Source organism: Furfurilactobacillus rossiae DSM 15814, assembly GCF_000428925.1.
GTDB lineage: Bacteria > Bacillota > Bacilli > Lactobacillales > Lactobacillaceae > Furfurilactobacillus > Furfurilactobacillus rossiae.
Genome location: NZ_AUAW01000021.1, coordinates 1 through 45,588, shown reverse-complemented (window position 1 = coordinate 45,588; position 45,588 = coordinate 1). Strand labels below are relative to the sequence as shown.

Sequence of the window (45,588 nt, the reverse complement as noted above, 5' to 3'; positions counted from 1 at the left end):
AGACTTTAAATGATACCTTTGGAAAGTTTATGGGGACCTTCGGTTCCCAAGTGAAATCTATAACTGTTGATCATGGTAAGGAGTTTGCCGATTATCGATCCATAGAACAAGACTATCAGATTAAAGTGTATTTTTGTCACCCGTATTCACCATGGGAACGGGGATCTAATGAATATTTCAATCGACGGTTACGTTGGTTTTTCCCGAAAAAGACTAACTTTGACCAGATAACGACTGATGAAATCCTGGCAGCACTTGAGCTTATTAATCAACGACCATTAAAAATCCATCATCAACAGACTGCCATTGAAAGTTTCCGGGCTTGTTCGGATTAAACTTGTAATTTGCCTATGAACGAAAATAATTGGCCGGTATGAATCACCACGATCATTAATTTGACCGCCATCATCAGTTGGATCGATGATCTGCCAATAGAGTTTTAATAACTCCGCATAACTCATCTTGTTTGGATCAAAGACAATCTCAACAGCTTCAACATGGCCCGTCGCTTGGGAAGTTACCTGATCATACGTCGGCGAATCCACACGACCACCGGTATAACCCGATAAGACAGAGATGACGCCGGGACGCAGTGCAAATGGTTCAACCATGCACCAAAAGCAGCCACCCGCGAAGATTGCATGATCATACCGTGAATCCGTCAAAGCCGCCTGATGCCGAGCGTAATCATACTGCTGCGACTGTTCGCCATCTGACATTATGGACTGGTAAAAGTCAGTTACCGCTGGCGTTAAGTTGTTGCGGACAGCCAGTGGCCGCAAACTGTGCTCAAGTTCGGCAAAAACCGTAGTCGATGCTTGACCAGCGGCCAGTTGTTCTTTGGCTTTCAACAATTGTTGCCGTTCCCAATCGCGAGTGCCCGGCTCTAACAACAGGTTATAAAAGGCACTCAAGTCTTGTTCAGTTATGGTCCTCACAATATCATCCCCTTCACGTCACCGAAATATTCTGTCTATTATTATCACCGCATCACGCCGAAATAGCATATCATTTGCTCACGCGACTTATTAACCTCAATCACAAAAAGCGCTAACCGCTCGACTGTATCTTTATACAATCAAATGATTAGCGCTTATTTTGCTATCTTAAATATCGTTATCTTGATTATCATCGGTGTTATGGCGACGTTTGCGCCAGCCAAACAAACCAAACAGCATTGAGAATAGGCCTAGCCCCAAAGCTTGTAACCATGACTGCTGCCCTTCATTTGTGTGAGGCAACAGGTTCTGGTTAGTCGCTGAGTTAGCTGCAGCCCTTGACGTCGTGGCCGTTGCAGCAGTCTGTGTATCGGAACCGGCCACCGTTTGAGCAGTTGACAGTGTTTGATTCTTTTCCAAAGTCGACGCAGATGTTGCCGCAGCCGTTGTATCATCAGAATCCTTTACCAAACGCAACGTTTGCGGTGAGACATCATTCAGTAACAACCAAGCACTTTGACCAGGAGCCAGATGATACCCTGCAGGAATCAAATCACCAATGTACACCCATGTGCCCGTATAGCCACTGACTTCATGAACAGCAATGATATCACCATCAACGTCCATCAGAACTAACCTGATAGGATCCCAACTTGGCTCATCAACAATTGTTCGTGTCGATTGTGAACCGCTTGTGACTGGTACTGCATTTGACTGCAATAGTGTTGGATCACCCATCATTTGCCGGACGATTGGCGTCCCAGCTTCGTTAGCTGGCGTTTCATTAGTAGGCCGATTCCCAGTTGGTGTCACAACCGGAATAACGGGTGAAGCGCTAACCGGATTCACGGGCACCACACGCGGTGGCACTGTTTCGGTACCCTGATTTGGAATCGATGGCATACTCGTTGTCGAGGTTTGCGATGGCGTTACCGACATACCACTTTCGGGTGTTGACGTTTGTGAAGTCGTTTGTGAAGTAACCACCGAAGTCACTGTCGAGGCACCACTTGCCGGCGTCGAGGCCGTCGAAGGTGCTTGGCTTGGTGACATCGATGTCGATGGACCACTTGTTGGCGTTTCACTTGCCGCAACCTTCTGATAAACGTAGATTACATCGACACTGTTGGCCGTATTCGTGCGGTCATACTGACCACTCGCATTGGCAGGTGTTGCCACTAACGTATAACCGCTAACCGTTGCCGGCTGTGTCGTATAAGTACCACCATAAGTTAACGTTTGTGAAACTGGTGTAGCAATAACATTGCCATTATCATCCACATAATGCGTGGTTACCGCTTGTTCCTTGGCATAGGTGAAATGGATATCACTCGGATTAAGGCCCACCGTGCCACTAACCGTTGCATCACTGACAAGTGTATAGCCTACAATCGCTGGTGCCGTGAAGTTATAGCCAACTCCATAGTAAGCATTCACAAGTTGAATAGTGTTAACCGGTGTCTGACTAAACAAATCATTTCCTTGTAAGTCAGTGTAGGTCACTTTGAAAGATTCCGGGTCAGCGTTGTAATAGTAGACTACCTGATTCTTCGCCGCATCCGTTGACAAATCTGACCAGCTTCCGTTCGCAGGACCGGCCACACTCGACGCACTGACGTAATAACCAGTAATATTTACAGGAGCCGTCGTGTACTGACTATCATAATCAACCGTCGTGACTGTCGGTGCGGCCATCGTTAGTAGCTCTTGCTCATCGCCAACGGTAACACGACGCACATATGACACGTTAACATACCGGTCACCAGTGTCATCGTAAAGGAACGTCATCGTCTGCGGACGATCCGTTAGTGTCGTGGTCGTTTGGGCTGGTGTGCCAACCAACGTATAGTTTGAAAAAGTAGCAGTCCGAGCCGTCACGCTGTCACCATAGTGGCCAGTCAGCTGAGTTGTACCTAATACTTTTGTGGTGCCATTAACCACATAATTTACCGTAACGGGTTGACCATCCTCACGGTCATACGTATACGTCACGGTCTGTGGTGTTAAAGAGTACGTGCCTGTAGCATTAGATGGCGTCGTCTGATTCCAAACGTAACCGGTTAACGCGTCTGCTGACGTCGAATAGGCTTGACCATATTTACCAGCAGGCAGTGTTCGCGTAGAAATAACCGTCCCATCAGTTAAAACGTCTCTAACCGTTATGGCCGCCGCATCTTCCGGTTGATAGTAGAAATTAATGGCCGACGTATCATCTGTGAAGTTTACTACTTGGCTGTTTGACAGTGCCGTGTATCCGGCAATTGAAGCAGCGTCCGCAGTTTGGCTTGTGCCATAATCACCTGTTAGCGTGATTGACGGCGCCAGCGCGTTAGCCGTATTAACCAAATAATAGTTAACGATCTTCGTTTCGCTCTTCGGCAGATAGGTAAACGTCACTGTTTGACCAGCATCTGTATAACTACCTGTAGCACTTGATGAACCTTCTAAAGTGTATCCGTCAAACGTTTTGGCAGCAGTCGTATAGGTATCACCGACAGTGCCCGTTAGCGTTTGCGCGCTGGCAAGTTCAGTATTTGTCTTACCATTAACGTAACGGACCACGACACTGCCGCTCTTCGGCACAACTTTGTCATACACAAGGGTGATGGCAGGCGTGCCGTTCGCATCATACGTGCCTGTTAATGAACCAGACGTGACCTTGTCAAACGTATAACCGTCGAGACTAAGAATTTTGTTCTGAGCATCATACGCTGTCCCTGTTGCTCCGGTTAAACTACCGTCGCTAGCCAAAGACTTACCGTTTTCATCAACATAATGAATTGTCACTGATTGTGGATTGGCCGTATACATTAAAGTAACGGCTGGTGTTGTCGCCTTACCTGTAGTATCAACCGTGTACGTTCCCGTCAAAGAACCAGTGGTAACTGCTGAGAATGTGTAACCGGGAATCGTGAGTTGATCATCACTGACGTCGTATGAATCACCAGCGGCACCCGTCACAGTATTGTCTGTGTGAATCGTTTTGCCGTTGTTGTCGACATAATGTACCGCCAATGTTTGGCTGCCACCTTGGTATTGCAGAACAATATCCTTCGCCGTAAACTTACCAGCATTATCAACACTAAATGTGCCTTTAAGGTCACCCTGCTGAACTTTAACAAACGAATAACCAGGAATGCTAATTTCCTTGCTAGAAGCATCATAATTAGTATTGGTCTTGCCAGCCACTGTGTCGTTGGCGTGAATTGGATTACCATTTTGATCAACATAGTTGACCGTTACGCTTTGACTATTGGCCTTATAACGGAGCGTGACGATCTGCCCATCAGAAATCAGTTTGCCTGACAGTAACGATGCGTCATCAGCATCCAGAGTATAACCCGGAATAGCTGGTTCATAATCACTGACATTGTATGTGTCATCTTGTAGACCGGAAAGTGTCTTGCTGTCCGCTAGCGTATTTGAAGAGTCATCTTCGTCTACATAATTCACCGTTAATGATGCCGCAGCTTTCACAGGTGTCGATACTTTTTTGTAGTGGAAGGTTACCGTGTTGGTTGCCCATGAACTTTGATCATAGGTAACGGTCACGGAGCCATCGTTGTTAACAACATCCTGACTACTAATCGAAACCGTCGGCGTCCCTGTCACTTCGTACCCGTCAATCGCTACTGGTGACACTGTTTTGGTACTACCATCGGTCGTGTTATTAACGGCCCACGACATACTCTGATGAATCTGATTCCCATTTTCGTCTACATACTTCGTGGTGAAACTATTTAATGCCGCCTCACCAAACGTTTTTACGGCAATATTGCCAGACGTTGAAATGGAGCCATCTGTATAAAATGTCGCGTTAGGGGCCAAAATATTCCCTGTTAACGCAGCGTTGTGGGTGACCAAACTGACAACGTCGGGCATGTTCCAAGTGACGTTTGCAGCTGTATCAGCATCCGTTTTGCCATTAACTGAGATGGTAGTCCCAGCAATCGCAACAGAATCTCCAACCACGTTAATGATGATTTTAGCTGTTCCCCCGGAACTATTTGTCACATTGGTAATGTTGATCGCACCACTTCCGTAAGTAGTACCAGGAAAGTCTGAACTGTTCAGCACAAACACGTCTTCATCAGCACCATCGACGCCTTGTAACGTCAGATTAGGATTTGAAGAACTTGGTGTAATCACTTTTGCGCCCGCCGTTTGCTGTAAGGCACTCAGTTCATTGGACTCGCTTGCTAAATATGCTTTAGCAGCGGTAAAAAAATCTGTTGTATCAATTTTATAAATTTGATGCGTATTAGACCAATAGTTGCTGTAGACACTTGCATCATTGTTGATATAAATTTTTCCAGTCGGATTAGCATTGTCTAATTCAACCAGATCACCACCAACAATGATTTGCGGATAATCAGTGTACTCTGAAGCACTGCTACCGGATGATCCCGATAAGGTCAAGTTTCCACCTGCAGCAATCCGATAGGTGCTCCCGATGTTTTGCGCTGTTAAACTATCAAACGTAAAAATAGTGAAATGCTTTGTGACACCTAAGACACCATCAGAAGGCGTCGTGCTTTCAGAATAACTACCCGATAAGTAATAAACGGGTGATACATAAGTGTTTGGAATAAGTCCAAATCCGCCAAACGTCGTCCCTTGTTTGTACAAAATTGTCCAACCATTGTACTGAATCGAGTCACCGACACCCTCTTGGTAGCCATTGACGAATCCAGTCGCATCCATCCGAACAATTTCTTGAGGTGTCCCCGTTGCTTGATAAGCGCTGGCTGCTGCCGATTTGGCCGTTGCAACGTCACTGTCAGTGGCAGTGTCCGATATAGACGTCACCGTAACGTTACTATTGGTAGTTGACGATGTGACCTGACTATTGTTGGTTGTTGAAACTGCGTCATGGACACTGGCTACATTACTTGAACTTTCAGTACTAGAGAGACTGCCCGTTGACTGCGCAGTCGATGCACTTGTTGATTCGGTCGTCAGCGCACTGGTCGCTGACTGAGAAGCCATGCTAGAAACACGCTTTTGAGTGATCGAAACTGCACTAGAACCAGTAGACTCGCTATTGTTTTTTGATGCAGCACTGGTCTGAGACTGATCACTATTGTTTGTACTACTTGGACTATCTGTTTGTTGGTCTGATTCACTGGCCGAACTTTCACTGTTTGCCTTATTTGATGTTACCGACGTACTCTCCGATGAAGCCGTCGATTGACTTTGCGTAGTACTCGACGCTGAACTACTAACTGATGAATTTTGATCAGCAGTTGTCGTAGCATCGCTTGTATCGCCGTTTGACGCCTGTGCCGATTTTGATGCCGTCGAAGTAACAGCAGTTGTTTGAAATGTTGATGCCGTATTGTCGCTATCAGCATTAGCGACCGTTGTCAGTGTCATGCCGGTAGCAAACGTAATTACGGCGACTCCAGCAAACACCCAGCGCTTTCCCGCTTTATACATTCGATAATGTAACTTTCGATTTTGATACAATCCAGGCATAACTCTCCTTTTACTTCTCTCACTTAATGCTGATTGATGTTAAAAAACAATTTCGCTCAAAATTAATCCAAATAAATAATTAAGTTGCAAAAAAGTTAAATAACTCTACTCAATTGATTGTTTTAACACCTTTGCTTACAAAATGAAAGTGCTACACTCGCTTCTTTAAATAGTTTGCAAAAGATTTAATTATTGCGCATTTTTGCTACTATGTTAATTTATCGGTCAATTATTTCAGGTTAAAAAATGTTTATATTAAGTTGTATCAGACAGATAATAAGCGAACCTTAAAGCGTCCACGTTTCAATAAATTCAAGTCGTCAGACCGTCATTTAGGATTGTTGTCATTTCAGGGCAAATAAAAAAAGCTTCAATTTTCATTTCGTCACAAATTAAATGTGAGTCACAAAAACTGAAACTTTTTCGTCCATTAAGGCAAACGTTTGTCTTGGGACTTTATGCGAATAAAGGCAAATAGATAATACGTACTTATTCGTCGTCTTAGATGGCGAATACAATTCAGATTCGTGACTTTATTGACTATCAGCAGTTGTTTTATCACATGCAATATAAACGTTCGCTTGGTGGTTACGTCCTTGAAATTACGCAAGACAATGTTTCTAAACAGGCCATTCTACTCATCATTAAAATTCTGCTAGCTAGCCGATCATTAACTAAGCAAGAACTAACCACGACAATTAATGGCTTATTGAATCTGACGACACCCTCGGACCAACAGGAAATTCGCCCCATTATTCGTAATGAACAGTTTTACTATGTCCCAGTTCATCACGGTCAACCATTGCTTCGCACAATCTGGGCATTCAGCCAGTTTATTACGAAGAAACAGGCCGTCGATATAGACTATCAACGTCAGCACGGTGAGTGCAAACATTACACAATTCTGCCCGAAGCCGTGATTTTTTCCGAATACTATTTTTACATCATTTCTTACTCGCCAGAAGGAAATGGTGATCGATTTTTCCGCGCCGACCGTATTCGTAATTTCCATCAAGCACCAGTTAAAATCACGCAAAGTTACGCGGACCGTTTCGAAGATGGTGAACTGCGTCAACACATTCAGTACATGCAACCAGGCAAAAAAATCACTCTGCAGTTTGAGTACTGGGGCATTGTAGAGGCGGCTTTGGACCGTTTTCCCAATGCCATAATAAAAGCACGTTACCCTGAAAAAGATAGCGTGCTGATTGAGGCTGAAGCATATGATGCTGAGGCGAAAATGTGGCTTTTGAGCCAAGGAAACTTGGTGAAGGTCATATCACCGATTTCGTTTAAAAAAATAATTGTAAGAGAAATAAATACAACGCTAATAAAATATAACGCTTCAAACTAGATGTAATCAGAAATTATTTACCCTAGAATCACTCATTTATATCTTGCTAATCACGCATGGAGAAGTAAAAACTGATAGTGACTAATTATTAGATCCAACCTTTTGGTTCAACAACTTGGTAGCTGACAGAACGTTATTGACAAATGCGCCTAACTGTTTCTTCGATTTTTCGTCTAACTTTTCAAAATCACTATCCATCAATTGAATCTCTTTAAATTCACTTTGTAGCAATATGTCCTGTCGCTGAGTTAAACGACTAATTTTGTTGATTTCAATTTTAGTACCATCCAGAGCTTTCAAACCCGATTGAAGCTCCAAGGATTGTTGGTCATCGGCTTGCATTGCCTTTTTGTTATGAGAATTATACAAAACACCACCGGCTGTTAAACCAACCCCAGCAATCGCCCAGCCAACTGGCCCGGCTAAGGCTAAGAATGCCGTTCCACCTTCAATTCCTGTTCCTCCGGCAGCTAAGGCTCCGCCTCCTAACCATGCCAAAGCAGCATTCGTTGCAGCAGCACCACCTAACGCAGAAATTGCAGTTCCCGTTGAAGCAGTTCCAAACGTAGTTGCAATGGCCATTGCCGCGCTTGGACCTAATGCGGCCACACCGACTCCCGCAGCAATTCCTGTAGCCGCAGCGGATCCAGCCTTTTTATCAATTTGATTAGACTGTTATTGCGCATAATCAATAATATCTTGATATCTGTCCATCTCAATTTTGATTTGTTCTATTTTTGTATCTAATTCTGTTGGTTTATTTCTCAAAGTGTTTAAGAAATCCCAAGAACTATCTATGTCCTCTTTAAGTTCTGTTCTATCTTGATACAAAACTTCGGCTAACTGTGTAACCATTTTTTGATCTTCACCAAACTGGATACTAAGTGTTTTTAAATGCTCTTCGGCATTCCTTTTCCCTTTTCTGTTAAACATTTTCACTTCTCCTGACATATTAATTAATTTTTAAAGAATCTTGTAATATCATTCTGTGTTTCTAATATGCTCCCTTTATCAACGTTTAATACTCGTGCATACTTTCCACTATTTTCAAATTGAAAATCGTCCCTTTTGTCAAATGATGACTTCTGCAAATCCTCTAAACTCTCATATTCTTCCTGCATCGCAAGAATAATATCACGGTACTTCTCGTCAATAGTCTGAGTATCGAAAGTGAATTTTTGAGAAATTCTAGAACCTGAAACAGTAAAGTTAAATTGAATGTCGTCCCAAACATTCGCAATATTAGCAATATCTTCTTTAACTAACTTTGATTGTGAAATAGCCTGAATCGTTGCAATTAATCCACCAAAGTCAACTGACCTCAATGTTTTTATATAATCTCCTGTTATTCCCAATCTGCTGCCGATTATGGCAAAGTTTTCCGCTGTGGCTAGTGAATTAGCAATAGCAATATCTTTCAAAGCTTTTTCCCTAATTAGCTCAGTATCATCTGCTGACCCGCTAAACAACCATGTATAGACAAATCGACTCAATCTGTTAATGACATTAGCACCAAGGTATTGTAGTCCGTTGCCGAAAAACCAAGCACTATCAAACCCATTTTTTAGCAGCCATTTGTCTATATCATTCGGTAGAGCATTTGCACCTGGAATAGACAACCCTTGAATAGTAACGGAATCTGATGCCAAATGTATTAGATGTTTTAAAATAGCCAAATAAAACATCTTGGGATCTTCCTGAACTAAAATGGCAGCTTGTTTAACTGAAAATAGTAGCGAGCTTGGTGCAGAAATTTTATATCCAGAGGATGGTATCCTCCAATCAATTTGTTTAGTTTCATAGGTCCGTATGTTCGTCTTATGTACAGTAACAGTGTCACTAAGAAGATTAAGAGGACCAAAAACCAATCCTAACAACGGATCGTGCGCCAATGTAGCATAACGATGATTTGCACCTGATATACCTGGCTTAATAACTCTTCTTTTCATTCCGTCAGTGAGATTCACTGCGTCATAGCAAGCCGACCCTAATATCCATGTCCCATAATCTTCATTCTCTATTTTTCCGACAGGTGATTGGTGCTTCACTTTTTTGGCTAGTTCCGAATCGTTATATCGTTTTCCGTTTATTACGTACTTTTCGACTAACCATCTTCTCAATATTTGTAAACTGCAAATCAAGGATACAAAAATGTAGTCTTCTTTTTTCATTTTTATATCTTGTGATTCTTTTATCTCTTTCTGAATTTTTTCAAACCTTTCTGTATCAAGATCAACATGTCCAGCTTCCATAACCTGTCTCCTTTTTGTAACAATGATGAATTTTTATTTTCATTCAGTAAAAGCTTATCTTGAAAGCGCTTTCTTTATTAACATTTCTAATTTTAACCATCAAGAAGCCCTTTTCAAGCCAAAATATTTCATACGAAATAATGAGATTATAAAAAAGACAAGTTATTGTCAAACTTGCCTTTTTTATGCTGAAATTGCTACATATTTATTTATACATCCGAACACATTTTTCGACCAAATCCCAGAACTTATCCAGATTCAGTGTAATGCCTACCTTAGTATTGGGTTCTTCTTTCATCACATGATGCATATCGCAAACAGTCCGACCATAACAAGGCCCGCGGTTGATATCAACGTCGACGTACACAGATTCTGTCTTGAAAATATCTGGCTCAATCAAGTAGCCGATAGTAGTGGCATCGTGAACGGGACCAGCCTTCAAACCAAACGCTTCAAACTGTGTCTTCAACGTGAAGTTCATCATGTCGCTGAACAACTTACCTGCAGTATTGCCCACATCTTCCATTCGTTTGATGATGTCAGGCGTACAAATTGTCTGTTCAGTCAAGTCCAGGCCCATCATGGTAATCGGCACGCCAGCGCCGAAGACAACCTTGGCTGCTTCTGGATCAGCGAAGATGTTGAATTCAGCAGATGGCGTAAAGTTTCCAGTCCCATATGCGCCACCCATCAGAACAATTTCCTGAATCTTTGAGATGATGCGCGGTTCACGACGCATAGCAACGGCAATGTTTGTTAACGGTGCAGTTGGTACCAACGTGATGTCACCGTCACTTGCCATCAAGGTATCAATAATAAAATCAACCGCATTCTGCTTCTCAGCTTTGCGATGTAACGGGCCAAACGTCGGGCCATCCAAACCAGTTTCGCCATGAATGTTGCCGGCAACCACCTGTTGGCGAACCATTGGTTGTGGCATCCCCGCATATATTTTCGTATCAATGTCCAATAATTGTGCGACATTTAATCCATTACGCACTGTCTTAGCCAACGTCTGGTTACCCGCCACAATCGTTACGCCCAACAAGTCAATTGCTGGATGCGCAGCTGCCATGAATAATGCAATCGCATCATCGTGGCCTGGATCACAATCAAGAATAATTTTACGTCCTGCCATTTTTACTTCCTCCTCGAATTTGTGTGGTGCTCGGACCTTCCCGAGCTTCGGCACCACTCTTCTAAACGTGCACCTTACTTCTGAATCCTGTGCATAAGCTACAAGTCAAAGCATTCGGAAAATCACCGAATCATTCGCCTTGTTTCTTATTGCTCGGATTCAACCAGAAGTAAGGCATCACTCTTCTAAAACGTGCACCTGTCGCTCAAGGCCCTGTGCATAACCCAAAGCCGTCAACCCACAAGCAAAGTGCGCTTGCACGTTGCCACCTTTACGTTATTGCTCGGACCTTCCCGAGCTTCGGCACCACTCTTATGCTTTACATTATATGTAAGCGGTTGCTATCATAAGTATGAGAAATCTCACAGTTGAGGCAAGAACATGCAGGAAATCGATAATCAGGATGTTATTAACAATTTCATCACCACATCAGGGTACGACGGCCAATTTTCGTTTGATCCACAACAAGACACCAAGCTTTTCCACTTTGCGGCGAATGATTTCATTGTCAAAGCCGGTGCTCCGTTAACGTACCTATTTTATTTAGTTAAGGGCAAAGCGAAACTGTATGACGTGCTGGCAAATGGTAAGGTTTCGCTCATCGACTTCTTTACACCGCCCTGCTTTATTGGCGAAATGGAACTTATCGAACAACGACCAGAAACGGCTTTCAGCATGCAGGCCATCACCGACTGTTGGTGTCTGGCGCTACCCATCCGCTCATTGCAGAAAAAGTTACTAGCCGATCCAATCTTTCTGCGGCAAATCTGTCTTTACTTTGTTCACAAAAACTACCGAACCGTTAAAACCGCTGGCAACAACGCGGCCTTTCCCGTTGCCCAACGTTTGGCATCCTTTATTCTATTGACAGCTCACGACGGCCTCTACAGTGAGAAACACGTACAGGTAGCCGAATATTTAGGTATCTCTTATCGACATTTGCTCTATGTGCTCGCACAATTTGTGAAAGATGGGTACCTCGTCAAGCAACAACATCACTACAAGATTACAAATTTAGACGCCCTAACGGCGCTTGCACAGGATGTAAACGAAAGCACCAACTAGCTGAATACACAGTTAGTTGGTGCTTTCTGATGTTTATAGATTAGTAATCTAACGTGTGAGGGATAATCCATCAACGCAACTTTAGTCGTTAGTCAATTTGTCCTTCAAATCGGAAACGCCCTCTTTGACCTTGCCTTTGCCTTCATCCACATTGCCGCTCACTTTGTCACCAGCATCGCCAGTGATAGCGCCTTTAACTTGTTTAGCCTTACCCTCTGCTTGATCAGTTAAGGCATCAAAACGTGACTTAATATCCTCCATCTGATCCTTATCTTGGAAGATCATGTAAGCTAGAGCAATGTTGGCTGCAACACTAAAACCGAGTAATAAATTTTTCATCTAATCGCTCCTTAAAGGTTGTCTGAAGTATCCTACTATCATTAGCTTAGCTAAATCTGAAATTACGTTCAAAAAATATGCCTGCCGACACTGATTTCCTTGAAATCTAGGCGCGACAGGCATTTTTACCATTCTAATCGAACTCAACAGCATCAACTAGCTACTTTTTCTTATCCGTTTTTGTCTGGTCGCGCCACTCTTCGGCTGTCAATAAATCTTTAACGTGTAACTTAATTGATGTCACCGTATAACCAGTCATCGACCGAACAGCGGCAGTAATCTTACGCGTGATTTTATCGAAAATATCGTTGGCATCCTTACCATATTCAAGTGTGCCGTCTAACTCTAATTCGACTGTCTTTTTATCTTCATCAATATCAGCAGAAACGCCTTGTTCAGGTTTATTGACGCCCATCTGGTTTGAAATATTGTCGAATAGGCCACCCTTTAATTCCAAGACGCCATCGACTTCTTGCGCGGTCTTGCCTGCAATTTTTTCTAACACATCGTTATCAAAAACAAGTTCCTTTTTCGTCATCGCTTCAGCCATCTTTATAACCTCCGTTAGTTGCGCCTGATGTCATAGGTGATGTTCAAACTGCTTATTCAACTTCTTTTGTTTCTGTTGAATGTGATGAATTTGGTTTACCTTTTGTTTGATCCTGCCATTCCCGTTTGCTCATCACATCATTGATGTGTAGATTTAACTCCACAACATCCAAGCCGGTAAAACTTTGAATGTCACGAACAACGCGCTGAGTAACCTGTTCAAATAATTGGCGGATATCTTTGCCATACTCAACGGTGGCGTGCATATCCAAAGCCACTTGTTTTTGACCAACCTCTGCATCTATTCCTTGTGTCGGATCCGCTTGGTTTCGAAAGCGATCAGTAATGCCGCTAAGCATGCCACCATCTAGTGACAAGACACCATCAACATTTCGTGCGGCCAATCCGGCAATCTTTTCAATAACGCCATCGTCGTAACTTAATGTGTGCTTTAACTGTGATTGTGCAGCTTGTTTAGTGTTTTCCATTATCGATTCCCTCCATAACAAAACAGACCTAACTTAACTAGACAAAAATTGATTGATGCGACGCTTGATTGTTTGCCGATCAACTACTCGACTGTACTTACCAATTAACGTACCAACTAAAGCCAATACCGCAACCAAAATCATGCTCCAAAAGCCAGCCAGTACCCACGCCAGACCAAGTACCAGCCCGACGATGGTGCCAAACATCGGACGACTCATGAAACCACCTCCTTTCGCTAAACCACCCGTGCCTTCTGGTCAGGATTGCGAAATGCTTCAATTGTCACCTGACGTTTACGCAACTTAAATTGCAAACTGTCTTTAAGGTACTTATTGACCACTGCCAACACGGCTTCGCCCAAATCATCATATCTGGGCGTGTCTTGTGCTAAAGCGGTACCATGCACTTTGACGTCTGCCTGCCGCTGTTTGGCGTGTGCACGAATATTTACCTCAAGATGGCCTACGTCGACGGCGTCTTCAATCCGAAGTTTCAAATCCTGTTCAATTGCATTGACAGGTAGTCGCACAACGCCACGAGAGCCATGGAACTCAATCATACCGACTGTCCGTGGCTTAAATAAACCAATCAACAGAATAATTAACCCGACCAACGCAATAAAGCCACCAGCCACAATCAAACTAATCATGGCTAATTTTGTGTTGCGATTCATGATGCTAACAAGCCAGTCAGAGACATAGCCGATGTTTGTATTCATGGCCATTAACAGACATCCAATCACTAGCGTCAAGAAACCTGTTAGCCCAACTAACCATTTTGTTGGCGCCCTCATTGCCTAACCTCCTTTCCTTTTATTGTTTACATATTATCCAATCCATAAGTAACCTTTCAAAAAATATGTCTGTCGCTAAAAAAAGTAGTGAATCATAAGGAATTACCTCACAATTCACTACTAATCGTTCTAATTATTAAAATCGGTCAACCCTCGTTCAAAAATAACCGTTTCATCATTTTGCATGATTTGTTTGAAACTTAGCTTTTCCAATAACCTTCTCGAGGCTTGGTTATTTGGGTCAACATCTGCCTTTAGCACCCTGACGTGCTGCTGTGACAAAAACTCAATCAATGCTTTAGCGCCTTCAAATGCATACCCATGCCGTGCAAATAGCGGATTGATTGTATAGCCTAGCCACATTGTGTCACCCTCCAGTTGCAGATAAAAATCACCCAACAACTGATCCATTTCAGGTTTTACTAACGCAAATTGTTTTCCCTGCGTAAGTGTTGGATTTGATAATAGTGCATCTACGGCCTCCGCTTTACTCAGTCCTTTAAATCCCTGATACTGCATCCAGTCAAGGTTGTTATGGTAGCTCAAAAAGGCATCAACTTCATGAGCCGAAAAGGGACGAATTATCCCCCTCCTAGTAATTATTGATAAGTTACAGATCTCTTCTTCATTCATTTTGTGTTCTCCATCAATTACGGTATGTGCAGTATCGTAATTATACGGCCAGTTTTGGCCTCTCTTCGTCGTTTTCACGTATCTAATTGGCTCCTCATAATGAGCCAATTGTGAGTCATCCTTATCGGTGGTAATTTGAAGTTAGCCACTTTATATCAAAAGAGGAAAAATCTAAAATGAACTACTCAAAAATTGATATTCATAGCCATTATGTCACTCCTGGCTATACAAAATTTTGTCAAAAACAGTTTCATGGTCTCGCTGGTGATGTCGCTGAGCCCAAATGGCAAGTAACAGACACACTGTCACTTATGCAACGTGAGCACATCGCTTACTCCGTTTTATCAGTCTCTATGCCACACATTTCATATCATCAGGATGCCCAAGCCACTGCCGCCTTGGCCAACGAAATCAACACGTTTGGTAGCCAGATTCATCACAATCATATTGACAAACTTGGTTATTTTGCAACAGTCCCCTTGCCGTTTGTAAACGAAAGTATCGCGATTATCAAAAGCGCGCTATTTTATCAGCAAGCGCTTGGTGTTGTATTGCCCACCTCAGCACAAGGCATCTACCTTGGTGATCCCCATTACGACGCAATCATGCAATTACTTAATGACGTTGGTGCAGTCGTATTGATCCATCCAAACGACCCCCCGAAGACACCTTATCATGTTGATGAAAAATTTCCGCACCCAATTTACGATTTCTTCGCGGAAACAACGCGCACCTTCTTGAATTTAGTGCAAAATCGAATTTTCATCCGTTACCCTAACATTAAATTTATCATTCCACACGGTGGCGCAGCCCTCTCTGTCTTAGCACCACGGACACTAGGCGCCAAGATGTTAAACCACCGTTTGCAAACGGACGAAGTTGACGTGACTGCAGCTATGAAACATGTTTATTTCGATGTCGCTGGCCGTGTTTTACCCAGCCAACTGCCCGCGCTACTACAAATTGTAAATTCGGAGCAGCTCTTGTATGCCTCCGACTACCCATACACACCAAAGCCTGTTGTTCTCGGGCTTAACAGCGCTTTAGCGCACACGCACTGGTTAACAGACACACAGCGTCAGCAACTCTATTTTCAGAATGAGCTTAGGTTACTTGATTTAGATTAAAAGGTGTTATTCGTTAAGAAATTAAATGAGAGCGAGACATAACACGTTTTGGCTTTCTCAGGTAACGCGAATAAGGTGTTTATGGGTGTTTTTCCCATGAATGCCTTATTCGCGTTAGATGAGCAAAAGTCAGTGTTATGTCCCGCGTTTGCGGCAATTTTTCATCCGCATGACCTTTTGCGGTTGAAAAAAATTGCTTGTTGACATTTCATTAGAAATTGAGTTAAGGCGTTATGTTCCAGTTTCTTTTTAATCATTATTTTGCAAATTTTTGTGCAATTGATGAAGCTGCCGGATTCGTTTGAGACTGATTGACAGCTTGTTGCAAACTAAATGAACCCGTTGATTGATTAACCCAATCAGCACCACTCACTGCAGAAGGCATCGTATACATGTTAACTGTATCACCAGTAATGGTATAGCCTACGTTGGAGACACCATTATTGGTGTTAAGAACGTGAACTTGCCCATCGTCACCAGGCGTTATGTTGCCCCACTTAGGATCTGCGTTGACAATGGATAATTGACTCATGTCTGCCACATTACGATCCTGACCGCTTGCCAATAGAATGGCCGCTGCCGTTTGAGCAGTCGTTGATTGCTGTGGTGCCTGTGAACTGGAAGTTGCTGAGGCTTGTTGAGTGGCCTGCGAGTTACCGTTGGCTGAAGATTGTTGTGCTACGGAAGATTGATCAGTCGTTGTACTTGCAGTTTTGGTCGCCACAGATTGTGTAACCGGTGTCGAGCTCTTCGTTGATTCACTAACGCTTGACGACTGAATTGTGGGAGCCAATGAGCTGGCAGTCGTTGTTGCACCGGTTGATGGCTGTGAGCTAACAGTGCTGCCTGAAGTAGTGTTGACCGTTTGAGTCGATGGCTGCACATTTTCTACCGAGCTGTCCGCAACATTATTAACGCCGCTATTCACTTCTGTAGTGTGGTTTGAGGCACTCGTCTTCTGACGAGACTGACTCGCATTGTCTTTAACGACTTTTCCCGACGTCGTATGTACACTACTGCTCGACGCACTTGTTTTTGCCGTTGATGACGCTGAACAACCAGCTAACACAACAACCGCTAATAAACCAGCCGACGCAATCTTAATCCCCTTTATTGTCATGTCATTGACCTCCCAAATTCATGCGCTCTTCTATAGTTCAAATATTACGCTAGCGTTACTTAGGTTACAATAGTGTTTCACAACTTCATTCTTTCTTAAACACTTACATGCCATTTAGCCAAACTAGATGATAAATTTAAAATTTCAATCCGTTAAGTACGCAAACGAACGCAATATGTCTTAAAATAACCTCGAAGGGAGTGTTCTACATAATGAAATCTACTGTATTTGTAAAAGCAGGCAAAATTGAAGTTAAAGACATTGAAAAACCAACAGTTCAAGCCTCGGATGACGTCATCATCCGGGTTGTGCGGACTTGTGTTTGCGGATCCGATTTATGGGCTTATCGTGGTTTAGAAGATAAGGCTGCTAATTCTGAAAACACTGGTCATGAAGCTATCGGTGTCGTTGAAGAAGTTGGTAGCGCAATCACCACTGTTGTTCCCGGCGACTTCGTTATTGCACCATTTACTCACGGTTGTGGTCATTGTGCCGCTTGTCGTGCCGGTTTTGATGGTGACTGCCAGGACCATGACGATAACTTTAGTGAAGGTGTGCAAGCTGAATACATTCGTTTTGCGCATGGCGAATGGGCCCTGGTTAAAATTCCTGGCAAACCAGAAGATTACAGCGAAGCCATGTTAGATTCACTGTTGACGCTCGCTGATGTTATGGCAACCGGTTATCACGCCGCTCGGGTAGCCAACGTTCACGCTGGTAGTACCGTCGTTGTTGTTGGTGACGGTGCCGTCGGACTGTGTGGTGTCATTGCTGCTCAAATGCGTGGTGCCAAACGGATTATTGCAATGAGCCGGCACGAAGACCGTCAAAAGCTCGCCAAAGAATTCGGTGCCACGGATATTGTTGCAGAACGTGGTGACGACGCTGTTAAGAAAGTCATGGAACTCACTAACAATGATGGTGCAGACGCTGTGCTCGAATGTGTCGGCACTGAGTTATCCAACGAAACTGCAACCCAAGTTGCTCGTCCAGGTGCTATCGTTGGTCGTGTTGGTTTGCCCCATGAGCCAAAAATGGACATGGCGCCTTCCTTCTACAACAATATTTCAATTGCGGGTGGTCCTGCTTCTGTTACGACCTACGACAAGAGCGTCCTGTTAAAGGCTGTGCTGGATGGTGATATTCACCCCGGTAAAGTTTTCACCAAGTCATTCAAACTGGATGACATCGACGATGCCTACAAGGCAATGGCTAATCGTGAAGCCATCAAGTCATTGGTTGTTACTGACTAGTAATCGCAATTTATAATAAAAAATAATCTCGTGTCCAGCGACTCTTACTGTCGTTTGGCACGAGATTTTTTTGTGTTAAATTGGTTTACGGCAAAGTAATTTCAAACAACTTGCCGTTACGCTGACTGAAAACGCCGTTCCATGGGACCGGGTTCAACCCGCTAAAAAACGCGGTTTTCACACCTTGATTATGAGCCGAAAATCACGTCTCATAAGTCATCCCGCAACACTAAGCGGCCCAGTTCCTGCCGCCAAGTGTTGCCGACACGGAACTATGTTTTCAGCCAGCTCCACTCCTGTAAGAAGCCCAAACTGGTTGTAAGCTATCGTTAAAAGATTCCACACAAAAAAGTTCCTCTATATGAGCTGAAGGGCGTCAGCATTGATACCGAGCCGTGATCGTAACGTTAATTTGGTGGTTTATCCAAATTTAGGTTGCGGACGGTCGCATAGACTCGACGGGTTAACGAGGCTTTGCGGCGAGGTGAAAGACCGTGAACTTCGGGCTTGAACCGGTCCCACGGCAAGTATGTCAACGTTGACAACCGTAAGTGTCATCTATCACCACTTAAATCGACGGCAACTCCCGATCTAGAATTTGAAATGCTTCGGCAATGTTTGAATAGTTGAAAATATGGTCAAAGTACTGCGTGCCAGCAATCATTGCAGATAGCTGGCTACGCTTCGCATTATGCAAAATAATCACTGGTTTATGCAAACGTTCTGCAGACGCTAGTTCATAGCCAACGCCCAAACTTGGATTGGAAGTTTCCGCAACTACCAGATCACATTCTGCCAACCAGCTCATATCACGATTGCAAATGTAATCATCGTCCAATTGGTTCTGCCCTGCCACGGACAGGCTGTAATCACCAATATGCTCTGTCAACACCTGGTTATTTAAGTTTAGATGATCGATTAACTGGCGATAGACGTCAACATCATCCCGGCCACCACGAATCGATGCAGCAAAGTAAATTTTCATCAATTTCCACTCCTTATTAAGGCTTGAAAAATCCAGTAAAAATATAAAATATGCCTTTATAATATACTTTTGAAAAACGTTTGAAACGAGAAAAATAATGATTTTATATCCACCACAATTATGTATTTCCTTTATGCCAACATCAGATTATATCGTCATCCCCAATATACTTTTGGTCAAATGCTGGGATAATCACACTTCTACCGACCCCATTGATTATTTGTTTGATGGACACATCTATCTATTAAAGTGATTGCAATTTCTGCCTTAAACATAAACACGCCACCACCACATTCTAGCGAATGTGATAGCGGCGTGTTTTTAACTATAGCTTACCAAGCAACTGGTCCCTCAGTGTTAGAGAATGTTGCATTGTCTTTGTTGTTCCAATCAGTTGCTAATTCAATCGTACGGGCTACACCATGTGTAATCGGTTGGGCGCCCATGGACTTAGCCTGTTCTGGCGTTGCGCCGCCAAACTCAGTGGCAACCATTCCTGGATCAATGGCGTTTACTGTGATGTTCAATTGGTCGCGTTGCATTTCCTTGGCCAATTGCACCGTGAACATGTTCGCGGCCGCCTTAGCAGATTGATACCCAACAGCAACCGCCTGATACACAACGGACTCTGGATTAAGTGCCTCAGTTTTAGAACCCATCATACTTGAAATATTAATAATTTTTGCCTGTGGTGCCTTTTTCAACAGTGGCAACATCTTCTGGGTGACATCAATCAACCCAAAATAGTTGATACCAAAATCTTTTTGCAATGTATCGACAGAAACATCAGACGCTTTTTGTCCAAAATCAAATACAGCACCAGCGTTGTTGATCAGCACTGACAGATAGCCAAACTTATCGGTCAACTGTTTGGCAGCCTGAGTAACCGAATCCGGGTTTGTCACGTCCAGTTCAACAACGTCCACAGAAAGGCCATCCGTTGCCAACTGATCAGCTGCCTGCTGACCTTTGACTAAATTACGTGAGCCTAAAATAACGTGCTGACCTTTTGCGGCCAACTCACGAACGATTTCGAGCCCCATGCCGCGATTACCACCAGTTACCAAAGTTAATGTTTCATTATTTGTCTGTGTCATTTTAATGTCCTCCTGAATTTATAACTAACAACTATTTTCTTATCAGCTTGTTTCATAACCGAACAATTGTTATCCTACTCTGCTGGTGTTAGACTAGCGCAAGACATTTAGCAAACTTTTTTAGGAGAAATTTTATGCAATCAATTCGAGACGTAGCCGACCGGTTCAATATCACCTATGACACCCTTCGTTTTTACGAAAAACAGGGCCTACTCAAAAACATTCAACGTAATGCAAATGGCCAACGCGAATACTCAGACCATGATGTTGACGAACTTGATAAAATCGTCCATCTGCGGCAGTTAGGCGCGACTATCGAAGAAATTAAGCATTTGCACACACTGTTAGATTCCGCCAATAAAGCCGCTGACGCCTATGATGAAGCCATTGCATTACTCAATCGACTTAAGGCCGACACAGATGATAAGATCGCTCAACTTCAGGAACAACAAGTTTATCTCGATCATAAAGTTGCCCGCTTCGAACATGAACGTGCAACGTTAACATCAGTGAAAAAATCAGTTTCTACACATTAAAAACCACAGTGACCAAGTCTGCGTCAATAACCCCGATGACAAACTTTGTTGCTGTGGTTTTTTATTCGGCAAGACAGCTAATTCAGCGATACTGCCGGCATTTCCATGATAACTTTCCCCTTTGCATGTCCCGACATAGCGTAATCGATCGCCTCAATCGCGTCATCGAAATTAAATTTACGGTCAATGACTGATTTAAAAGCACCCGCTTCAACAAGTTTAGTCAAGTTGGTAACCTGATCGCCGTCAGCATCCATAAAAAGAAAATGATAGTTCACGCGTTTTTGTGCAGCCAACTTGGTGATTTTGTGTGCAACTAGCCCAAACAGACGCGCTTTAAACCAGCCCAATTGTTGCTCACTGGCAAACTTAGCATCTGGCAAGCCTGCTAAGGAAACAACCGTTCCACCAGGTTTGACGATTTGAAGAGCCTTTATCAAGTCATCCCCACCCTGCGTGTCCAACACGGCATCATAATCGTGAAGCACATCTGAAAAATCAGTGGTGTGATAATCAATAATCTCATCCGCGCCAAGCCGTTTGACCAGATCGTAACCCTTCTTACTGGCAGTGGTCGCCACATAAGCGTCCATCTGTTTCGCCATTTGAATAGCAATTGTGCCGACACCACCAGCACCAGCTAGAATCAAGATTTTTTGGCCTGACGTTAGCTTCATCCGCTCATGTAATGCCTCGTAAGCAGTCAACCCGACCAATGGTAGCGCAGCAGCTTCACTCATTGATAGTGATTGTGGTTTGGCAGCCACATCCGCCTCGTCAACCGCCATAAAGTTAGCAAACGAGCCAGGACGATCATTTCGCGTTCTACCGTATACATCGTCACCCACGTTAAATTTCGTCACATCACTGCCAACCTGCACAACGGTGCCCGCAAAATCATAACCCATCACAAACGGAAAAACCGTTTTCTTCTTCATAACAATACTGACGTTACCCTTGCGCACACGATTATCTACTGGATTGTAACTGGCAGCTCGAACATTAACCAATAAATCGTGGACACCAATCGTTGGTATTGCCGCCTCCGTTAGTTCTGGTGCTGCTCCTTTTTTATTAATCAAAACTGCCTGCATCGTCTTAGCCATGTGTTTCCTCCTGCAATTTTTCAATTATCTTGATTAAATTCGTTAATTTAGAAAAATTTGAGCGAATATCAACTGAATAAAAATTCATCGTGCCATCTTTACGTTGATTAATCAGCCCAGCATCCCGCAATATCTTGAGGTGATGTGAAACGGCGGGACGCGACAGGTTAACAGCTTTCGTAATTTCACCGACCCTCAATCCTGTCTCACAGGTTGTGCCAATCAATGCCATGATAATTTGCTGACGGGACTCATCCCCTAGCGCAACAAACATCGTCTGGCACTCAGCAAAATTTTGACGGGCGATCGATAAATGTGCTGTTGAAATTTGATTTGCCATATTAACCTCCGTTTTCCGTTGAATGGTTTAAACAAATGAACCAATTGAATGAGCGTAGTGTATCCCGTTTTGATGTTCGCGACAACATTGAGAAAGAAAATCGAGACGAATAAAATCTGTTAGACTATGAATAAATAAACAACAGAAAGGATTCCCAATCATGACTGAACCTAAAGAAATGCACAATGGTGACTTATACCTGCCTGATGACCCAGAAATCCTGGCAACGCAGCAACAGGCCATGGAATTACTTTATGACTATAATCAGACTCGCCCTAGCGAACAGGATAAACGTAATGCCCTGCTCACACAGATGCTGGCTGAGATAGGCGATGGCTGTTACATTGAACCACCATTTCACGCAAACTTTGGTGGTCATCACGTCCACTTCGGCGATCACGTATATGCCAACTTTAATTTAACCTTAGTGGACGACACACACATTTACGTCGGCAGCCACACAATGTTTGGCCCGAACGTCACGATTGCTAGTGCTGGTCATCCGATATTGCCATCTTTGCGAGCAAAGGGCTATCAATACAACATGCCGATCCACATCGGTGAAAATTGCTGGTTCGGCGCTGGCGCGGTTGTTGTTCCGGGCGTCACCATTGGTGATAATACGGTGATTGGAGCTGGCAGTGTCGTTACTAAAGATATTCCTAGTAACGTTGTCGCGGTTGGTAATCCTTGTCGCGTGATGCGTGAAATCAACGATCACGACCGCGAATATTATTTCAAAGATCGCCGCATGGACAGTCAACACTTGCCCGACATGCAATAAAAAAGTAGATCACATTGTCACACTCTATGACTTGGAGGAGTGATTGATGTGATCTACTTTTTAATATCGTTCGACTGTTTATCCTGTGTCGGTTTAAATTCGAATGGTTCTCTCGAATTTACAACACGGATGGTCGTAAAGACTTGCGTTCTTCACAAGGCTTTACGGCAAGGTGAAAGACCGTGAACTTCGGGCTTGAACCGGTCCCACGACGAGTGTGTCAATGTTGACAACCGTAAGCGACTATCGTCTAAATCTCATGTACAACAGGCGTCAAGTTGATATCTTGAAAGGTAATCTTGCTGAGTGATGAATCAATCTGCTTAACCGTCATCGTCAAACATGTCGAATCTTGTAAATACATGGTCCGTTTGGACAGATCGTAACCCGTCCAGTACTGCGTGTAATCAGTAACCGCCGTTGCTTCAGGGGTTCGGCTCAGCCCCTTAGGAATCATCACCGTTTTAAAGCAATTATATAAAGTAGTAATGCCTTCATCATCGTTAAATGCATCAATATTATTTTTTACAAACATTGCCCGCACGAATCGCGATGGCGAAGTAAAATCACCAGGTAGTCCAAACATGCCGTAACCAGTACCGGCCTCAATCGGTTTAATTTCAGTGTCGCCTACTTGCGTTGCATGTGAACGGTTCAGATTATCCAAAGAAATATAATTTCTGAGATTTGTCGTGTGGTAATCATATTCTGGACTATTTGTCATTGCCCCAATATAATTATAAACTTTAAAACCACCGTGATCAGTGGGTTCAAGCACTACACCAGCACCCGTTTCATCAATAAACGCGTAGTGAGCAGGAATACTCGTCCCATCACCGCCATCATCGTACTTCTTGTTGATCAAACCATGTGTTTTAGCAAACTCACGAACGTCACTCACGTCTTTACAAGTCGTTAACACATTTGTGACGACTTCTTCACCAAGAATCCCCTTCAGGCCGCGGGATTGCAACGAACCCGCATCTGCGTATGAGCATTCCATCAATACCTGTAAGTCGCCGGTCAGGCCGCACTCGTTGATGCCATCGTACAAGATCGTATTACCGGCAGTACCAACTCCCACAGTAGCGTAACGACTCTCCCACTCACCACTTTGGGCAGGGACAGTAATGTTTGCTGGAATACTAATAATTTGTGACGGGATGTGGCCGCCAGCTTCCTGGTCATGAAACATGCTGGCCGCAAAATCCATTGTGCGACCCCAAAAATAACCACCTTGCATTGATTTAATCAACATTGATGAACACATTCGCATTATCTCCTTTGGGTTATTAAAAAGATAATAGCACTGTCATCGATGTTTGTTTATTCAGCTAATCATAATTTTGAATCAAGTCTGCGTGTTCAGTTAGCTTGGGGATTGCTCCTGATTAAGCAGTTACAAATATCCGCTCACTTGTGCTAAAAAAATAATTGTGGGACTGCTCTTATGAAAGTGAACGCATAATTTTTTATCTGCGTCTTGCCCTGAAACGCGTTTCTGACTGTACAATATGTGTAATTAATGTGTAATTACTAAAGAAGGTGTCCTCTTGATTCAACTATCAACTCTAACAACAACTGAACTAAACCGCGTCGCTAAAAGCCTGAATCAACTCAGTACATTTCTTGGGTCTCGTGACGTCAATCGATTAACAGTCACAACTTTGCAAAAACAATTTGGGATAAAACAACTAGATGCCCCGGCCTTGTTCGGCGGTAGCATTCTTGAGGGTGCAAACGTCATGCACGACGCAATACGCGAACACGTGGCCAAACACTATCTTCTCGTAGGTGGCGCCGGCCACTCAACACCTCTATTGCGTCAACAAATGATCGATCATGGCGTTGCTGTCGCCAAAGATGCGACTGAGGCAAACATGTTTCAACAATATCTGCAACAAAAGTTTGGTGACCAAATTGATTTACTGGAAACAAAATCCACAAACAGTGGCAATAATGTGACTAATACCCTAGCGCTGCTCAAACAACACGGCCTCGATGTCAAGACACTCGGCATTATGCAGGACGCAACAATTCAGCGACGACTGACAGCGGGTTTTGTTAAAGAGGCCCCACAGATAAAAATAGTTAGCTTCGCCACTTATGATGCTCAAGTTGTCGTAGAACACCACCAGCTGATGTTTGCAAATCATCCTCTAGGCATGTGGCAGTTTTCAGACTACATCACCCTCTTACTTGGTGAAGTGAGTCGCCTTCATGATGATGCAAATGGTTATGGTCCAAAAGGACAGGGGTTTATTGCTCACGTGTCTGTGCCAGAAACAATTTTAAACGTTGATGCCTACCTTCACCAAATATTGCAAGTACCGACCAGAATGGCAAATTCAGCATTTAAATCCTAAACACAAGGAAGAGTCTTCACGAAATGTGAGGCTCTTTCTTGTATATTTCACAAATTTTAAGAGCATTAATCGATACCCAAATGCCATCATCATGGCGACCCAATCAAACGAACGCCATGACTGCGGACACAAATGCAGCCTTATGGTATCGTTGATGTTAGACGGATATAAGCGTGTGAATGCTTTATTTCAACAATTTTTAAAGACAAGATCCCCCGTATTCAACAAACTAACCGCCTTTTTGAGGAAAGAAAACCCACGTGTTGATTAAAAACGACCTATAAAAGTTTGACGACCCGCAAGATCAATAAAAACAGTTTGGAGTAGATTTAATGACAAAGTATCGGTGGCAAGCAAGCGCCTTAGTATTAGTAACATTCATGTTAGGTTGTAACGAATTTATGGTGGTCGGCGTGCTCTCGGATATCGCCAAATCATTACGTGTTACCGTGGCAACTGCGGGCTATTTAGTGACCATCTTTGCCATTGTTTACGCCATCAGTACGCCTATTATTACCATCTTAGCGAATCGCTTCAACCGTTATAAAACGCTCATGGCATTGTTGCTGGTCTTCTTAATCGGAAATACTTGGAGTGGTTTCGCCACTAGTTATGGCTGGTTTTTAGTCACTCGGATGTTAACAGCGGCTGTTGCAGGAGCGATTGAATCATTAGTAATTTTATTTGCTAACGACATCGCTCCTCGGCACCGGCGGGCAATGCTGATTTCTTGGATTGCCGCTGGTTTTAGCATTGCGTCTGTCATCGGTGTGCCAATCGGGGTCGCTATCAGTACCGCCTCCAGTTGGCACATGGCGTTTCATCTCATTTCAATTCTCAGCCTGATTACCATCATTGTGATGGTCTTACTATTGCCCCGCAACTTACCACAAACGGCCAGTACCATCAAAGACCAACTCATCTTGCTGGCAGATAAACGGATTTACTTAGGGGCGTTATTGATCTTATTTTCGGCCGCGGCCCTTTACGCCTACTACACCTATATTCGTCCACTGCTGACCACAACACTAGGCTTCAACACGACAGCCCTTAATTGGTTATTATTCATCTTAGGATTAGTCAGTATCTTTGGTAATCGGTTATCTGGACTCGTAGCGGAACACCGCGGTTTGAAAATCATGCCACGTTTTTACGTCGCAGATATCATTTTATTATTGCTATTTCCAATGGCTATGACGACAAAGGTCACGGGTTTCACCTTATTGTTAATTTTGACATTGATCGTTACTGTCGTGAATTCTCCGATTCAAATTCACTTTTTAGACGTTGCTGAAGCGGACTACCCACAAGCAATCCTGTTGGCCTCTTCGCTAAACGCAATCTTCTTTAATATTGGCATCTCAGTTGGATCGGCCACGGCCTCCTTAGTCCTCGCTCAGAGCGGTTTAACCCAACTTGGCCTTGGCGGCGCCGTCTTTTCAGGCTTGGCGTTACTGACGACAATTATTTTAAATCGGGCCATTGCGCGGCACCGTGCCGTGGCCAAATAACTATCCCTAATTCACAAATAGTGTCCAAAACAGACTAAAAATAGCTCACCAGAAATCTAATTGATGATCTCTGAAGTGAGCTATCTTTAGTCTGTTTTACATTCAGTTTTCTACCCGAATATGCTGGTTAAAAAGCATCCGACAGATAGCGCCACAATTGCATAGAGCCCAGCCACAATCACAACTGTTTTCGTCTTAATCTCAGCTAATTTCATACTGCGACATGCTCCTTTGCATTCGATGTCAATTTAACCTTGTTCAACAGCAATGAGTTTGCGACTACCGAAAGTGAACTTAACGCCATCCCAAGCCCAGCTAACTCAGGGCTCAAGGTTAGGCCCAACGTAGCAAACACACCTGCGGCAATCGGAATACCAAGCGCATTGTAGATAAATGCCCAGAATAGATTCATCTTAATGCGGCTAAACGTTTTCTCGCTAAGTGCCAGTGCCTGAACCACGTCTTCTAGGTTGTTTTTCACCAGCACAATGCCACCGGATTCAATGGCGATGTCAGTGCCAGATCCCATCGCAATCCCAACATCTGCAGTCGTTAACGCAGGTGCATCATTAATACCATCGCCGACAAACGCTACGGGGCCACTCGCCTGCAAGGCCTTCACATGATCAGCCTTATCACCAGGTAGCACGTCTGCAATTACGTCATCAATACCGACTTGCTTAGCAATTGCCTCAGCAACCAGCTTGTTATCACCCGTAAGCATCACTGTTCGCAATCCCCGCTGTTTTAGTTGCGCAATGGCGCTCATGGAACTCGGCTTTGGGGCGTCCTGAATGGCGATCAAGCCAATAACTTGGTCATCCAAGCCAACAATCACAACGGTCTTGGCTTCCGTTTGTAACGCTGTCATTTGCTTGCTCAGTTGAGCTCCCAGCTTGTGGTCCTGGAGTAACTTATCGTTGCCGACAAAGGCCAACTTGCCGTCCACCATTGCCTGAACACCTTTACCTTCAATCGCTTGAAAGTCAGTCGCTTCAGCAAACGACAGACCGTTTGACTTAGCACGTTCCAAAATGGCGCTTGCTAATGGATGCTCTGATGATTTTTCCAAACTTGCGGCCACGCTCAGAACCGTCCGTTCGTCACCAATGACATCTGTCACTTTAGGTTTACCAACTGTGATGGTACCCGTTTTATCAAACACTACCGTTTTCACTTTGTTGGCAGCTTCCAAAGCCTCACCGTTTTTGATCAGAATACCTAGCTTAGCGCTACGTCCGGTTCCAACCATCAAAGCTGTTGGTGTGGCAATCCCAAGCGCACACGGACACGCAATGATGAGCACCGCAACCATAAAGATTAGGGCCTGTCCCACCGTGGCACCAAAGAAAACGTACCATACCATGAACGTGACAATTGACGTGATCAAAACAGCCGGCACAAAAATATTCGAAATCTTATCAACCATTTTTTCGATCGGGGCGTGAGACGTTTGCGCCTTCTTCACCATTTCGACAATTTGAGATAACAAAGTGTCTTTGCCTAACTTATTTACTTTAAACATAAACGTCCCAGTGTTATTCATCGTTGATCCGATGACAGCATCACCAACACCTTTTTCGACGGGCATACTTTCACCCGTGACCATGGATTCGTCGAGCGTGGATTTGCCTTCTGTGATTACACCGTCAACGGCAACTTTTTGCCCAGGTTTCACACGAATTACGTCACCCATCACAACTTGATCCAACGGGAGCATAACCATTTTTCCGTCACGGAGCACTTCGGCATCTTTAGCCTGTAAGTCCAGCAACTTCTTAACGGCGCCGTTTGCTGAATGTTTCATCCGCTCTTCAAAGACTTGTCCCAGCAGAATCAGTGTCACAACTAATGCAGCGCTCTCGTAGAACACAGCTTGGTGATTCAACATCGCATAAATGCTGTAAAGATATGCTGTCGAGGTACCAATAGCAACAAGCGTATCCATATTGGCGTGATGATGTTTAAAGGCTGCCCATGCGCTTTTAACGAACGGTCCGGCAGAGACCAGCATCACAGCGGTTGCCAACAGAAACTCGCCCCAATCACCACCAGGAATGTGATAACCAAACGGCGCTAAAAACATTTCAACCAATAGTGGCAGTGAAACCACTAATGAAAATACAAAGCGATTTTTATAACTCATCTTGGTGCAACCACCCTTCAATAATCCTTTGTTCAACCGTAATTTTATCTTCAAATGAACAGTATGTTTGCATCAGGTACGTTACTTAACCACCACTTTGCCGTGGAACATGTTCATGCCGCACGCGTAGTTGAATTCACCAGCTTTAGATGTATCAATGTCAATAATTTGATCTTGACCCTGTGGCAAAAACTGATTAATCCCAAAATCTTCAAACACCACTTGTTCCAAACAGTTTGATGGATCTTTACGATTAAATGTAACTTGCGCCGGAATACCCTTTTTCAGTACTAACGTTGACGGTGTATAACCACCATCAACACTGACTCGAGCTCGCTGTTGCTTTTCTGTTACCTGTGCGTTGACCGCAGCTGATTGATGTTTGCCAAAGAACCACCAACTGATAAACGCTATCAATGCAAGTCCGCCAATAAGAACGAGTACTTTATCCATAATGCACTGCACCTCTTCAATTTGTTTTACGTTTACATTTGTAAACCTTGATTAAACAATATCATCTTTGTTTACGTTTGTAAACGAGGGAAATCCCTAATTCTCGATAAAACCGAATTTTGATCCGATGACATTGATTAGGTTAAGCAACAAATAAAGAAAAAGCCTCAGTCAATTAAGACTGAGACCAATAGACCTTTCACTTACATGCCAAATAATTGAGCATGACTCCCGGTATCCACAATCAACAAAATTAATTTTGCATCATCACGTTTGTAAATAAGTAACCAGTCTGGTTCAATATGAAGTTCACGAAAGCCATTTAGACGCCCCGTTAATTGATGATCATGATAGACACTACCAACTGTATTTGTACTGGCGAGCATCTCTATTGTAGCTTGTAACTTTTTAACTGCCTTCCTTGTTTCTTTATTCGCTTGTATGACTTTTAAATTGATTGGTATATACGATGGTCAGCCATTTTTCAGTCATCGTCACCATCCAACTCATCGAACATTTGTTGTGGTGACTTTGCAGAATGTGTATTACCGGTTTCTAAATCCTGCAGGGCCTTATCAACACCAGTCGCAACACGTGGTGTAAACGGTAACTCTTGGTCATCCACCACTCGCTTAATGAATAACATGACCCCAGCACTCGTTGTGATACCCATATTCTCAAAAACAGTATCTGCTTTTTGTTTTAAATCGGGATCAATTTTAACATTTAAGTTTATTTTTTTTGCTGTTTTTATGCTCATAATGTACCTCCTAGCATATTTCTACAGATGATTATATTGAATAAATAGATAATAGTAAAGAAAAATGAACTTTAGTAAGCAGTGGCATATCAGAAATGCTTTTTCGTGCCTTCTCAACTTCTTAGCTCAGCCAGAAATACTATATTGCCTATTCCAACTGATTTTACCTATCGTATTCAAAAACAGTCCAGCAATTTCAGCGCTAATGAAATTGCTAGACTATTTTCATCTACGGACAATCTTCATTTATTTATAACCAATGCGTAACTTGCTATTTTTCGACCAAACTGTGAATGACTTTAGCAGGCACGCCACCAACTAAAGTATTGTCTGGCACATCTTTTGTAACTACTGCACCGGCTGCAATAACAACATTATTGCCGATTGTAACGCCGGGTGTGATGCTAACATGACCTCCAATCCACACATCATTTCCAATTGTCACGGGCAGAGCCTTAGCTAAATACTGTCTCCTCCCAGCTGCCGTCATTGGATGATTAACCGTATAGATATCCACATTAGGTCCGATCATAACGTGATTGCCAATCGTTACTGGCGCCATATCCAGAATCGTCAAACTATAATTGCTCAGGAAGTCATTACCGACATGGATGTTTTTCCCATAATCAAAGTGGATTGGCGCCTGTAGTGAAAGCCGCTCACCATATGAACCTAGTAATTCTTTAGCCTTTTGCATCTGTTGGTCGGGATTGCTGGGTGAAATCGCATTGAATTCAGCACATTTCGTAGCCGCAAATGCTTTTCGTGCGGCTACCTCATCGTCTAGAAAATAATACCAATCCCTATTTTTAAGTTTGTCAATTTCTGTCATGTTATTTTCCTCCTTCCCTTATCGCGGTTATACTACTAGTTAAACCATGGTCGAAGTCAAGGAGGTTCTTTTATGTCTTATTCAATTAGCGATGTTGCAGAAATTATGGGTACCAGTCCGTCTACGCTCAGATATTATGACAAAAAGGGATTATTACCTTTCGTAGATCGTGATTCTGCCGGACGAAGAGCCTTCAAAGATAATGATTTCAATTTTTTGAAAGTAATCGAATGTATGAAAAAATGTGGCTTAACAATTAGTCAAATCCGTCATTTTATTGATATGTGCATGGATGGTGATACCACACTTGAACAGCGTTACGATTTCCTTGATGTTGAGGAACGATCCTTAATGACAAAAATCGAGGCCTTACAGGAGCAACTCGACTTTATTCGGTATAAAAAGTGGTATTACAAAACATCACTTGAAAAGGGAACAGAAAACATTCACCTTTTGAGTGATGGAACTGTTGATCCTCAAACACAGGCTCAATATAATCGTGCATTGTCCGAATGTGGTGATATCCATCAACTAATTAATTACCAGAAGTAAATTTAAAGACGCATCTGTTGACTTAAAAATAACAGGTGTTACAATGAACCTGTTGTTTATAAAGTAACAGTTTAGAATCGTAGGTGCCTTTTATGAAATACTCATACCGTCTAAGCGATGGTGTTCACATCCTAGCCTATATTAGTATCGCGCCAACAGCCAGTCTCAGCAGTACTAGTATTGCGGCCAGTATCGAGGCCAATCCTAGTGTCGTCCGCAAACTCATGGTTGAGCTCAAAAAGGCCGGCCTGTTAACGACGAAAAACGGTTCCGCAGAACCTCGTTTGGCACGATCAGCCGATGACATTACGCTACTTGATGTCTATCGTGCGGTTGAAGCGAGCCAAAGCATCCTGCACGTCGACCCACGCACTAATATGCAGTGTCCCGTCGGCGCTAACATTCAGGAAACATTAAATGGTGTCTACGATCGCGTACAACAAGCCGCCGAACAGGAAATGCAGGCCATTACATTAACCGAAATCATTGATGGCATTCAAGAACGTCGCCGTCAAAGTTTATAACCGTTGATCAATTCAAAAAGGAGTTAATCATTATGAAATACGCAGTTACAGCAGCTACTGGTCATTTGGGCCAAACTATTATTAAAACACTGACACAACTTGTTTCGCCTTCTGACATCATCGCAATTGCCAGAAACACAGATAAGGCGCATCAAGTACTGCCAGCTGGTGTCGAGATTCGTCAAGGTGACTATACCGACATCGACAGCCTTAAGACCGCCTTTACCGGTGTTGACCGTTTGCTATTCATCTCGTCGATTCCTGGCACAGCTGTTCCTCGCCAAACACAGCATGCCAATGTCGTTGAAGCCGCGAAAGCAGCCGACGTTCGCTACATTGCTTATACAAGCTTTGCTAAAGCCGATACCGCTAAATCACCATTATCTACAGACCACGTGGCCACCGAAAAAATGATTGTCGACAGTGGCATCGCCCACTCTTTCCTTCGCAACGCTTGGTATCTTGAAAACGAGGCTAACTACTTAACGGCCGGTGCTGCAGGTAAGGACATGTTATATGCCGCTGGTGACGGCCGGGTCAGTTATGCCTTGGAACGTGAATACGCCGAAGCTGGTGCTAAAGTTTTGGCCGCAACTTCAACAAAGGCCATTTACGAGTTTGGTGGCCAACCAACGTCATTCCAGGATTTAGCTCAGGCTATCCATCAAGTGACTGGTAAAGCATTCACGTTTACCAATGTCTCTACAGCTGATTACAAGCAATCGCTGATCGATAACGGCGTCAATGTCCAACTAGCCGATGTTTTGACCAGTATGCAAAACCTCATGGGCAGTGGTGAACTCGATGTTTCTTCGTCAGATTTGGCCGATGTTCTCGGTCACCCAGTGACACCACTAAACGAAGCCGTCAAAGAAGTACTGTCCAAACTACAGTAGTCACGTTAAAAAGGAGCGATTACTAAAATGAAATATGTTATCACCGGCGCCACAGGTCATCTGGGCACCCAGATCACCACTGAGCTGACGCGGTTAGTTAATCCCGATGATATCTCTCTCGGTGTTCACACACTTAGAAAAGCAATGATGTGGGCGACTTTGGGAATCGACATCAATCAAATCGATTATAACGACGAAACTAGTTTGACCAAACTACTGGATAATGCTGATGTATTTATTTATGTTCCCAGTAAAAGTCACGATAGCTTCAGCCGAGTAACTGAACTCGAACACGTTATCGCGGCGGCGCAACAGGCCCACGTCAAGCAACTGATTGCGATGGGATTTATTGCGGATCAAGCCAATAATCCGTTTGATCTGTCTGCCTTCTATGGGTACCTGCCAAGACGCTTGGCAGGATCAGGCCTGCACTACACCATTCTGCGCAACGCCTTGTACGCAGATCCACTGGTTCCATATTTGCCCGAACTGATTGAACGCCAACACGTCATTTACCCTGTCGGTGGTCAGTCATTGAGCTTTATCTCGCAAGCGGACAGTGCAAAAGCGTTTGCTAAAGTTGCCACGACACCAAGTTTACAAAACCACGTTTATACGCTGACACAAGCTCGGAATTATTCAATGCCAGAACTTGCCGCTGTCCTCAGTGACGTATCAGGACAAACTATTACCTACCAGCCTGTCTTTGCCACGGAATTTGAGAAAATGTACAATCAAGGAAACGAAGGCCACATGTTGTCGTCCATGTATGCCGGCGGGGCCATAGGTCTTCTCGACACGGTCAGTGATGATTATCAAACAATCATGGGTCATGAGGCGACACCGTTGAAGGAATTCCTCCAACAATCTTATCAGTGATCACAGCATCATTTATCTACAAAAAAGGCAGCGTGCAAAAATAATTGCACGCTGCTTTTCGTTAGTTTCACACATTTCGGTCAAACTCATTTTTATTGGTCGCTAACATTGGGTTACGCTAGTGCAGACGGCGCCGATAACTGTGGTCCGCGGTGTTCCCGAGCAGCCACCCAGTCGTCATCGTTCCACTCTTCTGTAGCCCGACGTGATTGACCGTAATCCCACATGGATTCGCGTTCAAATTCGATCACTTGGCCCGCGGGCCCCACAGAGACCCAGTTGTAGGAACCATTCATATGCGCAAACTTAACCCACAAGATTGGTGTGGCAACCTCATCACCATCGTCGTTGATAAACAGTCGCTCTTGTTCATCAATCCGCATTAGTGACAGTTCTTCTGCATACTCTGAATCCAACGAATCAAAGACATTAACTGCAATGTCGACGGCCTCAGTATCATCCGGTAATGCATCCGGGCTATCAACAGAAAAATTGTTGTAGCTGATCAAACGACCATCGTCACCGTAGACCACTGTAACGTGCGGATTGTTTTGAACGATCTTGTCAGATTGTTGATAACGAACCACTTCGACATCTTCCCCGTTACGAGAGCGAGTATCATGGGCGACTTCTTTAAAACCATCAGGAATTGTTAAATACTCATTATCTGTATCAAAATTCTCAACAAATTTACTCATATTTGATCCTCCCGCTGTCATTTATATGCACAGTTAATGTGGCAATTATTGGGTTCATTACGTCTTATTCATGGACGTAGTTGTATTCTAAATCGATCGTTTTATTTGCGCAAGCAACTATATCTTTATTCATCATTAAAAAGTGACTAACGTTTGGTTGTTAAGTGAACCAACTGCTACCCAATTCAATCATCTCAGTTTGAAATTTGCGATCAATTAAACCAATTGATTGCTGACATCAGCCAACTAAAGATATGTTAAATGGCTTTAAGGTGAGCGTTGACAAGAACATTTAGATGCTCAACGCATTCTTAGGCAAAGGCGCTCAAGAATAATAATCGACACAAACCCAAATGACGGTTAATTGCTTCTCGTAAAAGAGACAATTAACCGTCATTTTTTAATATTTTCTTGCCGCCCACATAGCTGGTGTCATTCGATACATCGGATGTTCAAGGCCTGTTGGTGCATAAAATTCTTTGCCATAGTACTCAAAGCCTAGTTTGGCGAGCAATTTTTGCGAGCCAATATTATTTGGATTATGACCCGTGACAATCTTTTTAGCATTCAGTTCATTAAAACCGTACGTTATCGCTGCCTGGCCCGCTTCCATTCCCACGCCTTGATGCCAAACTGATGGTCGTAAATGAATACCGAATTCAAAAATATTCGGCTCATCTGCTGGCCGCAGTCCACAAGCACCAATAAACGTTCCTTCAGCCTTCCAAAAAATTGGCCAGTATTGCGCTCCAACTTTGGCTTGTTGGGCCATTTCAGTGTTCAGACGCTCGGTTACCTCTTCATCTGAAAATGGTCCTTGATGAATGTATCGAACAACATTAATGTCACCCCAAAGTGTTTGTGCCAATTCCATATCCGTCGATTGCCAATGAGAAAAGCCCAGTCGTGATGTTGTTAAAAAGAAATTTCGCATAATTGTCACTACTCGCCTTTGCCTTATTTGATTTCTGTCAAAATTCGCCATTTGATTTGATCTCTGACAGAACGAAATACTGTCAGTTGCTCTTCTTCGGTGCCCTCCGCTTGCGCAGGATCTGGTAAGGGCCAGTGCAGCTTTTTCACTGATAGTGGCGTTATTGGGCAACGGTCACGAGCATCACCACACAACGTCACAACCAGATCGCAATGGTTCAAATAACCCACATCAATCAGTTTTGAATACTGGTGCGAAATATCAATCCCCACTTCGTTCATCACGACAACTGCCTTGGCGTTTAATCCGTGCGTCTCTACTCCAGCACTAGCAATGTGCCACTCTGGTCCCAATAAATGCCGGGCCAACCCCTCAGCCATCTGGCTACGACATGAATTACCCGTACATAAAAAATAAATTTGTTTCATAATCAGCTACCAAACCTTTATTTGCAAAAGAGATGGGTAAAATCACCATCCCACTTCTAGTCGACTGCTTGCTCTTGATTATACGTCTTTATGATAGAAATCACGTTTGCAAAACAAAAATGATTCCGGCCCAAAATATAGGACAGAACCACCTATGTTAACCTATATTTTCAAAGTAATATGGTGCCATTGATCTACGTTTAAGCTTCGCTGGCCTTTTTGTAGATTTGATACATGTCATTCTCATACAGTACCTTAGCCGAGCCTTTTTTACCCCCAGCAGCAACGGCACAGTTGTGAGCTAACGTATGACACTGATCATCGGTCAACGTAATGCCCAACTCGCTGATGGTCGCAGGCATCCCAATAGCATGGTAAAACTGCACCATTTTGGCAATTCCTGTTAATGCAATCATCTCACCACTACCCTTATCAGTCACGCCCATCACGTTCTGCGCAAAACTGATAAAACGAGGTAAATCATCTTGATACACATAACGGGCCCATGTCGGCCAAATTGCAGCTAAACCGGCACCGTGAGTGATATCAAACATGCCACTCAATTCATGTTCCAACATGTGGGTTGCAAAATCACCACCGTCATTGCCGCAACCGGTCAAATTATTGTGTGACAGTGAACCAGCCCACATCATTTCGGCACGTGCTTCATATAATTGTGGGTTGGCATGCAAGACCTGCGCGTTTGTCTTAACCGTTCGTAACAAGCCTTCCGCAATGGCATCGGTAATCGCCATGTTACCGCCATTAGTGAAGTACCGCTCCATTGTGTGCATCATGATATCCGTTGCCCCACACTCTGTTTGGTAATCTGAAACAGACAGCGTTAATTCAGGATCCATGATGGCAAACTTTGGTCGGGCTAAATCATCATCGTACGCACGCTTTTCCTTAGTTTTTTCATCGGTAATCACGGACCCCATACTGGTTTCGCTACCAGCTGCCGCAATTGTTAGGACAGAAGCCACTGGCAGGCAAGCTTTGGCAGTCCGTTGATGGGCAAATAATGTCCAAACATCTTCGTTAGGTTCAGCCAGACCATATGCAATCGCTTTGGCTGTATCGATTACGGAGCCACCACCGACAGCTAAAATAAAATCAGCACCCATCCGTTTGCCCAACGTGATGCCTTCATACACCTTGCTCAAACGTGGATTAGGCACCACACCTCCAAGCATTTTATAGGTCAGGCTGTCATCCGCCAGTGCCTTCGTAATGACATCCATCAGACCATTTTGACGCACCCGGTCGCTACCGTAGACAATCAAAATCTTGTGACCATGATACTTATTAATGTATTGGCCAACCTTACTGGGTGTGTCGCGACCAAACACAACTTCTGTTGGTGAATAAAAATCAAAATTATAAGCCATTGTTTTGCCTCTTTCTCGTAATATGTATCTTCATCATACAAAGAGAATCGGCTTTAAAATATTATCATTCTGTCTTAAAGTATAACTATTCGGACAAAATGGGGATAAAAACATGAAGCTAGGCTTTGAACAAGACGACAACGCCGTCGAACAAATTGATGGCATGACGTACACATTTCCTTACACGATGCACCGGCGAGACTTCAGTCAGTTCATTGCGCCTTGGCACTGGCACGAAGAGTTGGAGTTTGACTACGCCTACCAAGGGTCAATCATCGTGGAGACACTTAATCAGGTTTACACCATTCATCAAGGTGAGGCCTACTTTATCAATACCAACGTGATGAATACCAAACGAAAAGGACCGGGTCAAAAAAGTGCAATGGAACATGCGCACTTATTCCACCCGATCCTGTTAACTGGCCACTACCGGAGTGTGTTTGAAACCAAATATCTCGACCCGATTCTCAAGAATCTGAGCATTGAAGTTGTGATCATTCGGGAAAGCACCCCAAGCGGTCGGCAATTTTTCAAATTGCTTCAGCAACTCACCCAACTGGATGGAAAAGTCGACAATGAATTTCAGATCCGTAATCTGCTGAGTCAAGCGTGGCTTGCCCTGATGGACGAGATCAATACACAACAACAGCATGCGCTTACAACCACGCCTTACGCTCAAGAACGTATCAAACAAATGATTAGTTTCATCCATCGTCACTTTGATCAAAAAGTAACGGTCGCCGATATTGCTGCTCACGTTGGTGTGAGCGAAAAGGAATGCAGCCGTGCCTTTCATAAGTATTTTCATCAAAGTCCAATTGATTATTTGATTCAGTACCGCATCGACCAGGCGAAACAACGTTTGATAAAAACTGATGACCCTATCACTACCATTGCCTTATCGGTAGGTTTTAATAACAGTGCGTACTTTACGAAAATTTTTAAACAAAGGACCAACTTGACTCCCAAGGCATATCGAATGTCTCAGACAACCAAGTAATCAACTTTGACTACGGTATTTTTTAGTATCGGGTGTTATAATAACGACGTAAAAAGGATGCCACTGGAATGACATCCCCTGACCGATCCGCAAAAGCGGTGGTGCCTGAAGTCAAAGAGCAACTGTCAGCCTTCCAAAGCTATATAACGACGGTTGCTCTTTTTGCTCATCAACAGCAAATGTGTTGTGTCAATGAAACAAGTAGCTGTAGCCATGCGATAATTAACGTCACAAAACTGCAAGCCAAGAACAAGGTATCCTTTTGGGACACACAGATGTCTTCCTTCCCTTCGGTCCCGCAACAATGATGTCATTAAACACGTCATTGGCGTCACCTCCTTTGATGGTAGGCATCACCGTCTTCACTTCTCGGTAAGCAAAAGTATACCAAAATAAGCAGCATGAAACCCTCGATTTACGTTAGGGTTTCATGCTGCTTTCATTATGTTTCTATGGTAATTTGACAAGTTTATAAGTCCTTTAATATCAAGCCTTTTTAAAGACACAGTTACTCACAGTCGATCCAATTCTTCCATCATCGCCGGCCGACGCCCATAACGTTTGCGCCAGTCCGCAACTATCTCACTAGTAACCTGTTTACCGTCAGGATATTGACGCATGTGTCTCAGAATTTCTACTAGATTCCAATAGTTCCTTCTGGTATTGGTATGTGACGCCATTGTCTGAATAACGTCTACGTAATGCTGCAACATCCGGTCAGGATATTTTTGTTTTAATATCGGTTCATAGTCCCGAACCCTAAACAAATCGGTTTCTTTTGAGACAGTGTCCATCAACTGATCATAAAGTTCATCTTCCACGTAGAGCCTTCTGATATCGGTGCCCGCTGGCATTGCATCAAACAATTTTTGACGGGCTTTCGGCCATTCTGTTACTGAGTAAGCTTTCTCCAATTCCTGAAAATCTTCGAGGTTAGCTGGGTTATAGACAGTTTCTAACTGAGTCAGTTCATCTAGGTAATTCTCCGTTTGCCCCAATTTTAAATAAATTCGTTTTAACTGTTCGCCAAAATCACTGGCAGTCCCTGGGTAGGGCGTAGACCGCTGACCATCAATTAGAACCCGAATGGCTTCGTCATAGTTCTGCTGTTTAACGCAGATTGTTACATAAGTAATCCGCAACTTAGCGTAATACAGATTTTCCAAACAGAATTGTTTGATTGCTTCCTCAGGAGTTTTTAATTCCTGCATGACTTTTAGATGATAGCTTGCCCACTTTTCAGCCGTCCGATGATCCATCCAACTACCGGGATTCAGCTGCGATTGTTGCAGTTTGTCGGCGGTCCACGTCAGCTTCTTCTGAAGAAATTCCGACTCCTCAAAGTTATCGAAAAGAATATCTTCAACCACTTCTTCAAACGCACCAAACTTTTCTGTAGCATGCTTTTGACACCACTTAAAGATAGTTCGTTTAAGCGGCAGGTCTGCCTCAGCCAAGATTTGTTTCAAAAGATCATCAGTTTCGTCTGCTAACATGACTATCTCACCGTTAGAGTCATCAATATCAACTTCGGCGAGTTCTTCAACAAGATAGCTAGTTAACTTGAAAGCTAAAGTACCCTGACCTTCCTCAATCAGTGGTTTTAAATACTTATCAATGAAATCGCTTAACTGTTTTTCAAATAAATCGGCAGTATCGTAGTCAATGAACCCTGAAGCGTCCATACACATTGAGAAAATATCGTCAATCATGCCCCGATAGCTGTTATTCCGTCGCTTAATAACCGTTTTATTGGTTCTCATTTGGAATTCAACGGCCAATTCAGGATTACGAGTGAGGGCGTATTTCAAGAATTCTCGAATCTGAGCATTGGAGGCCATGTCGATGGCTTCACGAGTTGTTGGAATCGATGACGCAAAATCATCTTTGTCATCGTCCGTTTCTTCTGCTTTCATATCATCTTCGTCGTAATCATCCCAGTCATACTCGTCATCATCGTCAAATGTAGCCGGATCGATTTTGTTCTCATAGTAGTCGAGTACTGCCACCATGTGTTTGCATTTGTGTCCACCCGCTGCATACGGACAATCACATTCTGCTTTTTCGAGGCGGTTACCGTTCAATTTGACCGTAACTTGATAAGCCTCAGTACCAAACACTGTAGCAGCCAACGTTCCGTCATCCTGTTGGGTAAAGTCGCGCACTAGGCCTCGCTGAAAATAATCATAGCCGCGGTCTAATGTTTGCTCTGAAAAATTGCCTTCCCAATCCATTTTGTAGAGTCCCTTCATTGATGTGTTTAATCGAACATTATCTATCGTTGTTCCAAGTATAAAGAATAACCGAATTCAGTCATACACAGAGCAACGAAATTAATAGACACATACAAAAAGGCCCCAAATATTTGAGACCTTTTGTATGCGTCTATATATTAGCTGAATTTATATTGCTGAATTTTGTTATATTCGTCCTCGTTATTTTCTACCGTATTACGCAGATCTATATCATTTTGCATATTTAAAAAGTACTGGTCTGATACTCCAAAAAAACGTCCCAGCCTGATTGACGTGTCAACTGTGATTTCTCTACGATCATGCAAGATATCTTGTATTCTTGACGTTGGCACATTAAGTTCCTTGGCCAGCGCATATGCAGAAAGGTTTACTGGCGCCATAAACTCTTCTTTCAATATCTCGCTAATTTTGGGAGTTGGAATTCTACTCATTTTTTTACTCCTCTCAACGGTGGTAATCAACGATTTCCACATCATTAAAATCATTTTGATTCTCAACCGAAAAGCAAATTCGATACTGTTTATTGACTTTAATACTATACTGTCCTTCACGATTACCAACTAATTCTTCTAAGTGATTTGCAGGTGGAATCCTAAGATCATTAACACTAGTAGCGTTATCTAACATGACTAATTTCCGTAATGCAATTTTTTGAATAGACTGCGGTAACTTTTTGGAGAACTCCTGATTAAAAACTTTTTGAGTCTCTTTATTGGCAAAGGATCTTATCATAGGATTTTCCTAGCATCTTTTCAGCTGAACTATACACGCTTTTCGTGTACACGTCAACAATATTCAGCTTACGCTACAAATAGAAAAGCAAAAAGTCCCACAATGTCAAAGAAATAACATCTTGGGACCAAATTATGGGCAATTAAACTTTGAAGACACTAAAGCAGGACACACTGTTCGGGTTTTATTATACACATATCTCTTTGTTCGGACGCCTAAACTTCCTGACGTGCCGGTCGAACAATAACTTCACTGACCGCAACATGCTTGGGCTGATCGATAGCAAACAACACTGCATTTGCAATATCAGCAGGTGCCAATGTCAATCCTTCCTCTTGTGGTGCGTCAAACATTGGCTGTAGCGCTGCCTCCACGTTAGCGTTACCGATTGTCTTAGACAATTCTGTCCGCACTGCGCCTGGGGACACGATTGTGGAACGAATACCATTGTTCTTTTCTTCCTGACGCAAACCTTCCATAATGGCCCGCACCGCGTATTTAGTACCGTTATAAACAGCAGATGCTGGATAGACAACATGACCAGCGACCGAATCTGTCGTGATAATTAATCCATCTTGCTGCTTTTGCATAATTGGTAAAACTTCACCAATGCCATTCAGTACGCCCATGATATTAACGTTGATTTCTGCCTGCCAACGGTCATAATCGCGATCACTCAGGTTACCCTGCGGCATAATCCCGGCATTATTGTAAAGTGCGTCAATACGACCAAATTTATCCACAGCCAGTTTGAACAACGCAGCTACCTCTTGCCGATTAGTAACATCTGTTACCTGATAAACTGCATTCTCGCCAATGCTATCAGCGAGTTGTGCCAAACGTTCTTCACGACGCGCACCTAAAACAACCTTCGCACCTTTGCTAGCCAATAGCTTAGCGGTGGCTTCGCCAATACCACTGGATGCACCTGTAATGACAACAACTTTATTTTCAATACTCATAATATTCCTCCATTAATTGTTACTACTTTTATTTCGTTGCCCGGTATCTTCGCTATCAAATAGCGGGTAATACCATGTGTTTGATTATCTTGCTATTTTATTAATGCTACTCAACGGTTTTTATCACTTTGGCAGGCACGCCCGCAACGATCGTATTATCCGGCACATTATGTGTCACAACTGCCCCCGCAGCAACAATCGCATTTTTACCTACTGAAACACCTGGTAAAATAACCGCCTTTGCGCCGATCCATGCATTTTGATGGACATAAACCGGAGATAATTCCAGACCATGTCGATTATTAGGATCTTGAGGGTGATTAACACTGATTAAACTGGCACCCGGACCAATAAGGACATCATCTTCAATGACAATCCCTCCTAAATCGGTAAACATAACCCCGCTATTAACAAAAATATTTTTGCCGAAGATGATTCGTCGTCCATAGTCCGTATAAAATGGCAAACGCACTTCAACAGACTGATCGACTGGTTGGCCGATGATCTTGTTCAACAATCTTCGGGTCTGATCGGGATCGTTGACTCGATTGTTCAGCTGTTGCAGTGTCATCTGATTCTCTGCATTAACCTTATCAATCTGTTTGTACTCTTCATCACTCACTGAAAGCTTTTTAACTGCCATTTTGCCCCTCTTTCATTCGATCCAACGTGGTTTATCACCATCGGTACTCGGTTTATTTACACCGACACTAGCTCGCTGATCCATGTCAGGGTTGTTGATCAACTTAAAAGCGAGATCTGCGACACTCTTTCGGGATACTTCCGTACCTTTAAAATTCTCGCCACGCTGGGTGGTTTCATAATCAATTTCATCTTCATCAGTCAGCCAAGCTGGTCTAATCTCGGTATAGTTGACGCCAGAATCCTGAATCAACTTATCTGATTCTCTAAATCCGGGTAGATAAGCAGCGATGGCCTGTTCATTCCAACTTCCAAAATTGCCCTTAACTTCATAATTAGCACCCAATGCACTAATAAAAATCAACCGCTGTTTGTTCTCAGCAGCCATCGCTTTTAAAATGCTTTGCGTCTGTGCTGCTAGGTCGGCGCCACCAACGTTTGAGTAGACGATATCAGCTTTCTGCATTGCTTGCCGTAACCGGTCTTGATCAAGTACATCGCCATCAATTACAGTCACACGGCCATTATCTTGATATTGTGCCAAACGCGAAGCATGGCGTAAAAATAGGATCAGTTCGTCGTCGGTCTCATTTAGTAACCGCTGAATTAGAATCTGTGCTGTCCCACCGTTTGCGCCTAAAATTAAAATTGTCTTCATTTTATTATTCCTTTCTTCTGTCCTTGTCTCTTGGCAGTACACATAAGGTCGATTGTTGTGCTGCCACGTTAACCATCCCCGCTAAATAGGGACTATTCGTATATTTCGCTTGATAAGCCAGGTTAACCGTCTGGATAATGTTTGGGTCCATAACCGGCTTAAACAAAATGTGGTAATTGCGGCCTGCTAAATGCATTCGCCCGGCCCCTTGTTCCACTGCCGAACGATACCAACTTGAATGTGTCCCGTGCCAGGCACGTACATATAACGCACGATTGGCGGTAACTGACCATATCCACAGTGGTGTGCCATAAGTTTTACCATCACTATAAAATGGTGAGATTTGCATATCGTTTGCGCTGGCAAAAGCAGTTAATTGCTGAGTCGTCCAGTGCAGATTTTCATTCACAAGGGTTGTCATTTCTAACTCCTTTTTTCAAACGTAAAGTCATTTATATTCTTGCCATCTGGCAATAAAGTTATCCTAAGGCTTGACTAGATGTATGTCTAATGCCTAATATAAATCTATACATATGCCTTTTAGCTATACAGGAGGTTTGAAAATGGAATTAAGGGTTCTCCGGTACTTTCAGGCAGTTGTGCGCGAACAAAATATCAGTCGGGCAGCAGAAATGCTACATGTATCCCAACCAACTGTTTCGCGGCAACTGAAAGATTTGGAAGATGAATTAGGATTGACACTGTTTGTGCGCGGTACAAGATCCATTCAATTAACCAACAGCGGTGAATACTTTGCCAGCCAAGTGGACCAAATTCTATCTTTAACGGACAAGACACTACAAAATTTGCACGAAGAGCAACAAATTAATGGACGAGTTGTTATCGGCAGCGCAGAAGCACGCACGTTTCTTAATGTTGCGCAGTCAATCAGCACACTGCAACAGCATTACCCACATATTCAAACCAGCATCATTAGTACTAATGCAGATGAAATCCGTACTTCTATCAAGTCAGGTTATTTTGATTTTGGTGTCATCATGGAACCAGCAGACAAAACCGATTATGATTTTATTCATCTCCCAGGTGAGAGTCGCTGGGGTATTTTAATGCCTGGTGACGCACCTTTAGCCAAGAAAGACCACCTGCAACTTAGGGACTTGGCCCAGATGAAGTTGATTTTGTCCAGCCAACAAGGGATGACCGGCCTGCTAGATGATTGGTTGGGCAAAAGCACAGCTAAAATAAATGTCGTGGCGACGTATAATTTACTCTACAACGCTGCCTTAATGGTATCCGCAGGCGTTGGTTATGCTTTATGTTTAGACGGTATTATTAATACTAATCAATCGGACCTCAAGTTCGTCCCGTTTGAACCACGGCTTACCTCAGGTGCCAGCATTGTCTGGCGTAAAGGTCAGCGACTCTCACTGGCGGCGAACGCTTTCTTGTTACAGCTTCAGCATGATCTTAACTAACTACAATAGATACAAAAAGGATGAATCGCTGGATTCATCCTTTTTGTATCTATTTTTTTATAAGGCAAATTACAAGTTTAATCCGAACAAGCCCGGAAACTTTCAATGGCAGTCTGTTGATGATGGATTTTTAATGGTCGTTGATTAATAAGCTCAA

The 45,588-nt window shown here is 43.3% G+C and carries 49 protein-coding genes; 15 read left to right on the top strand and 34 right to left on the bottom strand.

Features of this window, described 5'->3' with window-relative positions; translation table 11 throughout:
* On the top strand, positions 1-335 hold a 335-nt coding region (locus G400_RS16115; RefSeq protein ID WP_027827232.1), incomplete at its 5' end, for an IS30 family transposase.
* On the opposite strand, the gene msrA is transcribed toward G400_RS16115, so the two are convergent.
* On the bottom strand, positions 279-938 hold the full coding sequence (msrA, locus tag G400_RS15170; protein ID WP_051254425.1) for a peptide-methionine (S)-S-oxide reductase MsrA: 660 nt from the start codon (positions 936-938) through the stop codon (positions 279-281). The two genes, G400_RS16115 and msrA, sit on opposite strands and share 57 nt — an antisense overlap.
* Positions 939-1,106: 168 nt before the next feature.
* Positions 1,107-6,416 carry a MucBP domain-containing protein gene (locus G400_RS0111270; RefSeq protein WP_017260371.1) on the bottom strand — a complete coding sequence of 1,770 codons (5,310 nt, stop codon included), beginning with the start codon at positions 6,414-6,416 and terminating at the stop codon, positions 1,107-1,109.
* A 505-nt stretch (positions 6,417-6,921) separates the two neighbouring features.
* On the opposite strand from G400_RS0111270, the gene G400_RS0111265 reads away from it, so the two are divergent.
* On the top strand, positions 6,922-7,770 hold the full coding sequence (locus tag G400_RS0111265; RefSeq protein ID WP_017260372.1) for a helix-turn-helix transcriptional regulator: 849 nt from the start codon (positions 6,922-6,924) through the stop codon (positions 7,768-7,770).
* Between the two features lie 81 nt (positions 7,771-7,851).
* Here the strand turns inward: G400_RS0111265 and G400_RS15845 are convergent, their stop codons facing one another.
* The 4 genes from G400_RS15845 to rihB form a co-directional block, all read right to left on the bottom strand.
* Positions 7,852-8,379, bottom strand: coding sequence for a hypothetical protein (locus G400_RS15845; protein ID WP_017260373.1), 528 nt, complete (start codon positions 8,377-8,379; stop codon positions 7,852-7,854).
* Between the two features lie 66 nt (positions 8,380-8,445).
* Positions 8,446-8,703 (bottom strand): hypothetical protein, encoded by a 258-nt coding sequence (locus G400_RS15840; RefSeq protein ID WP_017260374.1) that lies wholly within the window; start codon positions 8,701-8,703, stop codon positions 8,446-8,448.
* A 23-nt stretch (positions 8,704-8,726) separates the two neighbouring features.
* A complete protein-coding gene (locus G400_RS0111255) occupies positions 8,727-10,022 on the bottom strand; it encodes a hypothetical protein (RefSeq protein WP_017260375.1) in 1,296 nt (431 codons plus the stop codon).
* Positions 10,023-10,227: 205 nt separating this feature from the next.
* Positions 10,228-11,160 carry a ribosylpyrimidine nucleosidase gene (rihB, locus tag G400_RS0111250; protein ID WP_017260376.1) on the bottom strand — a complete coding sequence of 311 codons (933 nt, stop codon included), beginning with the start codon at positions 11,158-11,160 and terminating at the stop codon, positions 10,228-10,230.
* A gap of 381 nt (positions 11,161-11,541) precedes the next feature.
* Between rihB and yeiL the strand changes: the two genes are divergently transcribed.
* Positions 11,542-12,225: a transcriptional regulator YeiL gene (gene yeiL / locus G400_RS0111245; protein ID WP_017260377.1), complete on the top strand. Its 684-nt coding sequence runs from the start codon at positions 11,542-11,544 to the stop codon at positions 12,223-12,225.
* Between the two features lie 81 nt (positions 12,226-12,306).
* On the opposite strand, the gene G400_RS0111240 is transcribed toward yeiL, so the two are convergent.
* The 6 genes from G400_RS0111240 to G400_RS0111215 form a co-directional block, all read right to left on the bottom strand.
* A complete protein-coding gene (locus G400_RS0111240) occupies positions 12,307-12,564 on the bottom strand; it encodes a CsbD family protein (RefSeq protein ID WP_017260378.1) in 258 nt (85 codons plus the stop codon).
* A gap of 160 nt (positions 12,565-12,724) precedes the next feature.
* On the bottom strand, positions 12,725-13,114 hold the full coding sequence (locus G400_RS0111235) for an Asp23/Gls24 family envelope stress response protein (RefSeq protein ID WP_017260379.1): 390 nt from the start codon (positions 13,112-13,114) through the stop codon (positions 12,725-12,727).
* Between the two features lie 52 nt (positions 13,115-13,166).
* The gene (locus G400_RS0111230) at positions 13,167-13,601 is read right to left on the bottom strand and encodes an Asp23/Gls24 family envelope stress response protein (RefSeq protein WP_017260380.1); all 435 of its coding nucleotides are present in this window, start codon (positions 13,599-13,601) and stop codon (positions 13,167-13,169) included.
* A gap of 33 nt (positions 13,602-13,634) precedes the next feature.
* A complete protein-coding gene (locus G400_RS0111225) occupies positions 13,635-13,820 on the bottom strand; it encodes a DUF2273 domain-containing protein (RefSeq protein WP_017260381.1) in 186 nt (61 codons plus the stop codon).
* Positions 13,821-13,837: 17 nt separating this feature from the next.
* A complete protein-coding gene (gene amaP / locus G400_RS0111220) occupies positions 13,838-14,395 on the bottom strand; it encodes an alkaline shock response membrane anchor protein AmaP (protein ID WP_017260382.1) in 558 nt (185 codons plus the stop codon).
* A 129-nt stretch (positions 14,396-14,524) separates the two neighbouring features.
* Positions 14,525-15,028: a GNAT family N-acetyltransferase gene (locus G400_RS0111215; protein WP_035143954.1), complete on the bottom strand. Its 504-nt coding sequence runs from the start codon at positions 15,026-15,028 to the stop codon at positions 14,525-14,527.
* Positions 15,029-15,204: 176 nt separating this feature from the next.
* On the opposite strand from G400_RS0111215, the gene G400_RS0111210 reads away from it, so the two are divergent.
* Positions 15,205-16,155: an amidohydrolase family protein gene (locus tag G400_RS0111210; protein WP_017260384.1), complete on the top strand. Its 951-nt coding sequence runs from the start codon at positions 15,205-15,207 to the stop codon at positions 16,153-16,155.
* A gap of 256 nt (positions 16,156-16,411) precedes the next feature.
* On the opposite strand, the gene G400_RS0111205 is transcribed toward G400_RS0111210, so the two are convergent.
* Entirely contained in the window at positions 16,412-17,275 is an 864-nt protein-coding gene (locus G400_RS0111205) for a RodZ family helix-turn-helix domain-containing protein (RefSeq protein WP_017260385.1), read from the bottom strand.
* A 212-nt stretch (positions 17,276-17,487) separates the two neighbouring features.
* Between G400_RS0111205 and G400_RS0111200 the strand changes: the two genes are divergently transcribed.
* On the top strand, positions 17,488-18,528 hold the full coding sequence (locus G400_RS0111200) for a zinc-binding dehydrogenase (RefSeq protein WP_017260386.1): 1,041 nt from the start codon (positions 17,488-17,490) through the stop codon (positions 18,526-18,528).
* A 568-nt stretch (positions 18,529-19,096) separates the two neighbouring features.
* On the opposite strand, the gene G400_RS0111195 is transcribed toward G400_RS0111200, so the two are convergent.
* Positions 19,097-19,513, bottom strand: a complete 417-nt coding sequence (locus G400_RS0111195) for a nucleoside 2-deoxyribosyltransferase (RefSeq protein ID WP_017260387.1) — start codon at positions 19,511-19,513, stop codon at positions 19,097-19,099.
* Between the two features lie 332 nt (positions 19,514-19,845).
* Positions 19,846-20,610: an SDR family NAD(P)-dependent oxidoreductase gene (locus G400_RS0111190; protein WP_017260388.1), complete on the bottom strand. Its 765-nt coding sequence runs from the start codon at positions 20,608-20,610 to the stop codon at positions 19,846-19,848.
* A gap of 134 nt (positions 20,611-20,744) precedes the next feature.
* Here G400_RS0111190 and G400_RS15835 point away from each other — a divergent pair, with 134 nt between their 5' ends.
* Complete coding sequence (locus G400_RS15835) at positions 20,745-21,146, top strand: MerR family transcriptional regulator (RefSeq protein WP_017260389.1); 402 nt, start codon at positions 20,745-20,747, stop codon at positions 21,144-21,146.
* A 77-nt stretch (positions 21,147-21,223) separates the two neighbouring features.
* Here G400_RS15835 and G400_RS0111180 read toward each other — a convergent pair whose 3' ends face one another.
* Complete coding sequence (locus G400_RS0111180) at positions 21,224-22,252, bottom strand: NADP-dependent oxidoreductase (protein ID WP_017260390.1); 1,029 nt, start codon at positions 22,250-22,252, stop codon at positions 21,224-21,226.
* The gene (locus tag G400_RS0111175; RefSeq protein ID WP_017260391.1) at positions 22,245-22,592 is read right to left on the bottom strand and encodes an ArsR/SmtB family transcription factor; all 348 of its coding nucleotides are present in this window, start codon (positions 22,590-22,592) and stop codon (positions 22,245-22,247) included. Before G400_RS0111175 ends, G400_RS0111180 begins: the two co-directional genes overlap by 8 nt.
* A gap of 160 nt (positions 22,593-22,752) precedes the next feature.
* Between G400_RS0111175 and G400_RS0111170 the strand changes: the two genes are divergently transcribed.
* The gene (locus G400_RS0111170; protein ID WP_017260392.1) at positions 22,753-23,376 is read left to right on the top strand and encodes a sugar O-acetyltransferase; all 624 of its coding nucleotides are present in this window, start codon (positions 22,753-22,755) and stop codon (positions 23,374-23,376) included.
* Positions 23,377-23,626: 250 nt separating this feature from the next.
* Here the strand turns inward: G400_RS0111170 and G400_RS0111165 are convergent, their stop codons facing one another.
* Positions 23,627-24,646 carry a linear amide C-N hydrolase gene (locus tag G400_RS0111165; protein WP_017260393.1) on the bottom strand — a complete coding sequence of 340 codons (1,020 nt, stop codon included), beginning with the start codon at positions 24,644-24,646 and terminating at the stop codon, positions 23,627-23,629.
* 283 nt (positions 24,647-24,929) lie between these two features.
* Between G400_RS0111165 and G400_RS0111160 the strand changes: the two genes are divergently transcribed.
* Positions 24,930-25,742: a YdcF family protein gene (locus G400_RS0111160; protein WP_017260394.1), complete on the top strand. Its 813-nt coding sequence runs from the start codon at positions 24,930-24,932 to the stop codon at positions 25,740-25,742.
* A 332-nt stretch (positions 25,743-26,074) separates the two neighbouring features.
* Positions 26,075-27,253: an MFS transporter gene (locus G400_RS0111155; protein ID WP_017260395.1), complete on the top strand. Its 1,179-nt coding sequence runs from the start codon at positions 26,075-26,077 to the stop codon at positions 27,251-27,253.
* Positions 27,254-27,464: 211 nt separating this feature from the next.
* Here G400_RS0111155 and G400_RS0111145 read toward each other — a convergent pair whose 3' ends face one another.
* From G400_RS0111145 to G400_RS0111125, 5 genes are all read right to left on the bottom strand, one after another.
* A complete protein-coding gene (locus tag G400_RS0111145) occupies positions 27,465-29,399 on the bottom strand; it encodes a copper-translocating P-type ATPase (protein ID WP_017260397.1) in 1,935 nt (644 codons plus the stop codon).
* An 81-nt stretch (positions 29,400-29,480) separates the two neighbouring features.
* Positions 29,481-29,852 carry a cupredoxin domain-containing protein gene (locus G400_RS0111140; RefSeq protein WP_017260398.1) on the bottom strand — a complete coding sequence of 124 codons (372 nt, stop codon included), beginning with the start codon at positions 29,850-29,852 and terminating at the stop codon, positions 29,481-29,483.
* Between the two features lie 203 nt (positions 29,853-30,055).
* Positions 30,056-30,238 carry a type II toxin-antitoxin system YafQ family toxin gene (locus tag G400_RS16680; RefSeq protein WP_017260399.1) on the bottom strand — a complete coding sequence of 61 codons (183 nt, stop codon included), beginning with the start codon at positions 30,236-30,238 and terminating at the stop codon, positions 30,056-30,058.
* Between the two features lie 98 nt (positions 30,239-30,336).
* The gene (locus G400_RS15155; protein WP_017260400.1) at positions 30,337-30,612 is read right to left on the bottom strand and encodes a type II toxin-antitoxin system RelB/DinJ family antitoxin; all 276 of its coding nucleotides are present in this window, start codon (positions 30,610-30,612) and stop codon (positions 30,337-30,339) included.
* Between the two features lie 271 nt (positions 30,613-30,883).
* Positions 30,884-31,444, bottom strand: coding sequence for a sugar O-acetyltransferase (locus G400_RS0111125; protein ID WP_017260401.1), 561 nt, complete (start codon positions 31,442-31,444; stop codon positions 30,884-30,886).
* A gap of 72 nt (positions 31,445-31,516) precedes the next feature.
* Between G400_RS0111125 and G400_RS0111120 the strand changes: the two genes are divergently transcribed.
* From G400_RS0111120 to G400_RS0111105, 4 genes are all read left to right on the top strand, one after another.
* Positions 31,517-31,996 carry a MerR family transcriptional regulator gene (locus G400_RS0111120; RefSeq protein ID WP_017260402.1) on the top strand — a complete coding sequence of 160 codons (480 nt, stop codon included), beginning with the start codon at positions 31,517-31,519 and terminating at the stop codon, positions 31,994-31,996.
* A gap of 92 nt (positions 31,997-32,088) precedes the next feature.
* Entirely contained in the window at positions 32,089-32,520 is a 432-nt protein-coding gene (locus G400_RS0111115; protein ID WP_017260403.1) for an Rrf2 family transcriptional regulator, read from the top strand.
* A gap of 32 nt (positions 32,521-32,552) precedes the next feature.
* Positions 32,553-33,416, top strand: coding sequence for an NmrA family NAD(P)-binding protein (locus G400_RS0111110; protein ID WP_017260404.1), 864 nt, complete (start codon positions 32,553-32,555; stop codon positions 33,414-33,416).
* Between the two features lie 27 nt (positions 33,417-33,443).
* The gene (locus G400_RS0111105; RefSeq protein ID WP_017260405.1) at positions 33,444-34,295 is read left to right on the top strand and encodes an SDR family oxidoreductase; all 852 of its coding nucleotides are present in this window, start codon (positions 33,444-33,446) and stop codon (positions 34,293-34,295) included.
* Between the two features lie 113 nt (positions 34,296-34,408).
* On the opposite strand, the gene G400_RS0111100 is transcribed toward G400_RS0111105, so the two are convergent.
* From G400_RS0111100 to G400_RS0111085, 4 genes are all read right to left on the bottom strand, one after another.
* Positions 34,409-34,993, bottom strand: a complete 585-nt coding sequence (locus G400_RS0111100; RefSeq protein ID WP_017260406.1) for a hypothetical protein — start codon at positions 34,991-34,993, stop codon at positions 34,409-34,411.
* A 400-nt stretch (positions 34,994-35,393) separates the two neighbouring features.
* Positions 35,394-35,927: a GNAT family N-acetyltransferase gene (locus G400_RS0111095; RefSeq protein WP_017260407.1), complete on the bottom strand. Its 534-nt coding sequence runs from the start codon at positions 35,925-35,927 to the stop codon at positions 35,394-35,396.
* 23 nt (positions 35,928-35,950) lie between these two features.
* Positions 35,951-36,355 carry an arsenate reductase (thioredoxin) gene (arsC, locus tag G400_RS0111090; RefSeq protein WP_017260408.1) on the bottom strand — a complete coding sequence of 135 codons (405 nt, stop codon included), beginning with the start codon at positions 36,353-36,355 and terminating at the stop codon, positions 35,951-35,953.
* Positions 36,356-36,555: 200 nt separating this feature from the next.
* Entirely contained in the window at positions 36,556-37,746 is a 1,191-nt protein-coding gene (locus G400_RS0111085) for an iron-containing alcohol dehydrogenase (RefSeq protein WP_017260409.1), read from the bottom strand.
* A 112-nt stretch (positions 37,747-37,858) separates the two neighbouring features.
* Between G400_RS0111085 and G400_RS0111080 the strand changes: the two genes are divergently transcribed.
* Positions 37,859-38,746, top strand: a complete 888-nt coding sequence (locus tag G400_RS0111080) for an AraC family transcriptional regulator (protein ID WP_017260410.1) — start codon at positions 37,859-37,861, stop codon at positions 38,744-38,746.
* Between the two features lie 512 nt (positions 38,747-39,258).
* Here G400_RS0111080 and G400_RS0111070 read toward each other — a convergent pair.
* The 7 genes from G400_RS0111070 to G400_RS0111040 all read right to left on the bottom strand — a co-directional run bounded on the left by G400_RS0111070 (position 39,259) and on the right by G400_RS0111040 (position 44,416).
* Complete coding sequence (locus G400_RS0111070; protein WP_017260412.1) at positions 39,259-40,980, bottom strand: SWIM zinc finger family protein; 1,722 nt, start codon at positions 40,978-40,980, stop codon at positions 39,259-39,261.
* A gap of 158 nt (positions 40,981-41,138) precedes the next feature.
* Positions 41,139-41,432, bottom strand: coding sequence for a HigA family addiction module antitoxin (locus G400_RS0111065; protein ID WP_017260413.1), 294 nt, complete (start codon positions 41,430-41,432; stop codon positions 41,139-41,141).
* Positions 41,433-41,445: 13 nt separating this feature from the next.
* A complete protein-coding gene (locus tag G400_RS0111060) occupies positions 41,446-41,733 on the bottom strand; it encodes a type II toxin-antitoxin system RelE/ParE family toxin (RefSeq protein WP_017260414.1) in 288 nt (95 codons plus the stop codon).
* Between the two features lie 215 nt (positions 41,734-41,948).
* Entirely contained in the window at positions 41,949-42,695 is a 747-nt protein-coding gene (locus G400_RS0111055) for an SDR family oxidoreductase (protein WP_017260415.1), read from the bottom strand.
* A 106-nt stretch (positions 42,696-42,801) separates the two neighbouring features.
* Positions 42,802-43,338, bottom strand: coding sequence for a DapH/DapD/GlmU-related protein (locus tag G400_RS0111050; RefSeq protein WP_017260416.1), 537 nt, complete (start codon positions 43,336-43,338; stop codon positions 42,802-42,804).
* A gap of 12 nt (positions 43,339-43,350) precedes the next feature.
* Entirely contained in the window at positions 43,351-43,995 is a 645-nt protein-coding gene (locus tag G400_RS0111045) for an SDR family oxidoreductase (protein ID WP_017260417.1), read from the bottom strand.
* A 4-nt stretch (positions 43,996-43,999) separates the two neighbouring features.
* Positions 44,000-44,416, bottom strand: a complete 417-nt coding sequence (locus G400_RS0111040) for a DUF2255 family protein (RefSeq protein ID WP_017260418.1) — start codon at positions 44,414-44,416, stop codon at positions 44,000-44,002.
* A gap of 142 nt (positions 44,417-44,558) precedes the next feature.
* On the opposite strand from G400_RS0111040, the gene G400_RS0111035 reads away from it, so the two are divergent.
* A complete protein-coding gene (locus G400_RS0111035) occupies positions 44,559-45,431 on the top strand; it encodes a LysR family transcriptional regulator (protein WP_017260419.1) in 873 nt (290 codons plus the stop codon).
* Positions 45,432-45,588: the final 157 nt, after the last annotated feature.

Bases quoted from the DNA above. Each gene is read 5' to 3' on its own strand.
- G400_RS0111065 (WP_017260413.1), bottom strand. From the start codon at position 41,432: ATGAGTAGAATTCCAACTCCCAAAATTAGCGAGATATTGAAAGAAGAG.
- G400_RS0111195 (WP_017260387.1), bottom strand. From the start codon at position 19,513: ATGAAAATTTACTTTGCTGCATCGATTCGTGGTGGCCGGGATGATGTT.
- yeiL (WP_017260377.1), top strand. From the start codon at position 11,542: ATGCAGGAAATCGATAATCAGGATGTTATTAACAATTTCATCACCACA.
- G400_RS15155 (WP_017260400.1), bottom strand. From the start codon at position 30,612: ATGAGCATAAAAACAGCAAAAAAAATAAACTTAAATGTTAAAATTGAT.
- G400_RS16680 (WP_017260399.1), bottom strand. From the start codon at position 30,238: ATGCTCGCCAGTACAAATACAGTTGGTAGTGTCTATCATGATCATCAA.
- G400_RS0111205 (WP_017260385.1), bottom strand. From the start codon at position 17,275: ATGACAATAAAGGGGATTAAGATTGCGTCGGCTGGTTTATTAGCGGTT.
- G400_RS0111240 (WP_017260378.1), bottom strand. From the start codon at position 12,564: ATGAAAAATTTATTACTCGGTTTTAGTGTTGCAGCCAACATTGCTCTA.
- G400_RS15835 (WP_017260389.1), top strand. From the start codon at position 20,745: ATGCAATCAATTCGAGACGTAGCCGACCGGTTCAATATCACCTATGAC.
- G400_RS0111040 (WP_017260418.1), bottom strand. From the start codon at position 44,416: ATGACAACCCTTGTGAATGAAAATCTGCACTGGACGACTCAGCAATTA.
- amaP (WP_017260382.1), bottom strand. From the start codon at position 14,395: ATGAGGGCGCCAACAAAATGGTTAGTTGGGCTAACAGGTTTCTTGACG.
- G400_RS0111095 (WP_017260407.1), bottom strand. From the start codon at position 35,927: ATGCGAAATTTCTTTTTAACAACATCACGACTGGGCTTTTCTCATTGG.
- G400_RS0111045 (WP_017260417.1), bottom strand. From the start codon at position 43,995: ATGAAGACAATTTTAATTTTAGGCGCAAACGGTGGGACAGCACAGATT.
- G400_RS0111170 (WP_017260392.1), top strand. From the start codon at position 22,753: ATGACTGAACCTAAAGAAATGCACAATGGTGACTTATACCTGCCTGAT.
- G400_RS0111215 (WP_035143954.1), bottom strand. From the start codon at position 15,028: ATGAATGAAGAAGAGATCTGTAACTTATCAATAATTACTAGGAGGGGG.
- G400_RS0111270 (WP_017260371.1), bottom strand. From the start codon at position 6,416: ATGCCTGGATTGTATCAAAATCGAAAGTTACATTATCGAATGTATAAA.
- G400_RS0111230 (WP_017260380.1), bottom strand. From the start codon at position 13,601: ATGGAAAACACTAAACAAGCTGCACAATCACAGTTAAAGCACACATTA.
- G400_RS0111035 (WP_017260419.1), top strand. From the start codon at position 44,559: ATGGAATTAAGGGTTCTCCGGTACTTTCAGGCAGTTGTGCGCGAACAA.
- G400_RS0111080 (WP_017260410.1), top strand. From the start codon at position 37,859: ATGAAGCTAGGCTTTGAACAAGACGACAACGCCGTCGAACAAATTGAT.
- arsC (WP_017260408.1), bottom strand. From the start codon at position 36,355: ATGAAACAAATTTATTTTTTATGTACGGGTAATTCATGTCGTAGCCAG.
- G400_RS0111070 (WP_017260412.1), bottom strand. From the start codon at position 40,980: ATGGATTGGGAAGGCAATTTTTCAGAGCAAACATTAGACCGCGGCTAT.
- G400_RS0111180 (WP_017260390.1), bottom strand. From the start codon at position 22,252: ATGGCTAAGACGATGCAGGCAGTTTTGATTAATAAAAAAGGAGCAGCA.
- G400_RS0111175 (WP_017260391.1), bottom strand. From the start codon at position 22,592: ATGGCAAATCAAATTTCAACAGCACATTTATCGATCGCCCGTCAAAAT.
- G400_RS0111235 (WP_017260379.1), bottom strand. From the start codon at position 13,114: ATGGCTGAAGCGATGACGAAAAAGGAACTTGTTTTTGATAACGATGTG.
- G400_RS15840 (WP_017260374.1), bottom strand. From the start codon at position 8,703: ATGTTTAACAGAAAAGGGAAAAGGAATGCCGAAGAGCATTTAAAAACA.
- G400_RS0111140 (WP_017260398.1), bottom strand. From the start codon at position 29,852: ATGGATAAAGTACTCGTTCTTATTGGCGGACTTGCATTGATAGCGTTT.
- G400_RS0111200 (WP_017260386.1), top strand. From the start codon at position 17,488: ATGAAATCTACTGTATTTGTAAAAGCAGGCAAAATTGAAGTTAAAGAC.
- G400_RS0111105 (WP_017260405.1), top strand. From the start codon at position 33,444: ATGAAATATGTTATCACCGGCGCCACAGGTCATCTGGGCACCCAGATC.
- G400_RS0111120 (WP_017260402.1), top strand. From the start codon at position 31,517: ATGTCTTATTCAATTAGCGATGTTGCAGAAATTATGGGTACCAGTCCG.
- G400_RS0111265 (WP_017260372.1), top strand. From the start codon at position 6,922: ATGGCGAATACAATTCAGATTCGTGACTTTATTGACTATCAGCAGTTG.
- G400_RS0111125 (WP_017260401.1), bottom strand. From the start codon at position 31,444: ATGACAGAAATTGACAAACTTAAAAATAGGGATTGGTATTATTTTCTA.
- G400_RS0111165 (WP_017260393.1), bottom strand. From the start codon at position 24,646: ATGTGTTCATCAATGTTGATTAAATCAATGCAAGGTGGTTATTTTTGG.
- G400_RS0111110 (WP_017260404.1), top strand. From the start codon at position 32,553: ATGAAATACGCAGTTACAGCAGCTACTGGTCATTTGGGCCAAACTATT.
- G400_RS0111155 (WP_017260395.1), top strand. From the start codon at position 26,075: ATGACAAAGTATCGGTGGCAAGCAAGCGCCTTAGTATTAGTAACATTC.
- G400_RS0111115 (WP_017260403.1), top strand. From the start codon at position 32,089: ATGAAATACTCATACCGTCTAAGCGATGGTGTTCACATCCTAGCCTAT.
- G400_RS0111085 (WP_017260409.1), bottom strand. From the start codon at position 37,746: ATGGCTTATAATTTTGATTTTTATTCACCAACAGAAGTTGTGTTTGGT.
- G400_RS0111255 (WP_017260375.1), bottom strand. From the start codon at position 10,022: ATGGAAGCTGGACATGTTGATCTTGATACAGAAAGGTTTGAAAAAATT.
- G400_RS0111060 (WP_017260414.1), bottom strand. From the start codon at position 41,733: ATGATAAGATCCTTTGCCAATAAAGAGACTCAAAAAGTTTTTAATCAG.
- G400_RS0111190 (WP_017260388.1), bottom strand. From the start codon at position 20,610: ATGACACAGACAAATAATGAAACATTAACTTTGGTAACTGGTGGTAAT.
- G400_RS0111050 (WP_017260416.1), bottom strand. From the start codon at position 43,338: ATGGCAGTTAAAAAGCTTTCAGTGAGTGATGAAGAGTACAAACAGATT.
- G400_RS0111145 (WP_017260397.1), bottom strand. From the start codon at position 29,399: ATGAGTTATAAAAATCGCTTTGTATTTTCATTAGTGGTTTCACTGCCA.
- G400_RS0111100 (WP_017260406.1), bottom strand. From the start codon at position 34,993: ATGAGTAAATTTGTTGAGAATTTTGATACAGATAATGAGTATTTAACA.
- G400_RS0111055 (WP_017260415.1), bottom strand. From the start codon at position 42,695: ATGAGTATTGAAAATAAAGTTGTTGTCATTACAGGTGCATCCAGTGGT.
- rihB (WP_017260376.1), bottom strand. From the start codon at position 11,160: ATGGCAGGACGTAAAATTATTCTTGATTGTGATCCAGGCCACGATGAT.
- G400_RS0111210 (WP_017260384.1), top strand. From the start codon at position 15,205: ATGAACTACTCAAAAATTGATATTCATAGCCATTATGTCACTCCTGGC.
- G400_RS0111225 (WP_017260381.1), bottom strand. From the start codon at position 13,820: ATGAGTCGTCCGATGTTTGGCACCATCGTCGGGCTGGTACTTGGTCTG.